42 protein-coding genes and 3 pseudogenes (2 of these 45 only partly in view) are annotated in these 57,671 nt (G+C 70.5%); 16 read left to right on the top strand and 29 right to left on the bottom strand.

Features of this window, described 5'->3' with window-relative positions:
• A protein-coding gene (locus ACFZDJ_RS42250; RefSeq protein ID WP_384906623.1) for a GNAT family N-acetyltransferase crosses the window boundary here: on the bottom strand, positions 1-798 show its 5' portion. 57 nt of this gene lie to the left of the window's left edge; 798 of the gene's 855 nt are visible here — the first part of the coding sequence; its start codon is at positions 796-798; the stop codon falls past the left edge of the window.
• A 112-nt stretch (positions 799-910) separates the two neighbouring features.
• On the opposite strand from ACFZDJ_RS42250, the gene ACFZDJ_RS42245 reads away from it, so the two are divergent.
• Positions 911-1,438 carry a GNAT family N-acetyltransferase gene (locus ACFZDJ_RS42245; protein WP_391067268.1) on the top strand — a complete coding sequence of 176 codons (528 nt, stop codon included), beginning with the start codon at positions 911-913 and terminating at the stop codon, positions 1,436-1,438.
• Positions 1,439-1,513: 75 nt separating this feature from the next.
• Here the strand turns inward: ACFZDJ_RS42245 and ACFZDJ_RS42240 are convergent, their stop codons facing one another.
• Positions 1,514-2,224 (bottom strand): chaplin family protein, encoded by a 711-nt coding sequence (locus ACFZDJ_RS42240; RefSeq protein WP_391067265.1) that lies wholly within the window; start codon positions 2,222-2,224, stop codon positions 1,514-1,516.
• Positions 2,225-2,441: 217 nt separating this feature from the next.
• On the opposite strand from ACFZDJ_RS42240, the gene ACFZDJ_RS42235 reads away from it, so the two are divergent.
• Together ACFZDJ_RS42235 and ACFZDJ_RS42230 are read left to right on the top strand one after the other, a co-directional pair.
• Positions 2,442-4,007 (top strand): alpha/beta fold hydrolase, encoded by a 1,566-nt coding sequence (locus tag ACFZDJ_RS42235; protein WP_391067262.1) that lies wholly within the window; start codon positions 2,442-2,444, stop codon positions 4,005-4,007.
• Between the two features lie 152 nt (positions 4,008-4,159).
• Positions 4,160-4,660, top strand: coding sequence for a DUF4232 domain-containing protein (locus ACFZDJ_RS42230; RefSeq protein WP_390933247.1), 501 nt, complete (start codon positions 4,160-4,162; stop codon positions 4,658-4,660).
• Here ACFZDJ_RS42230 and asnB read toward each other — a convergent pair.
• Positions 4,653-6,494, bottom strand: coding sequence for an asparagine synthase (glutamine-hydrolyzing) (gene asnB, locus ACFZDJ_RS42225; RefSeq protein ID WP_391067259.1), 1,842 nt, complete (start codon positions 6,492-6,494; stop codon positions 4,653-4,655). The genes ACFZDJ_RS42230 and asnB overlap by 8 nt on opposite strands.
• A 367-nt stretch (positions 6,495-6,861) precedes the next feature.
• Between asnB and ACFZDJ_RS42220 the strand changes: the two genes are divergently transcribed.
• A complete protein-coding gene (locus tag ACFZDJ_RS42220) occupies positions 6,862-8,376 on the top strand; it encodes a glutamate synthase-related protein (RefSeq protein ID WP_391067256.1) in 1,515 nt (504 codons plus the stop codon).
• A gap of 28 nt (positions 8,377-8,404) precedes the next feature.
• Here ACFZDJ_RS42220 and arcA read toward each other — a convergent pair whose 3' ends face one another.
• Together arcA and ACFZDJ_RS42210 are read right to left on the bottom strand one after the other, a co-directional pair.
• Positions 8,405-9,667 (bottom strand): arginine deiminase, encoded by a 1,263-nt coding sequence (gene arcA, locus ACFZDJ_RS42215; RefSeq protein WP_391067253.1) that lies wholly within the window; start codon positions 9,665-9,667, stop codon positions 8,405-8,407.
• 33 nt (positions 9,668-9,700) lie between these two features.
• Positions 9,701-11,119 (bottom strand): basic amino acid/polyamine antiporter, encoded by a 1,419-nt coding sequence (locus tag ACFZDJ_RS42210; protein WP_390933252.1) that lies wholly within the window; start codon positions 11,117-11,119, stop codon positions 9,701-9,703.
• Between the two features lie 128 nt (positions 11,120-11,247).
• On the opposite strand from ACFZDJ_RS42210, the gene ACFZDJ_RS42205 reads away from it, so the two are divergent.
• Entirely contained in the window at positions 11,248-12,345 is a 1,098-nt protein-coding gene (locus ACFZDJ_RS42205; protein ID WP_168505729.1) for a chemotaxis protein, read from the top strand.
• Positions 12,346-12,396: 51 nt separating this feature from the next.
• Positions 12,397-13,410, top strand: coding sequence for a Gfo/Idh/MocA family protein (locus ACFZDJ_RS42200; protein WP_385377238.1), 1,014 nt, complete (start codon positions 12,397-12,399; stop codon positions 13,408-13,410).
• On the opposite strand, the gene ACFZDJ_RS42195 is transcribed toward ACFZDJ_RS42200, so the two are convergent.
• Positions 13,411-15,432, bottom strand: coding sequence for a phosphocholine-specific phospholipase C (locus tag ACFZDJ_RS42195; protein ID WP_391067250.1), 2,022 nt, complete (start codon positions 15,430-15,432; stop codon positions 13,411-13,413).
• A 231-nt stretch (positions 15,433-15,663) separates the two neighbouring features.
• Here ACFZDJ_RS42195 and ACFZDJ_RS42190 point away from each other — a divergent pair, with 231 nt between their 5' ends.
• Both ACFZDJ_RS42190 and ACFZDJ_RS42185 read left to right on the top strand, forming a co-directional pair.
• Positions 15,664-16,341 carry a WHG domain-containing protein gene (locus ACFZDJ_RS42190; protein ID WP_391067247.1) on the top strand — a complete coding sequence of 226 codons (678 nt, stop codon included), beginning with the start codon at positions 15,664-15,666 and terminating at the stop codon, positions 16,339-16,341.
• A 304-nt stretch (positions 16,342-16,645) separates the two neighbouring features.
• The gene (locus ACFZDJ_RS42185; protein ID WP_390933256.1) at positions 16,646-18,076 is read left to right on the top strand and encodes a SpoIIE family protein phosphatase; all 1,431 of its coding nucleotides are present in this window, start codon (positions 16,646-16,648) and stop codon (positions 18,074-18,076) included.
• A gap of 97 nt (positions 18,077-18,173) precedes the next feature.
• Here the strand turns inward: ACFZDJ_RS42185 and ACFZDJ_RS42180 are convergent, their stop codons facing one another.
• A complete protein-coding gene (locus ACFZDJ_RS42180; RefSeq protein WP_391067244.1) occupies positions 18,174-19,676 on the bottom strand; it encodes a hypothetical protein in 1,503 nt (500 codons plus the stop codon).
• A 232-nt stretch (positions 19,677-19,908) separates the two neighbouring features.
• Between ACFZDJ_RS42180 and ACFZDJ_RS42175 the strand changes: the two genes are divergently transcribed.
• Positions 19,909-21,054, top strand: a complete 1,146-nt coding sequence (locus ACFZDJ_RS42175; RefSeq protein WP_099939603.1) for an aminoglycoside phosphotransferase family protein — start codon at positions 19,909-19,911, stop codon at positions 21,052-21,054.
• 330 nt (positions 21,055-21,384) lie between these two features.
• Complete coding sequence (locus ACFZDJ_RS42170; RefSeq protein WP_390933257.1) at positions 21,385-23,370, top strand: N-acetylmuramoyl-L-alanine amidase; 1,986 nt, start codon at positions 21,385-21,387, stop codon at positions 23,368-23,370.
• Positions 23,371-23,439: 69 nt separating this feature from the next.
• Here the strand turns inward: ACFZDJ_RS42170 and ACFZDJ_RS42165 are convergent, their stop codons facing one another.
• The 3 genes from ACFZDJ_RS42165 to ACFZDJ_RS42155 form a co-directional block, all read right to left on the bottom strand.
• Positions 23,440-23,805, bottom strand: a complete 366-nt coding sequence (locus ACFZDJ_RS42165; protein ID WP_168505739.1) for a hypothetical protein — start codon at positions 23,803-23,805, stop codon at positions 23,440-23,442.
• Positions 23,806-23,863: 58 nt separating this feature from the next.
• Positions 23,864-24,868, bottom strand: coding sequence for a helix-turn-helix domain-containing protein (locus tag ACFZDJ_RS42160; protein ID WP_390933258.1), 1,005 nt, complete (start codon positions 24,866-24,868; stop codon positions 23,864-23,866).
• A 126-nt stretch (positions 24,869-24,994) separates the two neighbouring features.
• Positions 24,995-28,837: a S8 family serine peptidase gene (locus ACFZDJ_RS42155; protein ID WP_391067241.1), complete on the bottom strand. Its 3,843-nt coding sequence runs from the start codon at positions 28,835-28,837 to the stop codon at positions 24,995-24,997.
• A gap of 335 nt (positions 28,838-29,172) precedes the next feature.
• Between ACFZDJ_RS42155 and ACFZDJ_RS42150 the strand changes: the two genes are divergently transcribed.
• Positions 29,173-30,192 (top strand): LLM class flavin-dependent oxidoreductase, encoded by a 1,020-nt coding sequence (locus tag ACFZDJ_RS42150; protein WP_384906652.1) that lies wholly within the window; start codon positions 29,173-29,175, stop codon positions 30,190-30,192.
• A 16-nt stretch (positions 30,193-30,208) separates the two neighbouring features.
• On the opposite strand, the gene ACFZDJ_RS42145 is transcribed toward ACFZDJ_RS42150, so the two are convergent.
• The 8 genes from ACFZDJ_RS42145 to ACFZDJ_RS42110 all read right to left on the bottom strand — a co-directional run bounded on the left by ACFZDJ_RS42145 (position 30,209) and on the right by ACFZDJ_RS42110 (position 39,311).
• The gene (locus ACFZDJ_RS42145; protein WP_060898022.1) at positions 30,209-30,706 is read right to left on the bottom strand and encodes a hypothetical protein; all 498 of its coding nucleotides are present in this window, start codon (positions 30,704-30,706) and stop codon (positions 30,209-30,211) included.
• Positions 30,707-30,896: 190 nt separating this feature from the next.
• Positions 30,897-33,788: an AAA family ATPase gene (locus ACFZDJ_RS42140; protein WP_391067238.1), complete on the bottom strand. Its 2,892-nt coding sequence runs from the start codon at positions 33,786-33,788 to the stop codon at positions 30,897-30,899.
• 151 nt (positions 33,789-33,939) lie between these two features.
• Positions 33,940-34,554: an ABATE domain-containing protein gene (locus tag ACFZDJ_RS42135; RefSeq protein WP_391067235.1), complete on the bottom strand. Its 615-nt coding sequence runs from the start codon at positions 34,552-34,554 to the stop codon at positions 33,940-33,942.
• Positions 34,555-34,811: 257 nt separating this feature from the next.
• Entirely contained in the window at positions 34,812-35,054 is a 243-nt protein-coding gene (locus ACFZDJ_RS42130; RefSeq protein ID WP_054232930.1) for a DUF397 domain-containing protein, read from the bottom strand.
• A gap of 83 nt (positions 35,055-35,137) precedes the next feature.
• Positions 35,138-36,304, bottom strand: a complete 1,167-nt coding sequence (locus ACFZDJ_RS42125) for a thiolase domain-containing protein (RefSeq protein ID WP_168489077.1) — start codon at positions 36,302-36,304, stop codon at positions 35,138-35,140.
• Positions 36,301-37,356 carry a thiolase domain-containing protein gene (locus ACFZDJ_RS42120; protein ID WP_384906658.1) on the bottom strand — a complete coding sequence of 352 codons (1,056 nt, stop codon included), beginning with the start codon at positions 37,354-37,356 and terminating at the stop codon, positions 36,301-36,303. The genes ACFZDJ_RS42125 and ACFZDJ_RS42120 overlap by 4 nt, the downstream gene beginning before the upstream one ends.
• Positions 37,357-38,298 (bottom strand): OB-fold domain-containing protein, encoded by a 942-nt coding sequence (locus tag ACFZDJ_RS42115; protein WP_391067233.1) that lies wholly within the window; start codon positions 38,296-38,298, stop codon positions 37,357-37,359.
• Positions 38,299-38,510: 212 nt separating this feature from the next.
• Positions 38,511-39,311 (bottom strand): crotonase/enoyl-CoA hydratase family protein, encoded by an 801-nt coding sequence (locus ACFZDJ_RS42110; RefSeq protein ID WP_391067231.1) that lies wholly within the window; start codon positions 39,309-39,311, stop codon positions 38,511-38,513.
• Between the two features lie 187 nt (positions 39,312-39,498).
• On the opposite strand from ACFZDJ_RS42110, the gene ACFZDJ_RS42105 reads away from it, so the two are divergent.
• Positions 39,499-41,118 (top strand): AMP-binding protein, encoded by a 1,620-nt coding sequence (locus ACFZDJ_RS42105; RefSeq protein WP_391067229.1) that lies wholly within the window; start codon positions 39,499-39,501, stop codon positions 41,116-41,118.
• A gap of 328 nt (positions 41,119-41,446) precedes the next feature.
• Here ACFZDJ_RS42105 and ACFZDJ_RS42100 read toward each other — a convergent pair whose 3' ends face one another.
• The 3 genes from ACFZDJ_RS42100 to ACFZDJ_RS42090 all read right to left on the bottom strand — a co-directional run bounded on the left by ACFZDJ_RS42100 (position 41,447) and on the right by ACFZDJ_RS42090 (position 43,724).
• Positions 41,447-41,761, bottom strand: coding sequence for a hypothetical protein (locus tag ACFZDJ_RS42100; protein WP_391067226.1), 315 nt, complete (start codon positions 41,759-41,761; stop codon positions 41,447-41,449).
• A gap of 340 nt (positions 41,762-42,101) precedes the next feature.
• On the bottom strand, positions 42,102-42,893 hold the full coding sequence (locus tag ACFZDJ_RS42095; RefSeq protein WP_391067223.1) for a trypsin-like serine protease: 792 nt from the start codon (positions 42,891-42,893) through the stop codon (positions 42,102-42,104).
• A gap of 78 nt (positions 42,894-42,971) precedes the next feature.
• Positions 42,972-43,724 (bottom strand): RICIN domain-containing protein, encoded by a 753-nt coding sequence (locus ACFZDJ_RS42090; RefSeq protein WP_391067220.1) that lies wholly within the window; start codon positions 43,722-43,724, stop codon positions 42,972-42,974.
• Between the two features lie 876 nt (positions 43,725-44,600).
• Between ACFZDJ_RS42090 and ACFZDJ_RS42085 the strand changes: the two genes are divergently transcribed.
• The gene (locus ACFZDJ_RS42085) at positions 44,601-46,235 is read left to right on the top strand and encodes a hypothetical protein (protein ID WP_391067218.1); all 1,635 of its coding nucleotides are present in this window, start codon (positions 44,601-44,603) and stop codon (positions 46,233-46,235) included.
• 514 nt (positions 46,236-46,749) lie between these two features.
• Here the strand turns inward: ACFZDJ_RS42085 and ACFZDJ_RS42080 are convergent.
• Positions 46,750-47,763: an aldo/keto reductase gene (locus ACFZDJ_RS42080; RefSeq protein ID WP_391067216.1), complete on the bottom strand. Its 1,014-nt coding sequence runs from the start codon at positions 47,761-47,763 to the stop codon at positions 46,750-46,752.
• Between the two features lie 22 nt (positions 47,764-47,785).
• Here ACFZDJ_RS42080 and ACFZDJ_RS42075 point away from each other — a divergent pair, with 22 nt between their 5' ends.
• A complete protein-coding gene (locus ACFZDJ_RS42075) occupies positions 47,786-48,268 on the top strand; it encodes a septum formation family protein (RefSeq protein ID WP_391067214.1) in 483 nt (160 codons plus the stop codon).
• A gap of 187 nt (positions 48,269-48,455) precedes the next feature.
• Here ACFZDJ_RS42075 and ACFZDJ_RS42070 read toward each other — a convergent pair whose 3' ends face one another.
• Together ACFZDJ_RS42070 and ACFZDJ_RS42065 are read right to left on the bottom strand one after the other, a co-directional pair.
• Entirely contained in the window at positions 48,456-50,000 is a 1,545-nt protein-coding gene (locus ACFZDJ_RS42070; RefSeq protein WP_391067210.1) for a fatty acyl-CoA synthetase, read from the bottom strand.
• Positions 50,001-50,239: 239 nt separating this feature from the next.
• Positions 50,240-50,770: pseudogene (locus ACFZDJ_RS42065) on the bottom strand (transposase family protein); the annotation flags it as partial.
• A 120-nt stretch (positions 50,771-50,890) separates the two neighbouring features.
• Here ACFZDJ_RS42065 and ACFZDJ_RS42060 point away from each other — a divergent pair.
• Entirely contained in the window at positions 50,891-51,343 is a 453-nt protein-coding gene (locus tag ACFZDJ_RS42060) for a DUF3995 domain-containing protein (protein WP_390933273.1), read from the top strand.
• Between the two features lie 38 nt (positions 51,344-51,381).
• Here ACFZDJ_RS42060 and ACFZDJ_RS42055 read toward each other — a convergent pair.
• A pseudogene (locus ACFZDJ_RS42055) lies at positions 51,382-51,906 on the bottom strand (RNA-guided endonuclease InsQ/TnpB family protein); the annotation flags it as partial.
• A 160-nt stretch (positions 51,907-52,066) separates the two neighbouring features.
• Between ACFZDJ_RS42055 and ACFZDJ_RS42050 the strand changes: the two are divergent.
• Positions 52,067-52,490 (top strand): annotated as a pseudogene (locus ACFZDJ_RS42050) (penicillin acylase family protein); the annotation flags it as partial.
• A 61-nt stretch (positions 52,491-52,551) separates the two neighbouring features.
• On the opposite strand, the gene ACFZDJ_RS42045 reads toward ACFZDJ_RS42050, so the two are convergent.
• From ACFZDJ_RS42045 to ACFZDJ_RS42030, 4 genes are all read right to left on the bottom strand, one after another.
• Entirely contained in the window at positions 52,552-54,102 is a 1,551-nt protein-coding gene (locus ACFZDJ_RS42045; RefSeq protein WP_391067207.1) for an AMP-binding protein, read from the bottom strand.
• Entirely contained in the window at positions 54,099-55,211 is a 1,113-nt protein-coding gene (locus tag ACFZDJ_RS42040) for a nitronate monooxygenase (protein WP_391067204.1), read from the bottom strand. Before ACFZDJ_RS42040 ends, ACFZDJ_RS42045 begins: the two co-directional genes overlap by 4 nt.
• Positions 55,212-55,369: 158 nt before the next feature.
• On the bottom strand, positions 55,370-56,929 hold the full coding sequence (locus ACFZDJ_RS42035) for an FAD-dependent oxidoreductase (RefSeq protein ID WP_391067201.1): 1,560 nt from the start codon (positions 56,927-56,929) through the stop codon (positions 55,370-55,372).
• 182 nt (positions 56,930-57,111) lie between these two features.
• On the bottom strand, positions 57,112-57,671 hold the 3' end of the coding sequence (locus ACFZDJ_RS42030) for a tetratricopeptide repeat protein (protein WP_391067198.1). It continues 1,717 nt past the right edge of the window; the window shows 560 of its 2,277 coding nt (coding positions 1,718-2,277); its start codon lies beyond the right edge, outside the window — the gene reads right to left on this strand; it ends in the stop codon at positions 57,112-57,114.

The raw sequence follows: 57,671 nt of genomic DNA, 5'->3' as shown, positions 1-57,671 counted from the left end.
CGGGCCGGTGTACATCCGGGCCGTTTCGAAGGAGGGGGTGAGACCGAAGTCCTCGGCGAGGGCGACGCCCGGCGCGTTCGACTCGGGGATGTCGATGGCGACCTCGCCGCCGGGAGCGTCGGCGGCCAGCGCCAGCAGGAGGGCGCGGGCGTCCTCGGCGGTGTCGGCGAACAGCGGGCCGACGCGCGGGCGGTCGAGGGCGGGCCGGATCACCGCGTAGCCGGTGAGGTGGCCGTCTGCGACGCGGACGAAGGTGCGGTGGCCGGGACCGGTGAGCCACCGCTCCAGGAAGCGGGGGCGGTCGGCCGGGCAGCAGGCACTGTCGTACGCCGCGATGGACCCGAAGTCGGCCGCTTCGGCGGGCCGCACCCCCGGTGGCGTCCGCCCCGCCGGCACGGTTCCGGTGAACCGGACGGTGCGGTGGGCGAGTTCGAAGCCGGACTTGCGGTAGTTGTCCTGCTGCGCCACCACACCGTCCAGACCGACGGTCCGGCCGCCGGCGTGGGCGAGGGCCGTCTTCCAGGTGGTGAGGCCGTGGCCGCGGCCGCGCAGATCCGGTCGTACGAGATAGAAGCCCAGGAAGGCGTAGTCGGCGTCGTACGTCACGACCGAGACGGCCGAGACCGGCTGCCCGTCGATCCTGCCGATGAAGAAACCCTCGGGATCCTGGGCGAAGAAGCTCGGTGCGTCGGACAGCCCCGGATTCCATCCCTCGTCCCCCGCCCACCCGCTGATCACCGACCAGTCGTCGAGCGAGGCCCGGGCGACGACGAGATCCGCGGGACCCGGAGAAGTCATGTGTGCGCTCCATTCGCTTGCGACGGGGGTGCGCGGCGGTCGCCCGCGCCCGCAGCATCCTTCCCGATCTCGACGGGGATTTCAGCCTGAGTCACTCATAGGCTTGCCGTCCATGAATGTCGATGACGTGACCCTGCGCCCGGTGGCCGAGGACGACCTGCCCGTCATGGAGCGGTTCCTGACGGAACCCGAGACCGCCACACCCTTCCAGTGGTTCGGCTGGCGGGACCCGGACCGCTGGCGGCGCAAGTGGGCGGAGGACCACATGCTCGGCGACGACGCGGGCCATCTGATGGTCGTGCGCGGCGAGGAGCGCCTGGGCTTCGTCGGGTGGCGGAAGATCCGGCCCACCCCGAGCACGTACTACTGGAACATGGGCATCGGCCTGCTGCCGGAGGCGCGCGGCAAGGGCTGGGGCACGGAAGCCCAGCGGCAACTGGTCCGGTACCTGTTCGCGCACACGACCGTGGTGCGGATCGAGGCGGACACCGAGGCGGAGAACATCGCCGAGCAACGCGCCCTGGAGAAGGTCGGGTTCACCCGCGAGGGCGTGCTGCGCAGTGTGGGGTTCCGGGACGGCCGGTGGCGCGACGGCGTGCGCTACAGCATCCTGCGCGACGACCTTCCCGAGATGCGCTGACCCCGCCCGGGGACCGCTGGCGAAAGCCACCCGAACGGGGCCCCACCGGTCGTGTGCCCGGTGGGGCCTTGCGCGTCAGCGGACCCCCGTGGGCCGGAACCGCCGGTACAGCACGGCCCCGCCCAGCAGCAGGGCGGCGCTCGCGGCGATCGCCGGCATCGTCTGGTCGGCGCCCGTGTGGGCGAGGGAGGCCATGGGCCGCGACGGGGCGTGGTACGGCGTCCCCTGCGGCACGTACGCCCTGGGCGGCGTGTGCGGCTTCGGAGCGGGCTTCACCGGCTGGGGGTGGTCGCCGGAGGTGTTCGTGGACGTGTTCCCCACGGACGCGTTGCCGAGGCCGACCACGTTCACGGAGTTGCCGCTGACGTTCACCGGGAGGTGTACCGGGAGCTGCAGGCCGTTGCCCGAGAGCACGCCCGGAGAATCCTTTCCGCTCCCGACCGCGACAGCACCGCCGCGCGTGGCGGCACCCCCATGGGCCACGCCACCAGCGCTTTCGCCACCCCTGCCGTGGCTCCTCCCGCCGACGCCGGGGCCCCGGCCCTCGCTCACGTTCGCGCAGCTGTTGCCCGCGGCGGGGTTCAGTAGCCCGGCCACGTTCACGGTGTTCCCGCACACGTTCACGGGGACGTGCACCGGGAGCTGGAGGGTGTTGCCGGAGATCAGCCCGGGCGAAGCCGCCGTGGCACCGTCCGCCGTGGCGTCGGCGTGGGCCGGCATCGTCATGGCCAGCGCTCCCGAAGCGGCGGCCGCGGCGATCAAACCATTTCGGGTAACCCGTTTCATAGGTTCCCTGCCTTCCAGACATGGACGCGGGCACTCGCCCGCACCGCGTAAAACGCGGGAGAACCATCCGACGTTATGGCTGATCGTGTTTTCACCCTATCGAGGGTCACGTTTATCGAACGCCCGCCCAGAGGCGCGCACCCGGACACCCGCTTATCGTGATCGAGGAGCTATCCCCTGGCGCCCGGTACGACGCCGGGCGTCCCTGGAGGCACCCATGCTGTCCGCGCACCAACGCTGGGCGTACGCCGGAGTCGGCGTCGTGACACTGGCCATGCTGGCGGCGGGTCTGCCCTCGGCGGTGGCGACGGCCGCCGAGGGCCCCGACCTGTCCCGCTTCTACCACCAGCAGATCAAGTGGGGCGCCTGCAAGGGCGACGCGATGCCCGCGGATCTGCGGTGCGGGCAGGTGACCGTCCCGCTGGACTACGCGCACCCGCAGGCCGGGACGCTCGACCTCGCGCTGGCCCGCTATCGCGCCACCGGCTCGTCGAGGGGATCCGTACTGCTGAACTTCGGCGGCCCCGGCGTCCCGGGAATCCCGCAGCTCGCCGCCGGCGGCGGCAAGGACTTCATGCCGCTCACCAACGGCTACGACGTGGTGACCTTCGACCCCCGCGGTGTCGGCCAGTCCTCTCCCGTCAGCTGCGGCGGCGGTGCCGCCCAGACTTCCGACACGGCGGGCTCCGCCACCAACGACAGCAGCCCGGAGGCACTCCTCAAAAAGGTACGGAAGGACGCCGACGAGTGCGCCAAGCACTCCACCCCCGTACTGGCTCACATCGGCACGGTCAACGCCTCCCGGGACCTGGACGTGATGCGCCAGGCCCTCGGCGACAAGAAACTCAACTACCTGGGATTCTCGTACGGAACGCGTCTGGGCGCGGTGTACGCGAGCCAGTTTCCCGACAAGACGGGCCGCATGGTGCTCGACGGCGTGGACACGCTCACCGAGCCGCTGTCCGAGTCGGGCCTGGTGAGCGCCGAGGGGCAGCAGACCGCCCTGGAGGACTTCCTCACCTGGTGCACCCAGGACACGTCGTGCCCGTTCGGACAGGATCCGCGCGATGCCCGTCAGCGGGTCGTCCGGCTCGTCGACTCGCTGGACAAGAACCCGGTGCCGACGGGCTTCGGGCAGCAGTTCTCCGGCCAGGACCTGGTGGCGACCATGGGTCTTGAACTCTTCGACCGCAAGGGGTGGCCGAAGCTCGAACGGTCCCTCGCCTCACTCGTCCAGGACGGCGACCCGAGCGGACTGTTGCAGGCGGCCGGGGGCGTCACCCTGCCCCACGCCACGTACAGCGGGCTGGTCGACCCCGCGAAGGTGCCCCCGGACAACCTGGAGACCGCGCTGCTGGCGATCAACTGCGCGGACGACCCCGATCGGCCCAGCGCCGCGCAGCTCACCAAGGAGATCGACGAACTGAGGGCCTCCTACCTGGAGGCGTCGCCGATCTTCGGCCCTCTCCGTCTCAACGAGCTGCTGATGTGCTACGGCCGCCCCAAGGGCAGCGACTACATCCGCGAGAAGGTACGTGATGTCCAGACGCCGAAGATGCTCCTCGTCGGCACCCGCGGGGACCCGGCGACCCCGTACCGCTGGACCGAGGAGACGGCCGCACGGCTCGGCCCCTCAGCCGTCGTGCTCGACAACAAGGGCGAGGGCCACACCGGGTACGCGTCTTCCAAGTGCGTGCGCCAGAAGGTCACCGATTTCCTGCTGTACGGCTCGCTGCCGGACAACGGCAGCTCCTGCGGCCCGGAGGATGCGACGGCCCCTTGAGCGGCCCTCGCGACGGCGTGTCACAGAACGGACGCGGACGGGTTGCGCCGACACGTCGGATACAACCCGAAGCGCACCTCGGCCGTCACACTGAGCAGCCGTCGCTCACCGTTCATGACACTGTTCGTGACCGAAACAGGGGGAACCCACCGATGCGCATCCGACCCGTTCTCGCCCTCTCGGCCGTCGCCGCGGCGCTGCTCCTGGCCGTGCCCCAGAGCGGCTCGGCCGCCGCGCGGCCCGCCAAGTGCACCGAGAAGGCCGTCACCGTCCACGCCCACCGCTCCGCCGACCCCACCCTGCTGCACCTCGGCGTCACCAACCGATCCACCCGGGCGTGCACCGTCGATCGCGTCCCGACCGTCGTCTTCGGTGACCTCGACGGCGCCGCCCTGCCGGTTCCCGCCGGGCAGAACGGGCCGTACCTGCTCGAGGCGGGCCGGACGGCGTACGCGGCCCTGCGGACCATCGCCGACCCGGCGGATCCGGAGGCCCGCCAGGCGGACTCGATCGGCGTCTCGCCGGACCCTTCGCGCTTCGGCCGTACGTTCACCGCGCGTGAGCTGGGCGTCGGTCGTGTCGTCCTGGTGTGGGAGCCGGTGACCTCGTGGTGGAAGTCCTCGCAGGCGGCCGCCGACCGGGCGCTCAGGTAAGGATCACGTCCGGGGCGTACAGGTCCAGCCACAGCGCCAGGTCCAGGGTGCGTTCCAGGCCTCGCCGCGACGCCTGGGTGATCTGCGGGCTGTCGCGGTGGGCGGCCCGGTGGACCCGCTCCCGGTCGACGAGGTCGAAGACCGGGTGCGCGGGCCGGGCCAGGAGGTCCTTGGCGTGTCCCTGGAGCGCGATCGCGTACTTGGGGTCCTGGGTGGACGGATAGGGGCTCTTGACCCTGTCGTACACGGACTTGGGGATCAGGTCGGCGGTCGCCTCCCGCAGCAGGCTCTTCTCCCGGCCGTCGAAGGACTTCAGGGACCAGGGGGTGTTGTAGACGTACTCGACGAGCCGGTGGTCGCAGTACGGCACCCGCACCTCCAGGCCGACGGCCATGCTCGCGCGGTCCTTGCGGTCGAGCAGGACGCGGACGAAGCGGGTCAGGTGGAGGTGGCAGATCCGCCGCATCCGGTACTCGAAGTCGCTCTCGCCGTCGAGCCGCCGGATGCCCGCGACGGCCGTACGGTAGGCGCCGGCGACGTACGACTCCAGGTCCAGCGCCTTGGTGAGGTCCGGGCGCAGTACGTCGGCGTCGTCGCCGAAGTCCCGGCTGAACCGGACGAGCCAGGGGAAGGTCTCGGCGCTGCGGGCCTCCTCGTCGAAGAACTGCAGGTAGCCGCCGAAGACCTCGTCCGCCGACTCTCCGGAGAGCGCGACCGTGGAGTGCTCCCGGATGGCCTGGAAGAGCAGGTACAGGGAGGCGTCCATGTCGCCGAAGCCCATGGGGAGGTCGCGGGCCCTGATCACCTTCGCGCGGACGTCGAGGTCGGCCAGGGCGTGCGCGTCGAGGACGATGTCCTGGTGGTCGGTGGCCGAGGCGCGGGCCACGTCGTGCACGAAGGGGGTGTCGGGTGTGCCCCGCAGTTCGTCGGCGACGAAGTGGTCGGCCTGGCCGACGAAGTCGACGGCGAAGCTGCGGACCTTCTCGCCGTGCTCGCCGAGCTGCCGGGCGGCCAGCGCGGTCATGGCGGAGGAGTCGAGGCCGCCGGAGAGCAGGGTGCAGCGCGGCACGTCGGCGACGAGCTGGCGGCGCACGATGTCCTCGAGGAGCGAGCGGACGGTGGCGATGGAGGCGTCGCGGTCGTCGGTGTGCGGCCGGGTCTCCAGTTGCCAGTAGACGCGGCGGCGCAGCCCGGCGCGCTCGACGGTGACGACGGTGCCGGGCTCCACCTCGCGCATGCCGTCCCAGATCGCGTGTCCGGGCGTCTTGACGAAGGTGAACAGCTCGCGCAGTCCGTCGAGGCGGACCCGGGCCGGGGCGAGCGGGTTGGCGAGGATCGCCTTGGGTTCGGAGCCGAAGAGGACGCCGTCGGGGGTCGGGTAGTAGTAGAAGGGCTTGATGCCCATGCGGTCGCGGATCATCACGAGCTGGTCGTGGCGGCCGTCCCAGACCGCGAAGGCGTACATCCCGTTGAGCCGCTCGGCGAGCGCCTCGCCCCATTCGAGGTAGCCGCGCAGGACCACCTCGGTGTCGGAGTCGGTCGAGAAACGGTGCCCGCGGTCGGTCAGCTCGCGGCGCAGCTCGGTGAAGTTGTAGGTCTCCCCCGAATAGACGAGCGCGACCGTGCCGTCCGGGGTCTCGGCGGTCATGGGCTGGCGTCCGCCGGGCAGGTCGATGATCGCGAGCCGACGGTGCCCGAGGGCCGCGGGCCCCTCGGTCCAGGTGCCGCGGTCGTCGGGGCCCCGGCAGGACATCGTCTCCGTCATTGCATCCAATGTCTCCGCCTCGGCGCGCAGGTCGCGGTCGAAGGAGACCCAGCCGGTGATGCCGCACATGCGTTACCTCCCGCGTCCGGTTTCACCGGGAACACCGCGCCTGCCTGCGGTTTCATGGACGGGCCGACGCTTCCGCAAAACCAGTTGTATTGAGCAGCTATATGACGAGGTTGTGCCATGTGTGCGAGTGCCGTCAACACGTACGTAACCTGACCGGCCCCGTCACCCCGACGGTTTCGGCCGCGCTTTGCACCCGGCGGACGGGCGGATCGGCCCGCTGCCGGGCGTCTGCGAACGGGAATCGGCCACGGGCAAAGTCTTCCTCAACATCCGCCGGGGCGCCCGGGGGGCGTCTTCGGGGGACCCGAGCGGCATGCCCGCTTTCGCCCCTTTCCGTCTCATGGGTTTGACTCGTGGTGTGCGCCGGATGCTCTTGCCGCTGTTCGTCGCCCTGGGTGCGGCCGGGGCACTGGTCCTGGCATGGGCCCTCTCGCCCTGGTGGTGGTGGGCGGCCGCCGTACTGCTCGCCCTGACCGCGCTCGCCGTCCGGGACCTGACCCAGCGCCGCCACGCGGTCCTGCGGAACTACCCCCTGCTCGGTCACCTCCGCCTCCTCCCGCGGCCCGACGACCGTGATGTGCGCGGCATCGTGTACGAGCGCGCCGAGGGCGTCGAGGCCGAGGACCCCTTCGGCACCGGGCTGGACCTGTACGGGGACGGGTACGAGTACCTGGAACCGTCGATACGCCCGGTCGAGGTGCCGGACGAGCCGCCCGTGGTCCGCGTCGGCGGCCCGGACTGCACCCAGCCGTACGACATGGCCCTGCTGAACGTCTCCGCGATGAGCTTCGGGGCGCTGTCCTCGCACGCGATCCTGGCACTCAGCAGGGGCGCGGCGCTCGGCGGTTTCGCGCACGACACCGGCGAGGGCGGTCTTTCGGACCATCACCTGCGGGGCGGCGGCGACCTGATCTGGGAGATCGGCAGCGGGTACTTCGGCTGCCGCACCCCGGAAGGGGGCTTCGAGGCACGGGAGTTCGCGGACAAGGCCGCGCTGCCGGAGGTCAAGTGCGTGTCGCTGAAGCTCTCCCAGGGGGCGCAGCCGGGCATCGGCGGGGTGCTGCCCGGCGCCAAGGTGAGCGCCGAGATCGCCCGGGTCCGCGGCGTCCCGGAGGGCAAGGCGGTGATCTCACCGCCGTACCACCAGGTGTTCTCGACCCCGCGCGAGCTGGTGTGCTTCCTCGCCCGGATGCGGGAGCTGGCGGGCGGCAAGCCGACCGGCTTCAAGCTCTGCGTCGGCTCGCGCCGCCAGTTCCTCGCCGTCTGCAAGGCGATGCTCGCCGAGGGGGTCTCGCCCGACTTCATCGTGGTCGACGGCGCCGAGGGCGGTACGGGGGCCGCGCCGCCGGAGTTCGCCGCCTGCCTCGGTACGCCCCTGACCGAAGGGCTGATCACGGTGCACAACGCGCTGGTCGGCACCGGGCTGCGCGACCGTGTGCGGATCGGCGCGAGCGGCAAGGTCGCCACCGGCTCGGACATCGTCAAACGGCTGGCGCAGGGCGCCGACTACACGAACGCGGCCCGCGCGATGATGCTCGCGCTCGGCTGCCTCCAGGCCCGGCGCTGTCACACCAACACCTGCCCGGTCGGGATCGCGACCCAGGACCCGCGCCGGGTACGCGCCCTGGACGTGGCCGACAAGTCGGCGCGCGTGCACCACTACCAGCGGGCCACGGTCCGCGGCGCGAGCCGGATCATGGCCGCCATGGGGGTACGCGATCCGGCCGAGCTCGGACCGCATCAGCTGCTCCGGCGTACGGACCCGGCGACCGTTCGGTCGTACGCAGAGCTCTACGAGTGGCTGGAGCCCGGGGTGCTGCTCGCGGAGCCGCCCGCGTCCTGGGAGGCTGACTGGAAGGCGGCGGATCCGGACACGTTCTGAACGGCCGGAGCTCCACCGGGCCGCTGGTTCAGAAGTCCACCGGGTCCCTGATGATGGGGCAGGTCATGCAGTGGCCGCCGCCCCGTCCACGCCCGAGCTCGGCGCCGACGATGGTGATGACCTCGATCCCGGCCTTGCGCAGCAGGGTGTTGGTCTGGGTGTTGCGGTCGTAGGTGACCACCACGCCCGGTTCCAGCGCGACCGCGTTGTTGCCGCTGTCCCACTGCTGCCGCTCGGAGGCGTACACGTCCCCGCCCGTCTCCACGATCCGCAGTTCGGACAGCCCGAGGGCCTTGGCGACGACCTCGGTGAAGGATCGTGTGCCCTCGTCGGTGAGTTCGATGCCGGGGGCCTTGTCGCGCGGGCGCAGGGAGAAGGTGCGGACGGCGTCCATGATGGTCGGGTAGAGAGTGACCAGGTCGCGGTCGGCGAAGGTGAAGACTGTGTCGAGGTGCATCGCGGAGCGCAGCTTCGGCAGTCCTGCGACGATCACGTGCTCGGCGGCGCCGTTCTCGAACAGGGCCGCCGCGACCTGGGTGATGGCCTGGCGCGAGGTGCGCTCGCTCATACCCATGAGCACGACGCCGTTGCCGACCGGCATGATGTCCCCGCCCTCGAACGTGGCCTCCCGCCAGTCCCGTTCGGGGTCGCCCCACCACACGGTCGAACCGGCGAAGTCGGGGTGGAAGGTGTAGATCGCCTTCATCAGGAGCGTCTCGTCGTGCCGGGCCGGCCAGTACAGCGGGTTGAGCGTGACGCCCTCGTACAGCCAGCAGGTCGTGTCGCGGGTGTAGAGGGTGTTGGGCAGCGGTGGCATCAGGTACTCGCGTACGCCCGTGGACTCGCGGGCCAGTGCGAGGTAGGCGGAGCGGTGGTCCTCGGGCAGGTCGGCGGTGGCGAGACCGCCGATCAGGAACGTGGCGAGCCGGGCCGGTTCCAGTGTCTCCAGGAAGGCGCGGGTGTCGTCGACGAGCCCGATACCGACCTCGTTCGGGGTGATCTTCCGTTCCAGGAGCCAGTCCCTGGCGACCGGGAGCGCCATGGTCCGGGCGAGCAGATCGTGCAGTTCGACGACGTCGACGCCCCGTTCGCGCATCTTGTTGACGAAGTCGGCGTGGTCGCGCTGGGCGTTCTCGACCCACATGACGTCGTCGAAGAGCAGGTCGTCGGCATTGGTGGGGGTGAGCCGGCGATGCGCGAGACCGGGCGCGCAGACGAGCACCTTGCGCAGTCTGCCGACCTCGGAGTGGACGCCGTACGCCGGGCGGCCGGTGGTGTCTTGACTGGTCACGGTGTGCCTTTCTCCGGGGCGGGGACGGGCGGGTCAGAGACTGATCCAGCCCAGCGCCAGGGCGACGATCCCCAGGACCGCGCCGGCGATCGAGACGAGAAGGATGACGAGTTCCCGGGGTGAGAACAGCCGTCTGCCCTGCTCGCGCCGGGCCATCACGAACAGCACCGTGGCGGGCGCGTAGACGATGAAGGAGACGAGAAGGTACTTCGGCCCGGCCGCGTAGAGCAGGAACGCGGTGTAGAGGGTGGCGAGCGCGGGGACGGCCAGGTCACCGCCGGACCTTGCCCGTGCGGTCTTCAGGGCGAAGGCCGCCGCCAGCAGGAACGGGATCAGGGTCAGCGCGCTGGTCAGGTCGAGCGCGAAGCTGAAGGCGTCGTCCGAGAACAGCGTGACGACCAGCACGACCTGGGTGAGCAGTGTCGTCATCAGCAGCGCGGGCACGGGCACGTCGGCGGCGGTGGAGCGGCCGAGGAAGCGGGGCATGTCCTCGTCCTCGGCCGCGACGAAGAGCACCTCGGCCGCCATCAACGTCCAGGCGAGATAGGCGCCGAGCACCGAGACGATCAGGCCGACGCTCACGAAGACCTTGCCCCAGGTGCCGACCGCGCTCTCCAGGACCCCGGCCATGGAGGGCTGTCGCAGCTCGGCGATCTGACTCATCGGCAGCAGTCCGTACGACACGATGGTGACGGAGGCGAAGATGGCGAAGACGCTCAGGAAGCCGAGGAGGGTCGCCCGGCCGACGTCCTCGCGGCGCCGGGCGTGCCGCGAGTACACGCTCGCGCCCTCCACGCCGAGGAACACGAAGACGGTGGCCAGCATGGTGCCCTTGACCTGGTTGAACAGCGAACCGGCATAGTCGGCGCCGGCGAAGTTCTCGGCGAAGACATGGGGCTTGAGGTAGAAGAGCGCCAGGACGACGAAGACGAGGATCGGCACGACCTTGGCGACGGTGACGATCCGGTTGATGGCCGCGGCCTCCTTCACCCCTCTGCGGATGAGGAAGAAGAAGCACCACAGGCCCACCGAGGACAGGGCGACGGCGAGCACGGTGTCACCGTCGCCGAGCGCCGGGGCGATGGCCCCGATCGTCGACATGATGAGCACCCAGTACGTCACGTTGCCGACGCAGGCGCTGGCCCAGTAGCCGAACGCCGAGAAGAAGCCCAGGTACTCGCCGAAACCGGCCTTGGCGTACGCGTACACGCCCGCGTCGAGGTCGGGCCGGCGGACCGCGAGCCGCTGGAAGACGAAGGCGAGCATCAGCATTCCGGTGCCCGCGACGGCCCAGGCGATCAGGGCGCCCGCCACGCCCGTCTCCTGGGCGAAGAGGCGGGGCAGGGAGAAGACCCCGGCGCCGACCATGGAGCCGACGACCATCGAGGTGAGAGTCGGCAGCGTCAGTTTGGCGGCCGGGGGCGCATGGGTTTCGGTGTCGGCCTGCGTCATGGGCGTCCTGCGAAGGCGAGCGTCGTCGTGCGACGACGACGCGGGGGAACGGCATCTGGCGACCCGAGCGACACTAGCAATCAATTGCCCCAAATGCCTGATAACTGAATCGGCTCTATCGTGCTGTTATGGAGCACGCACTCAGCCCAGCGACCCTCACCAAACTGCGCAGGCCGCGGCCCTATCCCGCGGTGTCGGTGCTGACGCCCACGCACCGCCGCGAACCCGACAACGCCCAGGATCCGGTCCGGCTGCGCAATGTCGTGGCCGAGGCCAAGAAACAGATCGAGTCCGATCCGGCGGTCACCCGCGAACGGCGCACCGACCTCGTCCAGCAACTCGACCAGGCCCTCGCCGAGGTCGACCTGGCGCACGCGGAGGAGGGCCTCGCGATCTTCGCGGCGCCCGGCGAGCACCAGGTGTGGTCGCTGGCCCGCACGGTGCCCGAGCGCGTGGTGCTCTCGGACACCTTCCTGACCCGCAACCTCGTCGCCGCGCAGGTCTCGGAGCGGCCGTTCTGGGTGCTCGCGGTGTCCGCCGACCGGGTGACGCTGTGGAACGGCGGCGCCGAGCGGGTCACCGAGGAGCGCATCGGCGGTTTCCCGCGGACCCGCAGCCTCGAGGACCCGAACGCCGAGCGCAAGGAGCGCATCGGAGACCTGCCCAGCACCTTCCGCGACGAGCGGACCAAGCACTTCGTGCGGGACGCCGACACCGCGATGAGCGCCGTCCTGCGCGAGGATCCGCGTCCGCTGTACGTCACCGGCGAGACCGCCGCGCTCTCCCTCCTCGACGAGGTCGGCACGGTCACCAAGGACGCCACGCACATCCCGCACGGCGGACTCGCGCACGGGACCCCCGAAGCCGTGTGGCAGGCGGTCCGTCCACTGATCAGCGCCGAGGAGCGCAGGGACACCGACGTGGTGGCCCGGGAGCTCGAGTCGGCCCGTGGCCGCAAGGAGTTCGCGGCCGGAGTCGACGAGGTGTGGCAGAACGCCTCCCAGGCCCGGATCCGGCTGCTGGCCGTCGAGGAGAACTACCGCGTGACGGTACGCGACGACGGCGGCGACCATCTGGTCCCGGCCGAGAGCGGTGATCTGGACGCCCGCGAGGACATCGTCGACGAGATCGTCGAACAGTGTCTGGATACCGGAGCAGAGGTCCGTTTCGTCCCCGACGGCAGTCTGGGTGACGCGAAAGGCATCGCCGGAGTGCTGCGCTACTGATCATTCCGGCAGACAATCGCCTCCAGAGCTGTCTGCCGGAGAGGTGAGCGCGTGAGTGAGCTGTTGGGTGTCGCGGTCCTGGGTGCGGGCCACATGGGGGCCGACCATGTACGGCGGATCGATCGGGTGGTGAACGGCGCCCGGGTCGCGGCGGTGGCCGATCCCGACACCGGGCGCGCCAAGGACGCCGTCGCCGGCATCGACGGTGTCTCGGTGCACACCGAGGTCGCCTCGGCCCTCGACGCGCCCGGTGTACAGGCGGTGTTGATCGCCTCCCCCGGGCCCGCGCACGAGGAGGCGCTGCTCGCGGCCTTCGAGCGCGGTCTGCCGGTGCTGTGCGAGAAGCCGATGGTGCCGGAGTCGGCCGGGGCGCTGCGGGTGGTGGAGGCTGAGGCGCGGCTCGGCCGGAGACTGGTGCAGGTCGGGTTCATGCGCCGGTACGACGCCGAGTACCAGCGCTTGAAGTCGCTGCTGGACAGTCGGCGGCTGGGCCGTCCGCTGATGCTGCACTGCACGCACCGCAATGTGTCCTCCCCGCCCGGCTTCACCTCGGCGATGCTGGTCAACAGCTCCGTCTCGCACGAGATCGACGCGGCGCGCTGGCTGCTCGACCAGGAGCTCACCGCCGTGACCGTGCTGCGCCCACGGCCGTCCGCGGGTGCCCCCGAGGGCCTTCTCGACCCCCAGTTCGTGGTGTTCGAGACGGCCGACGGCGCTCTCGTCGACGTCGAGGTCTTCGTCAACTCCGGCTTCGGCTACCAGGTGCGCTGCGAGGCGGTCTGCGAGTCCGGGAGCGCACGGATCGGGGACGAGCACACCATGGTGGTGACGACGGCGGGCGGTGCCCGCGAGGAGGTGGCGCAGGACTACCTCGTACGGTTCGCCGACGCCTACGACCGCGAGGTGCAGGCCTGGGTGGACGCCACCCGGGAGGGGAAGGTGACCGGGCCGGGCGCCTGGGACGGGTACGCGGCTTCGGCCGTCGCCGAGGCCGGTGTCCGGGCGCTGGAGAGCGGCGGCCGGGTGACCGTCGAACTCGCCCCGCGCCCGGACCTCTACGCGTGATCAGCCGCTGACGCTCGCCGTGCCCGTCTCGATGTGCCCGGTGAACCGGCGCGACCAGCTCGCGTCGGAGTCGACGGTGATCGTGAAGTCGTACCAGCCGTTCTGGTACGCGACGGCGTTGAAGTAGTCCTCGGCCGAACCGCCCGCGGCGACGGTGTACGTCCACGGCCCGTCGCCGCGGTACTGGTTCGCGGTGATCGTGAACTTCACCGCGGCGGCCGAGGAGTTGGTCATCTTGAAGTAGAGGGCGGTCTTTCCGGTGCCGGGTTCGGTGGCGTAACGGGTGCTCACCTCGGCCGACTTGCCCGCCTGTGTCGCGTCGCCCTTGAAGCGGCGCAGGAAGCGGTTGGGGCCGGCCATGGTGAGGTCGTACTTGCCGTTGCCGTACCCCGAGCCGATGCTGAAGGAGTCGGAGGCGGTGGCGCCGGCGTCGACGGTGTACTGCCAGGGCGTGGTGTCGCGGTAGGCGTTCGGGTGGATCGAGAAGTGCGCGGCGCGGCTCGCCGGGGTGCCCTGGTTGGCCATGGTGCACCAGGCGAGGATCTTGCCGCCCGCCCCGAACTCCAGGTGGTCCAGGTAACCGTTCGGCTGGTAGGGCAGGGCGCGGGCGGGCCGGGTGCCGGGCTCCTGGACGGGCAGGGCGTTGGTGGTGGGCACCGGGTTGGGCAGGGGGCCGCAGGTGGCGATCCCGATGACGCTCGTGGCGGGCAGCGCGACCGTCCCGTAGACCGGGTCGGTGAAGTCGAAGACTCCGGTGAGGTCACCGGTGACCTTGCGGCGCCAGGCGCTGATGTTGGGGCAGGCGGCGGGCTTGCCGAGCGCCGTCGTCCACGTCTCCAGGAAACGCAGGACCGAGGTGTGGTCGAAGACCTCCGAGGAGACCCAGCCGCCGCGTGTCCAGGGTGAGATGACGAGCATCGGGACACGGAAGCCGAGACCGTACGGGGCGCCGTTGAGGAACTCCCCCGCCGTGTTCGCGGGCGGGGCCGGGGGCGGCACGTGGTCGAAGAAGCCGTCGTTCTCGTCGTAGTTGAGGAACAGGACGGTGGAGTCGAAGACGTCCGGATCGGCGGCGAGGGCCTTGTACACCAGGTCGACGAAGTGGGCGCCGTCGCCGGGCGGGGCGTAGGGGTGCTCGGAGAAGGCCTGGTTGGCGACCACCCAGGAGACCTGGGGCAGGGTGCCCGCGAGGACGTCGGCCCTGATGGCGGCGGCGATGTCGTCGGGGGTGGAGCCGGTGGCCTTCGGCACGGAGGCCATGCCGCGGTCGTAGAGCGGGTCGCCCGCCTTGGCGGAGGCGAACTTCTTGAAGTAGGCGCAGCCGTTGTCGCCGTAGTTGTCCTGCGCGTTCTGGTAGACCTTCCAGGTCACTCCGGCCGTCTGGAGCGCCTCGGCGTAGTTCTGCCAGGTCAGTCCGGACTCGTCGCCACCGTCGTAGCTGGAACCGTCGACCTTGCCGCTCCACAGGTAGGTGCGGTTGGGGCCGGTCGCGCTGAGTGCGGAGCAGAAGTAGGCGTCGCAGATCGTGTAGTTGTCGGCGAGCGCGTACTGGAAGGGGATGTCGGAGCGGTCGAGGTAGCCGAGCGAGCGGACGTTGCCGACGCCGGAGACCCAGTTGTCGAGGCGGCCCTTGTTCCAGGCGGAGTGCTGCGAGGACCAGGAGTGCGGGAGGTCGCCGTTGCACTGAGCGAGGGTCTCACCGTCCTTGCCGCCCGCGGCGGGCGTGGAGCTGAGCTTCCACGGGTACTGCCGTCCGCCGCCGTTCGGCTGGTTGAAGACGGAGTACCCGCCGGACAGGGTGATGCCGCTGCGGTCGTCGAAGCCGCGGACACCCTTGAGGCGGCCGAAGTAGTGGTCGAAGCTGCGGTTCTCCTGCATGAGGACGACGACGTGCCGTACGTCCTGGATGGTGCCGGTCGCCGCGTCGGCGGCCGCCGCCGGACGCGAGCCGACGCCCAGCGCGGCGCCCGCCGCCACGGATGCGCCGAGTCCCACGAAGCCCCTTCGGCTGATCGGTGTCATTCGCCCGCCCCCTCGTCACCGGAGTGCCCCTGCGGCACACCCCGCGCCAGCGTGCACGCGGGGATCGCCGAGGGCCCTACCGATGCGGTGAGGGACGGGTGAACAGCGGCCGAACGCCGCCGCCGAACGCTATCGGCTCATGCGTTCGCCATAGGATCAAACGAAAGCATGCTCCTCTGTGCCGCATACGCCAGGGAGCGCCCCCCGCGGACAGACGAAGAGGGCGATGACATGGCGGAGAGCCGGACGGGACCCGGACCGCGCGATCGGTTCCGCGCGCAGGTACGGGAGGAGGTCAAGGCCGCGGCACTGCGGCAACTGGCCGACGGCGGTCCGGAGGCACTGTCCCTCAACGCCATCGCCAAGCAGTTGGGCATGACCGGGCCCGCCCTCTACCGCTACTTCGCCAACCGGGACAGCCTGCTGACCGAACTGGTCATCGACGCGTACGGCGACCTGGCGTCCGCACTCGCCCGCGCGGCCGACGCCTCCGCGAGCGACGCGGCCGCACGCCTGGCCGCGGTCGCCCGGGCCTACCGCGAGTGGGCGTGCGGCGAGCCGCACCGCTACCGACTGCTGTTCCGGGCGCCCCTGCCGGGGTACGACGCCCAGTCCACGCGGCTGGTCGAGGCCTCCCAGCCGGCCATGAACGTCGTACTGAACGTGGTGAGTGCCCTGGCGGCGCCTGACGCGACGGCTCCGGAGGGCTCGGAGGGCCAGTTCGGGAAGTGGATGAAGCTCCGCGGAGTCGAGGACGTCCCGGCGGCGGTCGCCGCGCGGACCACGATGCTCTGGGCCCATCTGCACGGTCTGGTGAGTCTGGAGATCGAGCAGAACTTCGCCTCGATGGGCGTCGATCCCACGCCCCTCTACGAGGAGGAGGTACGGGATTTCGTCCGTTCACTGTGAACAGGGGGCACTTCACTCCCGAGCATGGACACGCCGCGTACATATGACCGTCGAACAAAGAAATGAAGGAGGGGCCCGGCTACCCCTGGGACCCCTCAAGTCACGTACGCTTTCTACGACTTGGGCGCGCGACCCGCGTACCGAATCCATGCCGGTCGGACCGTCCGCCTGGACTGCGGCATATGTCAGAAGCACCACCGGATCGTGTGTTGCCAAATCCCTTACAGGGCGTCGCAGGCTGTGCAACAGTCGTAACGGTCCTTCCGCCCAGCCTTGGTCGTACCGTCCCCCATCGGAGTGCGTCATGCCGTCCCATCTCTCTGCGGACCGCCCCGCCGCCCAGCCGCCCCAGCGCGGCTCGGTCGACGCGCTCATTTCGCAGACGCGACGGCTGCGCGGCGAGGTGGACGCCGTACGGCGGGACGCGCCCTTCGACGGCACGGACCCCCAAGGACGCTGGCAGCGCGCACTGTGCGATCTGGCGATGCACCAACTCAACGACGTCGACGAGCACTTGGCACAGTTGCGGGACGGACCCCCGCCCGTGCCCACGGAGCCGGCCGACTCGCCCCCCGCACCGGCCGTGCCGACCGCGCCCCGGCGCGGCTCGCTGCTCAGCCGGGTGGGAAGTGCCGAGTGGAACCTACTCACGGACGAGGCCAGTTGGTCTGGAGAGCTCTACGACATCCTGGGCCGCGACCCCGCCGCTCCCCCGCTCACCCTCGACGAACTGCCGTCGCTGATGCTCGACGAGGACCGGCCGATGCTGACGGCGATGGTCACCGACTGCCTCATCGACGCGAAGCCCATCGATGGCGAGTTCCGCATCGTGCGCCCCGACGGCGGGGTGCGGACCGTGCACATGATGGGCGAGCCCGTGCTCGACACCGACGGCAGCACCGCCGCGATGTGGGCCGTGCTGCGCGACGTCAGCGAACTGCGCCGCAGCCAGCGGACGGTGAGCGAGACCCGTGAGTCGCTTCAGCTGCACCGGCACCACGCGCAGAGCGAGCGCCGGCTCGCGGTCCAGCTGCAGGAGGCCGTGCTGCCGCCTTGGCGCGGCTCCCTGCGGTTCCCGCAGCGGGGCCCCGAGGCCCTGGACCTCGCCGCCCGCCATCTGCCCTCCGCGAACAGCGCGCTGATCGGCGGCGACTGGTACGACGCGATGGAACTGCCCGACGGAGCGACGCTGTTGAGCGTCGGTGACCTCACCGGGCAGGGCGTCACCGTCGCTTCGGGCATGGCGATGCTGCTCGGCGCCCTGCGTGGCATGGCCGTCGCGGGCACCCAGCCCGGGCAACTCATGTCCTGGCTGAACCAGTTGCTCGACGCCTCGATGCAGCCGTCCCTCGGCAGCGCGGTCTGCTGCCGCTACCGGCCCGAGACCCGCACCCTCACCTGGGCGCAGGCAGGACACCCCGCCCCGCTGCTGTTCCGCAACGGGACGGGGCGCATGCTGGCAGCACCGGACGGCGTGCTGCTCGGCGCGACCTCGGGGGCCGTCTACGGGCAGGCCGAAGAGACCCTCGAAGACGGCGACCTGCTGCTCCTGCACACCGACGGACTGGTCCCCGGGCACTATGGAGCGCAAGCCGTCCAGAGGCTGCTCGACCTGGCCCCGCGCTTCCACGGAGCCCGCACGGCCCAGGACTGCGTACGGACGGTTGTAGAGGAATTCGGCGAGAGTGAGCGCGAGGACGACGCCTGCGTGCTCATCGCCAGGATCGGCTCATAGACCTCACCGGGATGAGACCTCGCCGGGATCGGCTCGAAGACTCCGACCTGGAATCCTTTGACCTGGAACTCTTTCAGTGCACACAGGACAGGAGTGCTCACGCCTGTGTGGTGGTGCCCCCGCGCTTCGGCCTGAGCGAGCTCTTGGGGAGGGCGAGTTGGATCTCCTCACGCAGTTCGTGGATCTTCGGGTAGCCGGAGTACTCGGCGGTGAGCCGGTACATCTCGCGCAGTCGGTCCCAGGTGCGGTGGGAGGAGTTCGCCCCCATCGACACCAGGGCCAGCCGGGCATAGCGGTCCGCCTGCTCGGGGTCGTCCGCGATGAAGCACGCCGAGGCCAGCGACAGCCAGTCGAAGATCTGTGACCGCTGCCGCCCGTTCTCCCGCAGATGCAACGCCTCCTTGGCATGGCGCTGCGCCGTGGTCGCCGCGGCCGGGTCGTGCTCCGCGAGCGTCCGGTAGGCCAGGGCCTGCATGCCGTGCATGTCCGCCTCGTCGAACATCTGCATCCAGCTCGGCGGTGGCACATCACCCTTGTCGGAGACGAAGAGGTCCTCCGCCTCCCCCAGGGTGCGCCGCATGGCCTGGCCCTTGCCCATCGACGCCTGAGCCCAGGCCTCGATCGTGTAGAGCATGGCCCGGGTGCGCGGCAACATCTCGGAACCCGAGCCCGACTTGGCGAGCTTCATCAGGTCCAGGGCGTCGTCGGGCCGGCCCAGGTGCACCATCTGACGGGCGGCGCGGGAGAGCGCCTCCCCGGCGCGCGGCCGGTCGCCGCCTTCTCTGGCCGCATGCGCGGCGATGACGAAGTACTTCTGGGCCGTGGGCTCCAGGCCGACGTCGTGCGACATCCAGCCCGCGAGGACGGCGAGATTGGCGGCGACGCCCCACAGGCGCCGCTGCAGATGGTCAGGGTGTCGGTAGGAGAGCATGCCTCCCACTTCGTTGAGCTGGCCCACCACGGCCTTGCGTTGCAACCCGCCGCCGCGGGCCGCGTCCCAGGCCCGGAACACCTCGACCGAGCGCTCCAGTTCCTCGATCTCCTGCGACCCGATGGGGGCGGCCTCGTAACGGTCGAACCCAGCGGGGTCGGCGTGCAGGGGATTGTCGACTACAGGGGCGTCGGCCGCGAGGGCCGGATCGGTGTGGAGCCAATCGTGCATGGCACTGCTGAGTGCGGATCCCGCGGCGAGCGCGGCGCCCGCGCCCACCAAGCCGCGTCGGTTGAGCATGAGGTCCATTCCCGTGAATTCGGTGAGGACCGCAGCGGTTCGCTCGGGCGCCCACGGCACACCGTCGGGATGTTCCACATTCCCGCCGCCCGGCCGTTTCCCCACACGCCCGTGCCGCACCAGACCGAGGTCCTCGATGGTCACGACACGGCCGAGACGCTCGGTGAAAAGAGCCGCCAACACGCGCGGAACCGGATCGCGCGGGATCTCTCCCACGTCGATCCAACGCCGCACCCGTGAGGTGTCGGTCGCCAGCTGGGGGTGGCCCATGGCCGCCGCCTGCTTGTTGACCAGCCTCGCGAGTTCGCCCTTGGACCAGCCGGCGAGGCCGAACAGATCCGACAGACGAGTGTTGGGTTGTCCGTTCACGTCAAGCCCCCAGGTTCTCGGCTGAGTTGACAGTAACCGTCTGTCAGTTGCTGAGCGACTATTCGCCAGGGTTCGCCAGGGTGCGCCAGATGGTCTGCCACTGGGCATCCGGTGTCAGGTAGGAAAGCGCCACCCCGACCCGGTTGCCGAGGGACATTCCCCAGGGTGCACCAGGGCGGCCGGGGCGGGTAGCGCAGCAACTTGCAGGCACACGAAGGGATCTGTTTCGCCCATGTACACAGCATCGTCCTCCGTGTCCGCTCCGCCCCGGTCGCTTCACCCCCGCCCGGCGGCGGCGGGCAGCGGCCCCTACCTCGACCCCGCTCGACCGGCGGCCCCCGTGCTCGGCGCCGGCAGGACGCGGCGCGTTCCGGGGCTCGGCACCCAACCGCTCAGCGGGAGAATCGACTTGTCCGGCCCCCAGGGCGCGCAGCTGCGCACGGCGATCGCGTCGGTGCACCGGATCTGTCCGGAGTTCGCTCCGGTCCAGGTACTGCGCCGCAGCGGACGCTCCGTGCTCCTCGTCGGCACGACGGGGCGCAGCACGGCGGTCGCCAAGTGTTTACTGGACCACTCCCCGATCTGGGCGGAGCGGATCAGGCACGAAATAGCGGCATACCGATCGTTCGTGCGGCATCGGCCGCCGGTCCGGGTGCCCCGGCTGATCGCGGCGGACCCGGACAACTGCACCCTCGTGATCGAGCGGATGCCGGGACGGGTGGCCGCGCTGCAGCGGCACCCGGCGGAGGCGCCGCCCCGCGCGGACATCCGGGCGGCACTGGGTGCGATCTGCCGGCTGAACGCGTGGCGGCCGCCGGCGGGGACGTTCGACGCCCCGCTGGACTACGCGGAGCGGATCTCCCGTTTCCATGAGCTGGGTCTGCTCACGGACCGGGACATGGGCGACCTGCAGAAGCTGGTGCACGGCATCGCGCACTCGGCGGGCCGTCAGGGCATGGGCCAGTTCTGTCACGGGGACGCGTTGCTGTCGAACATCCTGCTCTCACCGGCCGGTCCAGTACTGGTGGACTGGGAGCACGCGGGCTGGTACCTGCCGGGCTACGACCTGGCGACGCTGTGGGCGGTCCTCGGTGACGCTCCCGTGGCGCGCCGCCAGATCAGTCAGCTCGCGCAGTCCGCCGGTCCCGCCGCACGTGACGCCTTCCTGGTGAACCTGATGCTCGTACTGACCCGGGAGATCCGTACGTACGAGACGGCCGTGCAGCGTTCGATGCACGACGCGACCCCGGCGGCACCGGGACCGGCCCATCCGGGTGCTGCGCCGTCCGGCGAGGAGCAGCGGCTGCTGCTGCGGCGGCTGCACGACGACTGCCAGATGGCCCGTCGGGCCGTTCGAGCGGCGGTCGGCACTCGTTGACGGGGACGAAGGTCCGCGGCGCGCCTGAACGGCGGCGCGCCGTGGACCTTCGTCGTGCGGGGCCGGCCGTGCGGCACCGATGTACGGCGAGCGGCTCTTCCCCCCGTCGGCATCTCTCCCGCGGGCATCTTCACCCGTTCGCGCCAGGGGTCCACTCCACTGACGCCTTGCAGGCCGTCCCGCTGCCGCCACGAAAACCCGTTCGCCCCGTGTTGACAAGGGAAATCGCCTGCTCCTGGGCAAGATTGACGGATCGTCGGATAGCCGATACCACTGACCCACGATCGGCCCCGCACGCCCCACCGCGCTCGACCGTCCCAGGAGGCTGCATTGCGAGGATCCTTCACCGACCCCGAGGCCACCGCCGGGCACAGACGCGCGCGCCGTACCGCGGGCGCCGTCGCCTCGGCGGCGCTGTTGTTGCCGCTGCTCGGCGCGGCCCCGTCGAGCAGCCCCGCGCAGGCGTCCGCCGCGGAGCTCCAGCGGGCCTTCGTCGACGCTGCCGCCGAGTACCACGTGCCGCTGAGCGTCCTGCTCGGCGTCTCCTACCTCCAGTCCCGCTGGGACGCGCACGCCGGCGCGCCGAGCGTCAGCGGCGGCTATGGCCCCATGCACCTCACCGACGCGCGGACGGCGATCGCGAAGGCCCCGCACCACAGCGAGGGCACGGAGGACGCCCGTGGCGACAGCTCGCGCCCGCCCCTGCTGCCCACCACCCAGGTGCCACAGAACTCCCAACTCCCGGACCGGCTGAAGACGTTGCCGAAGGCGGCCCGGCTCACCGGCCTGCCCGAGGAGCGGCTGCGTACCGACGCCGCCGCGAACGTGGCGGGCGGGGCCGCGCTCCTCGCCGCCGCGCAGAAGGACTTCGGCGAGCCGCTGAGTGACGACGCGGCCGACTGGTACGGCGCGGTGGCACGCTTCTCCGGCGCGGACGACACCGCGACCGCGGCGACCTACGCCAATGACGTCTACGAGGTGATCCGCCAGGGCGAGGAGCGCACCACGGACGCCGGTCAGCAGGTCGCGCTCGCCGCCCGGCCCGGACTGAGCCCCGACACCGCGCAGCTGCGGCGGGCCGGGCTGCGTACCGTCTCCGCCACGAACACGGAGTGCCCCAAGTCCGTGTCCTGCGAGTGGATCCCGGCCCCGTACTCGGAGTTCGGCAACGGTGACTACGGGAACCACGACCTCGGTGAGCGGCCCACCTCGCAGAGCATCAAGTACATCGTCATCCATGACACGGAGGGCAGCTGGGACGGCGTTCTGAAGCTGGTCCAGGACCCGACCTACGTGTCGTGGAACTACACCCTGCGCTCGACCGACGGTCACATCGCCCAGCATGTGAAGGCGAAGGACGTGGCCTGGCACGCCGGCAACTGGTACATCAACGCCAAGTCGATCGGCCTGGAACACGAGGGATTCCTCGCCTCGCCGGACGCCTGGTACACGGAGGAGATGTACCGCGCCTCGGCGCGGCTGGTGAACTACCTCGCCGACAAGTACCGCGTTCCGCTGGACCGCCAGCACATCCTGGGCCACGACAACGTGCCCGGTCCGACCACGTCGACCATCCCCGGCATGCACACGGACCCGGGCCCGTACTGGGACTGGCAGCACTACTTCACCCTGCTCGGCCACCCCTTCCAGCCTGCGACGAAGAAAAGGACGAGTGGCGGTCTGGTCACCGTGCTGCCGGACTTCGCGAAGAACCAGCCCCAGTACACGGGCTGTGTCACCAGCGGTGAGGCCTGCGCGGCGCACGGCTCCAGCGAGGTGCGGCTCTACTCCCAGCCGGACGAGACCTCGCCCCTGATCAAGGACATCGGTCTGCGTCCCAAGGGCGACGACTCGACGATCGACGTGAACGACGTGGGTTCCCGGGTCTCCACCGGACAGCGGTACGCGGTCGCGGACCGTGACGGCGACTGGACGGCGATCTGGTACCTGGGCCAGAAAGCCTGGTTCAAGAACCCGCAGAGCCGGCCGACGGCGGTGAACGCCTCGGGTGAGGTCGTGACCCCCAAGGCCGGCGTCACGGAGATCCCCGTGTACGGGCGTGCCTACCCGGAGGCGGGGGCGTACCCAGCGGGCGTGCCCGTCCAGGCCGTCTCGCCGCTGCCGTACAAGATCCTGGCGGGCCAGAAGTACGCGGTCGGTGACAAGGTGCCGGGCGAGTACTTCTACGCGCCGACGTTCGACACGACCCCGCACAGGGTCGTGATCGGCAAGGACATGTACTACGAGATCCAGTTCGGCCACCGGGTGGCGTTCGTGCGGGCGGCGGACGTGAACCTGAAGCGCTCGCGCGCCTAGGTGTAGGGGGGCGGGGGCCGGGGGCCGCGGACAGCTCCCCGGCCCCCGGCCCCGACTCCCGTACCGTCGTCACTCCGACCAGTCGAGCTGGTGTTCCGGCACCCCGAAGGTCCAGCCCACCGCCCGGGCCTCGGCCCGGGCCGCGCGGTCGCCCCGCGCATACCGCAGAACGCGCCCCGGGAACACCACGAACGTCTCGTCGGCGGACCGCAGATCCGCGTACCAGCCGGGCTGGTCCAAGGCCTCCGATATCGCCTCGGCGACCTCCGCCGCGCGCGCCGCCGCCACGCTGAACTCGATGACCGTCCAGACGTCCGGCTGCCCGGGCCCGACGTTCTGCGGACGGAACCGATAGATCTCCCGGGCTTCTATCCGCAGGTCCTTCAGGTGGGTACCGACCTTCAGGCTTTCCACGATGAGTGAACCGTCGGTCATGGGGACTCCTATCGGTGGCGGGCGTACTGCCCGGAGACGGGCGCCGGGCCCATCTCCGCTACACCCAGTCCCGGCGAGCGGCCTGCCAGGCCAGTTGCATACGGGTGGCCGCCCCGGCGAACGTCATCAGTTGCTGGATATGACGTTGGACCGTACGCCTGCTCAGGCCCAGTTGCGAAGCGATCGCCTTGTCCGTGACGCCCGCGACGAGCAGGGAGAGCAGCCGTCGGTCCGTGGTGGAGAGGGAGTCGGCGCCGGATGTCCCGTCGGTGCCGCTGACCGTTCCGGTGTCGTCGACGTGCAGGGGGACGGCGTCGTCCCAGTAGCGTTCGAAGAGTGCGATGAGCGCGGCGAGGAGGCTGCTGTCGCGCACCAGGGCCGCGGTGGGTTCCTCGGGGCTGCCGAAGGGACCACCTGGTACGAGGGGGCAGATGGCGATGGCGCGGTCGGACACGGCGAGCCGCAGGGGCAGATGGGGTACCGCGCGGGCGACCTCACCCGCCCGTACGCCCTCGATAACGTTGTCCACGGCTCCCTCGTCGTCGAAGAACGCCTTCTCGTAGAGGACCCGATAACGCACCCCGCGGGCCAGCGCGTCGAACTCCGCCTCGTTGCTGCCCGAGGGCATGGCGACGTACTGGGCCTTGCAGAACCACAGCATCTCGTCGTGGGTGTCCGCCTGGATGCGGCGAAGGTGCTGGCGCAGCGCGTCCGCTCCGGTGATCACCTCGATGAGCTCACCGGCGTCGCGCCGGCGCATGGTGTCCCGGTAAGTCGCCAGCAGGGCGGTGGCCGTGGCGCGGGCCTGGTCGAGGGCGTCGGCATTGCGTTTGAGCCGGGGCATGAGGGCCACATCGGGTGGCGTGGCCCGGTAGAGCCGTGGAGATCCGTCGGTGTGACTGGCCAGTCCCCTGGCCGTGAGCGCCTCGAGGGTCCGTGCGGCGTCCGTGGTGGTGGCACCCGAGCGGATCGCGAAGTCGCCCGCCGAGGCGTTGCTCATCGTCACCAGGATCCGATAGGCGGACTCCTCGGCATCGGTGACCCCGGCGGCTTCCAGTGTCACGGCGCTCTCCTTGGTCCCACCCCGTCCAATGGTTGAACACCGTACTGCATCCGTGTGGACGGGCGGCGGGTGCGCGGCCGCTTCGCTCCGCCGTGCACCCGCCGTGCGCGCTGTGCGCAGCCGCGTCTACCCCCGTTGCAGGTAGGCGCGTTGCACCGTCTGCCGGACGCTGTTGCCGAGCCGGTCCCGCGCCGTGACCCGCAGGGTCACATACGCGTCGCCGTGGCCGGAGGGCCTGGTGACGGTGGCCCGGAACGCGTTGTGCCCGCGGTCCTGGACCGCCGCACCGCCCCAGTGCCTGCCGTCGTCGTAGGACACCTCCACGCGCAGGGACACCCCGCGCGGGGCGGGCTGCCCGTCCTGGGCGCGGACGGCCAGGCCGATGGTGTGCGTCCGCCCGGCCCCCACCGCGTTGTGCGCGTCGACCGGTACGGCGTAGTCGAGTTGCAGCAGGGACAGCGGTGTCGCCGTGGCCGTGGTCGCGGACCGGAAGGACCAGGAGGTGTCGGTACGGGTGGCGAACGACCACTCGTCGTCCACGCGCGAGGTCGTCAGGTCCAGCCGGTAGTCGGCCGCGCCCGGGGTGACCTCGAAATCGGTCCAGGCGCTGTCGGCGTCGGCGACCTTCACCCCGTCGCGGTAGAGCGCCGCGGCGGCCGTGTCACCGCCCGGCGCGTCGGTGGCCGTGGCGAGTCCGCCCACCCCGCCGCCGTCCCCGGCGAGCAGCCGTGACCAGTGACCCGCCATGGAGTCGGTGAACTCCGGGACGCGCAGGGCCAGTACGTCTCCGGTCCGTACCGAGGGCGTCGTGGTGCCCCGGGGGATCGAGGGGCGCACCACGGCCCCCTGCCAGCGCTCGTCGAGGTGCTCGCCGGGCCGGTAGGTGCGGGGCGCGTCGTTCATGCCCACGGCCAGCGGCATGTCGACGTCGAACGTGGTCGTGTGATGCACCCGGTGCAGCCAGGCCGTGCCGTTCGCGCTGACGTACTCGGTGCGTACGAAGCCTGTCGGCACATAGCGGGTGTACTGCAACCAGGCGGTGTCCTGGTAGGGGCGCCGGGCGAACCGCTGTTCACTGGCCCAGGGCGCTCCTCCGTTGTCGGCGTACGTGGTCCGCAGCACCGCGCTGTTGCGCTCGGAAACGGTGTACACGACCTGCCGGGGTATCTGTTGGGACGACGTCTGCATGACGTCGTAGAGGTACGGGCTCTTCGCCGTTCCGGTGAATCTGACGGTGGTGCTCGGGTGCTTCTTCAGCCGGTCGAGCAGGGCGGCGCCCGCCGCCTTGCCGATGCGGACGGCCGGCACGGCGTCGCGTTCGCCGTCGGGGCTCCAGCGCGTCCAGGCGATGTCGGCGAAGTGGGTCATCAGCAGTCCGCGTACGCCCGCCGCGGCCGCCTGTCGGGTCAGCTCCCGCTCGTTGGTGCCCTCTTCGTTGCGGACGATCGCGAGTTTGCCGCGGGCCCGGCTGAAGTCGGGCTTGGCGAAGGTGCCCGCGTCCACGGCGGTCAGGGTGCTACCGCCGGCGGCGAACAGCGGCGAATTCGGCATGTAGTACGGATTCAGGGCGAGGTCGCTGCCCGACACCTTCGCCTGTAGCAGCGGGGCGACCAGCTGCCAGCGCGAGGCGAACTCGAAGGTGCCGTCGGTGACGGCCGTGGTGGGGCTGACGTAGAGCCGCTTGGCCAGGTCGAAGTACATCGTGCCCTCGAGGAGGCTGTGTCCGTCGATCTGCCGGTAGGTCTGGTAGTCGAGGATGCCGCGCTGTTCGGCGGGCCGGGGCGTGCGGATGTCGACCTTGGTGGTCTTGCGCGCGTCCAGGGTGACGGCCGTGTCCTTGGTGACCTTCACCTCCGGCAGGACGACCTGGCGCAGTTCCTGTCCGTCGTCGGCCGTGTCCAGGCTGGAGTAGTCGAGTTGATAGGTGCCTTCCTCGACTTCGGCGACGGCCGGCTCGGTGCTGACGTAGGTGACGAATCCGTCCGTGCCCCAGATGGTGGGCAGTGCCTGGACGCGGTTTCCGTCGTGGTCGTAGGTGGTGACGGTGAGCTTGTGGATGGGGCCGTGCACCACGATGCTCACCGTGGTGTGGACCTTGACCGCGCCGTCGGTCGTGGTGGCGGTGACATAGCCGTAGTAGTCGCCCCGGCCGGCCCGGGAGGGGTCCACCGTCAGTGGCACGTCCACGGTGGCACCGGCGGCGATCCGCACCGCGTCGGAGCCGAGTCGCAGCGCACCGGTCGTGACTTCCCGGCCGCCGGTGGTGGCCAGGTGGGCGGCGAGCGCGAGGGTGAGGTCCTTGTCCGAGGTGTTGGTGTAGCGGACGGTGGCCGTGCGCGGGGCGCCGTTGTCGTCGCCGCCGGTTCCGTACGGTCCCAGGGCCACGCTCCCGGTGGCGGTGACCGGTCCGAGCGCCGCCGCGGCCACGTCGACGCGGCCGCCGCCCTCCTCGGTCACCTGCTGTCCCCCGACGGTGTGCGCCGTGCTGATGAGCGCGTCCTTGAGCCGCTGTCCGCTCCAGGTCGGATGCGCCTGGGCGAGCAGGGCGGCGGCGCCCGCCACGTGCGGGGTGGCCATCGACGTACCGGAAGCGGCCACGTAGTACTGGTCCACCGGTTCGCCCATGGTGGTGCCCGCCGCGCGGGCCGCGACGATGCCCACGCCCGGGGCGGTGACATCGGGCTTGACCGCGCGGTCGCCGTGGCGCGGACCGCGGCTGGAGAACGGGGCGAGTGAGTCGTCGCGGTCCACCGCGCCCACGGTCAGTGCGGCGTCCGCGGCGCCGGGTGAGCCGATGGTTTCCTGGCCCTGCTCTCCGCTGTTGCCGGCGGCCACCACGAACAGGGCGCCGCTGGTGTCGCTGAGTTCGTCGACGGCGAGGCTCATCGGGTCGGTGCCGTCGCTCACCTCGTCCGAGCCCAGGCTCATGTTGACGACCTTGGCGCCCTCGGCGGCGGCCCATTCCATGCCGTCGATGACCTGCGACTCGGTTCCGTAGCCGTCGTCTCCGAGGACCTTGCCGATCAGCAGGTCGGCGCCCGGTGCCACCCCCTTGCGGGTGCCGCCGGACGCGGCGCCGGTCCCGCCGACCGTGGAGGCGACGTGGGTGCCGTGACCGAAGACGTCACCGGTCCCGGAGCTGCCCGAGAAGTCCTTCGCCTGGCTGATGCGTCCGGCCAGGTCCGGATGGGTCTGATCGACACCGGTGTCGAGTACCGCGACCTTGACGGAGGTGCCGTCGTACCCGGCCTTCCAGACCGCCGGGGCGTTGATCTGTCCGGTGCTGCGGTCGAGGGCGGCGTCCACCCGGCCGTCCAGCCAGATCCTGGGCGTGGCGGCCACGCCCGCGGCGCTCACGCGGTTCGGGGCGGGGGCGAGTTGTTTCCAGAACCGGCCCAGGTCGTCGTCGGAGATCCGGACCGCTTGTGCGTCGATGCTGTCCAGCGTGCGGGCGGGCGCGTCGTCCTCGGTCAACGTGGTGAGCCTGCCCACCGCGGCGGCCGGGACACCGTCCGGCCGGCCGATGATCAGGGGAAGGGTGTCGGTGTGCGCCGCGTCGTACTTCTGTTTGATGAGTGCGCTGACGTTGAACAACTGCCGGTCCAGGCGCCCGGCGGAGACCAGGTCCTGGGCGTCGGAGGGCAGCACCGTCAGGTCGCCGTCCTGTTCGACGGTACGGAACAGGATGCCGCGCCTGCCGCTGCCGGGCTCGACGGCGGCGATCCGCTTGCCGTCGCCGTCCGTCGTGACGGTCACACGGTCGCCCGTGATCAGCCGCACGGTGGCGCTGCCGCCGGGCGAGCCCCCCGCCGGGGCAGCAGTAGCAGCCGTTGCCGTCGTGGCTGCCGTTGCCGTCGTGCTCGTCCCGGCCGTACTGGACACACCAGCCGCGCCGGCCGCGGATGGCATGCCGCCGGCGGTCAGCGCCAGGCCGGCCGATATCACCGCCGCAAGGCGGATGCGTCTCATCTGTTCAGCACCTTTCCGTGCATGGTTGTGCGCGCGAGGAGATCTTCATTCGGGTGCTGCACAGAATCCGCCGCCGCCGGACGCGATGTCACCGTTTCCCCGTGGCGCGGATGGGACATGTCGCAACCGCGCCATCGCGCGGACTCCGCGGACGTCGGGGCGGAAGCACGGAAGGGAGAAGCGCGGAAGGGGGAAGGGGGGAAGGGGGAAGGGGGAAGGGGGGAAGCGCGGAAACCGCCTGCCACCCTGGGCATAGCCGCCGTGGCGCTGACGTTCGACTGTTCAACAGAGATCATCTGTTCTACGGAGATCGTCGCGAACGTTGGAGGAGCCTCGTGCCACTGCCCTCACACCCCTTGCGGAAGCTGGGCTTCCTGACCATCGGACTGTTCGACGAGGCCGACCCGCGGCGGGGTCACGAGTCGACGCTGGAGATCATCGAGCTCGGTGAGCGGCTGGGATTCGACAGCGCGTGGGTGCGACACCGTCATCTCCAGTACGGGATCTCCTCCCCCGTGGCCGTGCTGTCGGCGGCCTCGCAGCGCACCAGCCGGATCGAGCTGGGCACGGCGGTCATCCCGGTCGGGTGGGAGAACCCGCTGCGGCTGGCCGAGGACCTTGCCACGGTCGACATCCTGTCCGGGGGCCGCCTCAACCCGGGCGTCAGCGTCGGCCCGCCGATGCACTACGACCAGGTCAAGCAGGCCCTCTACCCCGACACCGGTGACGCCGAGGACTTCGGTTACGCCCGCGTGGAACGGCTGCTGGATTTCGTGCGCGGCAAGCCGGCGACCGACTTCAGCGGCATCGAGGGCTTCGAGGTGTTCTCCGACCGCGTCCAGCCGCACGCCGCGGGCCTCGGCCGGCGCATGTGGTACGGCGGTGGCAGCCTGCGCTCCGCGCAGTGGGCGGGCGAGCACGGGATGAACCTGCTGACCAGCAGTGTCGTCAAGGCGGAGGAGTCCGAGGACTTCGCCGAGATCCAGCGGTCGCACATCCGGACGTTCCGCGCCCACCACCCCGACGGCGACCGTGCCCGGGTCTCCCAGGGCCTCGTCGTCATCCCCACCGACAGCGCCTCATCCGAGCAGCGCGAGAAGTACGAGGAGTACGCCCTCAAGCGCACTCCTCGTACCGCGACTCCGCAGGGCCCGGCCCGGATGATGTTCGCGCCCGATCTCGTCGGCACCTCCGAGGAGATCGCCGAACGGCTGTACGCCCACGCCGCGTTCCGGGAGGTCGACGAGGTCGCGTTCGCGCTGCCGTTCACCTTCGGGCACGAGGACTACGTGCAGATCCTCACCGACATCGCCACCCGGCTCGGTCCGGCACTCGGGTGGCAGCCGGCCGCCTGAGCGCGGCGCCGGGGCCTCAGCCCTGCTGGAACAGCTCCGGGGGCAGGGGCTTGAGCAGGGCGTACAGGTCGTCGGTGATGGGACGGTCCCAGGCGGCGATGGTCACCAGGACGTTGTCGTCACGGTCGAACTGCACGCAGGAGATGCGGGTCTCGGAGAGCTTGAGACGGCGCACGATGAGGAGACCGTCACCCTGCATCACCGGGATGTCCTCGGTCCCGGTGACGGTGACCTCCTCGTCGTTCTCCAGCGCCAGCAGCAGCTGGGCCACCTCGAAGGGGATCTCGTCCTCGGCGACCTCGCGGGCCGGGGAGCCCTCGGGCAGATTACCGATGATCATCGCGGGGCCGCGGCCGCCGAACAGGTCGTAGCGCAGGAAGACTCCCTGGCAACTGCCGTCGGGGGCGGGCAGCAGACCCGCACCGAGATTGCCCGGCCAGTCACCCGGGTCCATGGCCAGAACGTCGAAGTCGGGCCCGGCGGGCGTGGCGCTGCGGCGGCGGAGGAAGGACATGCCGCAATGGTACGTGCCCGGGCGTGAACCGGGCCTTGGGGGCGTCCCGCGTGCGTGGCTTCCGGAGCGGTTGTACGTGGCTTGCGGACCGGTGGTACGTGGTTGCCGGAGCGGTTGTACGTGGCTTGCGGACCGGTGGTACGTGGTTGCCGGACCGGGCCCGCATGGTTTGCGGACCGGTCGCGCGTGGCTACCGGACCGTTTGCCGGCCCAGCGCCGCCGCCAGTCCCGTACGGTCCGTGCCCACCTTCCGGTAGACCGCCGAGAGCAGGCGGACGACGGCCGGTTCGTCGGCCCCCAGCTCCTCGGCGACCTCGGTCGTGGTGCGGCCCCGGGCGGTGAGCGCGGCGGCCGTGCGTTCACGTGCGGTGAGGGTGTCCGTCTCGGTGCTGTGCAGGCGGCGCGGGCGCAGTCCAGCGGCGGCGAGCTCGGCGCGGGCCTCGTCGCCGAGGCCGTCGGCGCCGCACTGCATGGCCGCGTCCAGTCCTCGGTAGAGGTGTTCTGCGGCCTCCTTGGGAGAGCCCGAGCGGCGCAGTTCGGTACCCAGGGCGACCAGCGCGCAGGCCAGTTCGTAGGCGGCCGGGGAGCGCTCCAGATGGCTGACGGACTCTTCGAGGAGCTTGACGCGGGTCGAGCCGGAGGAGACGTCGGCGGCGGCCCGCAGCGCCTGTCCGACGGCCGAGGGGGCGCCGAACTGGCGGGCGCGGTGCACCGCTTCGAGTGCCGTGGCGACGGCGCGCTCCGGCGCGTCGTGGCTTTCGGCGCGGGCGAGGTGGAGCTGCCAGGGGCACCAGGAGGGGTTGCGCATGCCGCGCGGGTCCAGGCGGCGCCCGGCCGCTTCGAGCTCGGCGGCGGCGTCCTTGGTGAGGCCGCGGGCGAGCAGCAGTTCGCCGTGCACGGTCTGGACGTCGGGGAAGGTGACGGCGGCCGGGAAGGGCGCGCCGAACGCGTGGTCCTCGCCGATCTGGGCGGCCTCGGTGACGCGGCCGCGGGCGAGCAGGATCTCGATGATGACGCCGACGGCGTACCAGTGGACGGGGGTGCCGGCGCCGACGCGTTCGGCGAGCCTGAGGCCCGCGCGGGCGAAGTCCTCGGCCTCGGCGAGTCGGCCACGGCGGAAGCGGACGTATCCGAGGAGGGTGTAGCCGAAGGAGAGGTGGGCGCCGTGCCAGCCCTGGGACTCGAAGTCGGCAATCCCGGCGGCGAACAGTTCCTCGGTGCGGCCCGGGCGGTCGGCGTACATGAAGGTGAGGGCGACCAGGACGGGCACCTCGAAGCCGCGGTCGGCCTCGGCCCAGCGGATCCCTCCGGCGAGGGCGCGTTCGGCGTGGTGGAGCGCGACGTGGGCGGGCTCGCCGCGCAGGGTGGCGTCCCAGGCTCGCAGGCCGATGACATAGCGCTCGGTGAGGTCGCGGCCGGTGAGCCGGTCGGCGAGGCGGGTCAGGCGGCGGGAGCGGGCCGGGGAGTCGGGTTCGTCGGCGCGGAAGGCGTCCCACATGAACTGTTCGGACTGCATGCGCAGCCGCACCCGGGCGTCCCCCGTCACGCGGATCTCACGGGCGAGCGTCTCGGAGGCCTCGGCGAGCCGGTCGCTGTGGGCGAGAACCTGGGAGAGCCGGTAGACGATGTTGTGGCGCAGCTCCGGGTCGGTGATGGGTTCTTCCAGGGCGGCCCTCAGGTGGTTGACGGTGGTCGCCGGTTCGGTGAGCAGGGAGGCGCAGCCCAGTTCGTGGAGGACCGCGGCCCGCTCCTTGAGGGGCGGCGGTTCGCGCAGGGCCCGGGCCAGGTAGCGGCGGGCGGCGTCGGGGGCTCCGGCGCGCTGGGTCTCGCGGGCGGCGGCGCGCAGTTGCTGGACGACCCAGTTGTCACCCTCGGGGTGGGTCTCCATGAGGTGGCGGGCGGCGGCGGAGGGGCCGAGCCCTTCGTCGATGACGCACCAGGCGGCCTGGCCGTGCAGGGCCACGCGGACGCCGCTGGGGATGGCGCGGTAGACGGCGGTGGCGATGAGGGGGTGGACGAACTCCAGGGTGTCGGCGCCGGCGAGGATTCGGGCGCCGCGCAGGGCGTCCGCGGCGTCGGCGGCCTCCTCGGAGCCGAGCCCGGCGACGGCGGCGGCCAGGGTCGGTGGGATCTCGGTGCCGAGGACGGCGCAGGCCCAGGCGAAGCGGACGGTGGAGGTGCCCAGGCGTTCGAGGCGGGCGATCAGGCCGCTGCCCTTGACGGCGGCGGCGAGGTCGCGCAGCAGGTGCGCCCCTTCCTCGGTCGGGACCAGTCCGCGGTCGCGGACCTTCGCGGTCAGCTCCACCGCCTCGAAGGGGTTGCCCGCGGTGACCGCCCAGCATTCGCGGCAGAACACGTCGTCCGCCCCGGTGCCGAGGTCCTCGCGGACGAGTCCGGCGACGGCGGCGGCGCTGAGCGGTTCGAGGTCGAGGGGGCGCTGGCCCGCGCGTCCGGGCAGGCCCCTGAACGCCTCGGCGTGGTCGGGGAGTTCGTCGGGCCGGTAGGCGACGGTCAGCAGCAGCGGCAGTTCCTCCGCGCGCGGTGCGAAGGCGGCGAGCCAGCTCAGTGACTCGGGGTCGGCCCAGTGCGCGTCGTCGAGGACGAGCACCATCGGGGCGCGCTGCACCGCGAGGTGGGTGAGCACCCAGTCGAGGCCGTCGCGCAGGCCCTGCTGGTCGGGCGCGGCGCCCTCGGACGGGGCGCACAGGCCGAGCGCGGGACCGACGATCGCGTACCAACTCCCGAGCTGGGCGCGGACTTCCGCCTCCGGGGACCCGGCGAACTGCGGCTGCAGGAGCTGGCGGGCGACGTGGAAGGCGACGCCCTGTTCCTGGTCGCCGCCGCGCGCGGACAGGACGGTGCAACCCCGGGCGGCGGCGCGGCGGCGCACCTCGGCAAGGAGGGTGGTCTTGCCGATTCCGGCACGTCCGGCGAAGGCGAGGAGCGCGCCGCGGGGCCGCTCGGGTGCTTCGGTTCCGTCCTCGCGCAGACCGGTGAGTTCGTTCAACGCCTCCTCGGCGGCGGCGAGTTCACCCTCCCGTTCGAAAAGTGTCCTTCTGTTGCGTACACCGCGCTGTCCCATGATCCACCCCCTGGCCACGGCGGTGTGGTCCGCGCGGGGAGCGGATGCGTACCGTGACCTCCAGGGACCTCAGCGTACGCTCGTAGCGCCTCGTGGGGAGCCCTTCCGCCGCTACCGGCGCGGGCTTCGGCCGACCGACCGGTCTCTTCGGTCAATCCCCCACGGCCTGCGCGGATTTCCTGTGCCGTTCGTGATGGCGGGCGACGCGGGCGCGGTTCCCGCACGAGGGTTTGCACCACTCCTGTCGCGGATGTTCCTTGATGAAGTAGCGCACGCAGCGCGGCGCGTGGCAGGCGTGCAGCCGTGACCGGTCCGGGCTCGCGAGGAAGGCGAGGGCGGCGCGGGCGAGCAGTGCCGGGAGGGAAACGGCGCCGCCCAAGGGCTGCTGGAGCACGACGGGTTCGGCGCCGTCGTCCCAGGTGAGGACGGGGACGGTCGGTGCGAGGGCGGCGGCGGCGTTGAGGCGCAGTACCGCCTGCGGTACGGGCAGCAGCCGGGCGGCGTCGGCCGGGCTGGGGTCGCCGGGGCTCACGGCGCGGGCGAACAGGGCGCGGACCGCGGCGCGCAGGTCGCGTACGGCGGCGAGCGCGGCGGCGTCGGCGATGAAGGCGTCGGCTCCGGGCAGCAGGTCGGCGTGCCCCCGCACCCAGGCGGTGAGTCCGCCGGGTTCCGTGAGGTCGTCGGCCACTCCGCCCTGTCCGTCGTGCCGGATGGTGAGGACGAGGTCCAGGGCGAGCCGGGTGTCCGCGTCGTTCGATTCCGCCATGGCGTTAATGATAGGTACACGTGCACCCATTAGCCGCACGGGGCCACCGCCCCGTTCAGCCGCACGGGTCCGCCGTGTCGTTCAGTCGCCCGGGGGCCATGGCGCCGTTCACGGATCGCCCGCCCCCAAAGAGAAGCCTCGTCCTGGGACCGGGCCCCCGATGGGGCACCGGCCCCGGGACGGGACTCACGTCGCGTATCCCCTCCTTGCACGGGGCGCCGGCTCGAAGTCTCGACGTCCGATCGGGTCGGGTCGGCTCAGGTCAGGTCGAACTCTCCCTCGCGGGCGCCCGACACGAACGCGCCCCACTCGGCCGGTGTGAAGATCAAGGAAGGGCTCGCGGGACGGCCACTGTTGCGCATCGCGATGAAGCCCTCGACAAAAGCGATCTGGACGTCTCCCCGCCCTCGGCTGCTGGACTGCCATTCGGCATTGCTGAGGTCCAGCTCAGGCTTGTCCCACCCCGCCAGCGGGTGCTGCTCGATGGTGCTCTCGGCCACGTCCGTGCTCCTCCCGGTTCGTCGTCCGCCGCCAGCCTAGCGATCGGTTCCGGCGGCGGACAGGCCACGTGAGGGGGACGCTGTCAGGAGGTGGGCGGCTCGGCCCCGACCAGCCACATCGAGAAGAACTGGGATCCTCCTCCATAGGCGTGCCCCAGCACCCTGCGAGCCCCTTCCACCTGGTGTTCTCCCGCCTGACCGCGCACCTGAAGTGCCGCTTCGGCGAAGCGGATCATGCCGGAGGCGCCGATCGGATTGGTGGAGAGGACACCGCCCGACATGTTGACGGGCAGGTCCCCGTCAAGCTCGGTCACACCGGATTCGGTGAGCTTCCAGCCCTCGCCCTCCTCGGCGAAACCGAGGTTCTCCAGCCACATGGGCTCGTACCAGGAGAAGGGCACGTACATCTCCACGGCGTCGATGTCACGGCGCGGGTCCGCGATGCCCGCCTGCCGGTACACGTCGGCCGCGCAGTCCTTGCCCGCCTGCGGCGACACACAGTCCTTGCCCGCGAACAGGGTCGGCTCACTGCGCATCGCGCCGCCGTGCAGCCACGCGGGCGGCCTCGGCGAGCGGGCCGCCCCCGCCCGGTCGGTGAGGATCATCGCGCAGGCGCCGTCGGAGGACGGGCAGGTCTCCGAGTAGCGGATCGGGTCCCACAGCATGGGCGAGGCCTGCACCTTCTCCAGCGTGATGTCGTGCTCGTGGAGATGGGCGTACGGGTTCTTCAGCGCGTTGCGCCGGTCCTTGTAGGCGACCAGCGAGCCGACGGTGTCGGGCGCGCCGGTGCGCCTCATGTACGCCCGTACGTGCGGCGCGAAGAAGCCGCCCGCGCCGGCCAGCAGCGGCTGTTGGAAGGGGATCGGCAGGGACAGGCCCCACATGGCGTTCGACTCGGACTGCTTCTCGTAGGCCAGGGTCAGGACGGTGCCGTGGACGCGGCCCGCGATCAGGTTCGTCGCGACCAGGGCCGTGGATCCGCCGACGGAACCCGCCGTGTGCACCCGCAGCATGGGCTTGCCGACCGCGCCGAGCGCGTCGGCGAGGTACAGCTCCGGCATCATGACGCCCTCGAAGAAGTCGGGCGCCTTGCCGATGACCACGGCGTCGATGTCGGCCCACGTCAACTCGGCGTCGGCGAGCGCCCGCCCGGCGGCCTCGCGGACGAGTCCCGCGATGGACACGTCCCGTCGGGCCGCCACGTGCTTGGTCTGGCCGATGCCTACGACGGCCACGGGCTCCTTGCTCATCGGGGATCCCCTTCGAGTACGGCGACCAGGTTCTGTTGGAGGCAGGGCCCGGAGGTGGCGTGGGCGAGCGCCCGGTCGGACTCGCCCCGGTGGACGCGGGCGGCGGCCTCGCCGATGCGGATGAGCCCGGCGGCCATGATCGGGTTGGCGGCGAGGGCGCCGCCGGACGGGTTGACGCGCACCTCCTCACCGAGCCGAAGCGCCTTGCGCAGGACCACCTCCTGGGAGGTGAACGGCGCGTGCAACTCGGCCGTATCGACGGGCCGTTCGAAGGCTCCGGCCCGCTCGGCGGCGAGGCGGGTCGACGGCGAGTGAGTCAGGTCGCGCACCCCGAGGCCGTGCGCCTCGATGCGGTGGTCGATGCCCCGGATCCAGGCGGGCCGCTCGCACAGCTCGCGGGCCCGCTCCCCCGCCGCGAGGATCACGGCGGCGGCACCGTCGCCGACGGGCGGACAGTCGCCGACGCGCAGGGGCCGTACGAGGTACTCACCCTGGGCCACCGAACCCCGAAGCTGCGCATGGGAGTTGGTGACGGCCGAAGCGCGGCTGCGGGACGCCACCCCCGCGAGCGCGGGCTCGTCGGTCTCACCCGCGTCGATGAGCGCCTGCGCCTGAAGGGCCGCGAGGGCTACGGAGTCGGGCCACAAGGGCGCGACGTAGTACGGGTCGAGCTGACGGGTCAGCACGTCCCGTACGGATCCGGGTGACGACTTCCCGTATCCGTACACCAGCGCGGTGTCGGCGTCCCCGGTGAGCAGTTTCGTCCACGCCTCGTACAGGGCCCAGGCCCCGTCCATCTCCACGTGCGACTCGGAGATCGGCGGCCAGGCGCCCACCCCGTCGAGGGCCATGGTGAAGGAGAAGGCGCGGCCCGCGAGGTAGTCGGTCGAACCGGAGCAGGTGAAACCGATGTCGCTGGTCTTCAGCCCGGTCTGGTCGAGGACGGCGTGCAGGACCGGGATGAGCATCTCCACCTCGGAGAGCTCGTCGGTGGTGCGCAGATGGTCGCTCTGCGCGAAGGCGACGACGGCGATGTCCCTGATGGGCGGCATCTACAACAGCTCCTTGTACGTGTCGTACTCGGCGTCCGGTTCGCCGGTGGGCCGGTAGTGGTCGGGATGCCGGCCGCCGTCCGTCCACACCGGCTCCACCCGCAGCCCCATGCGCACCTGGTCGTAGGGGATGCCGCCGATCCGGCCGTGCAGCGCGAGGTCGGCGCCGTCGAGGGCGATGTGCGCGTAGACGTACGGCACTTCGATGTCGAGGTTCCTGGCCTTGATGTTGACGATGCAGTACGTGGTCACGGTGCCGCGCGGGCCCACCTCCACCTGCTCCGACGTCACGACACCGCAGGTGGGGCAGGCGCCCCTCGGCGGGACGTACACCTTGTGGCAGGACGGGCAGCGCTCGCCCACGGTGCGCCGCGAGGAGAGGCTGGCGATATACGCGGACTGGGCGCGGCCGGGCGAGTAGACGTAGTCGAGGCGCGCGGGGGCGACGATACCGGTGACCATGTCGTCGAAACGCCCGTCGTGACCCGCGATCTCCGGGCGGTCTCCGTCGTACGGCTCGAAACAGGCGATGTCGGTGATGGCGCCGGCGCGCTGCGCCGCCCAGCGGACACGCACGCGCATACCGGTACGTACGGCGTCGGGGCCCGGTGCGTCCAGGGCGTGCAGGAGGGCGGTGTCGGCGCCGTCGAGCCGGACCAGGACCCAGGCGAAGGGGGTGTCGAGGGGCTGGCCCCGACGGGGTTCGTGGTTCCAGGCCCAGGTGGTGACGGTGCCGGTGGGGGCGACCTCGACGAGCTCGCCCAGGTCCTCCGCGGTGACGGGGTCGTACTCGACGGGCGGGACGAGCGTCCGGCCGTCGGCGGTCTTCACACCAAGGACGACACACTCACGCAGCCCGGTGAGAAACGCGCTCTGGACGGGGCCGAGCGAACGGGTGAAGGGGAACTCGACGACGAGGGGGGCTTTGAGGACTTCGGGCATCCCGGTTGTCTCCTTAGGGGAGGGGGATCGTGCGCGTCACGACTCCGTCGGGGGGAGGGGAAGGATTCAGCACGTGGTGACTCCGTCGGGGGGAAGGAGAGGATCGAGCACGCCCCCGAAGGCAGAACCCGGGCCCTCGGGTCTCCCCTCCCGGCCACAGAAGGCCGCCGTCACGCCCGTTCCGGCCCCGCGCACCGCCACGACCCCGGACGTCACGCGCGCCGATAGACGGGTGGGCGCTTCTCGGTGAAGGCTCGGGAGCCTTCCTTCGCGTCGGCGGTGTCGAAGATCGGCCAGCCGCGGGTCAGCTCGGCCGCGAGGCCCTCCGTCTCCGTCATCTCGGCGGTCTCGTACACGGACGCCTTGACCGCCTCGACGGCCAGCGGACCGCAGGCGTTGATCTGTTCGGCGATCTCGAGGGCCTTCTGCCGCGCCGTCCCGTCGGGCACGACGTGTCCGACCAGGCCGATCCCGGCGGCCTCCCGGGCCGAGTACGGACGCCCCGTGAGGAGCATCTCCAGGGCGTGCGTGCGTGGGATCTGGCGTTGCAGACGGACCGTGGAGCCGCCGATCGGGAACAGGCCGCGCTTGACCTCGAAGAGCCCGAAGGTCGCCGACTCGCCCGCGACCCGGATGTCGGTGCCCTGGAGGATCTCGGTACCGCCCGCGACACAGTGGCCTTCGACGGCGGCGATCACCGGTTTGCGGGGGCGGTGGTGGCGCAGCATCGCCTTCCAGTGCAGATCGGGGTCGGCCTTCAGCCGGTCCCGGTACTGCTGGCCCTCCATGCCCCGCCCCGCCAGCGCCTTGAGGTCCATACCGGCGCAGAACGCGTCCCCCGCACCGGTGAGCACGATCGAGCGGATCGCGTCGTCCTCGTCGGCCTCGATCCAGCCGTCGTACAGACCGACGAGCATCGGCAGCGAGAGCGCGTTCTTGGCCTCCGGCCTGTTGAGCGTGAGCACCAGTGTGGCGCCTTCGCGCTGCACGGTGAGGTGTTCCGTACCACCCATTGCCGTCCTCCCGTCAGACAGGCTCTCTGGAACGAGAACAGGTTGCAGTAGGCGCGGGACCAGTACAAGAGTTTTCTGACAGACAGTCAGATTTCTTCTGCGCGAGCCCTTCCCACTTGTGGCGGGCTTTGCTCTGATGGCCGTCGAGCCGAGGGGCGGACCCGGACGCACGACGTCAGGAGGAGCGGTGGAGTACAACCTTGCCGACCTGTTCGAGTCGGTCGTCGACGTGGTTCCGGGCCGCGAGGCGCTCGTGTACATCGACCATCCGGGCACCGGCGCCGAGCGCCGTCTGACGTACGCGCAACTCGACTCGGCGGCGAATCGCATCGCCCATCACCTGATCGACAGCGGCATCCGCCCCGGCGAGCATCTCGGACTGCACCTCTACAACGGCGTCGAGTACGTACAGACCGTGCTGGGATGCCTGAAGGCACGGATCGTGCCCGTCAACGTCAACTACCGCTACGTGGAAGAGGAGTTGGTCTACCTCTACCGGGACGCGGATCTGGTGGCGCTGGTCTTCGACACGGAGTTCACCGGCCGGGTGGCGGCGGCACTGCCGCGGGCCTCGGCGCTGCGGCACCTCCTGCGGGTGGGGGGCGCGCCGACCGGCAGTGCCTCCTTGCCCGCCGTGGACTTCGCCGAGGCCGAGGCCGCCGGATCCCCCGAACGGGGTTTCCCACCGCGCTCGGCGGACGACCAGTTCATCATCTACACCGGCGGCACCACCGGCATGCCCAAGGGTGTGATGTGGCGTCAGGAGGATCTGTTCTTCTCCGGACTGGGCGGCGGGGCCCCGACGGGCGAGCCGGTCAAGAAGCCGGAGGAGCTCGCCGCGCGGGTGGCGGCCGGCGGTGAGGGCATCACCTTCTTCCCCACTCCCCCGCTGATGCACGGCACCTCGACCCTGACGGCGTTCATCGGGTTCAACTTCGGCCAACGGGTGGTGATCCACCGCAAGTTCGTGCCCGAGGAGGTCCTGCGGACGGTGGAGAAGGAGAAGATCACCAGCATGTCGCTGGTCGGCGACGCGATGCTGCGCCCGCTGATCGACGCGCTGCGGGGGCCGATGAAGGGCACGGACTGCTCCTCGATGTTCAGCGTGTCCTCGTCCGGCGCGATCATGTCGGAGACGGTGCGTGAGCAGTTCCAGTCACTGGTCCCGAACGTGATGCTGCTCAACAACTACGGCTCCTCGGAGTCCGGCTTCAACGGCACCGCGACCGCGGACTCGGGGGCCGGCAAGGGTTTCCGGCTGCGGGTCAACTCCCGTACACAGGTCGTGGATCCGGCCACGTACGAGCCGGTCGCCGTCGGCGAGCCCGGCCGGGTCGCACAGCGCGGCCATGTGCCCCTCGGCTACTACAACGACCCGAAGAAGACCGCCGAGACCTTCTTCCAGAAGGACGGCGAGCGGTGGGTGCTGCTCGGTGACATGGCGACGGTCGACGAGGAGGGCATCGTCACCGTCCTCGGCCGCGGCTCCCAGTGCATCAACACCGGTGGCGAGAAGGTCTATCCGGAGGAGGTCGAGCAGGCCCTGAAGTCCCATCCGGACGTGTACGACGCGCTGGTCGCCGGGGTGCCGGACGAGAAGTGGGGCAACCACGTGGCGGCGGTCGTCCAGCTCCGCGAGGGCGCGGGCAGGCCCTCGCTGGAGGACATCCAGACCCACTGCCGGGGCCACCTGGCGGGCTACAAGATCCCCCGCCAGCTCGTCATCACCGACACCATCCAGCGCTCGCCCAGCGGCAAGGCGGACTACCGGTGGGCGCGCTCGGTGGCGACGGAGACAGCCCGCTGACGCCTACGGCGCAACCGCCGCCCCACGCCGGTCACCGCGTGACCGGCGCCGGTCACCGCGTGACCGGCGGACGGACGAAACCCGCGGCGGCCACCGCGACCGACGGCCGCGGCCCCGACACCAAGTGGCCCGCGATCAACGTGCGGACGCGCTCGAAGTGGCCTGCACTCCGAGCGCCACCTGGCGCCCCGACACACTCATCTAGCCCTCCTCCTCGACGTCCGCCACCCTGCCCGCGGCGACGAGCCCCTGTTTACCCGCGACCGCGTACTGGTGCAGCCCCAGTTCGGACCACACCGGCATGTCGCCGGGTCCTCCGCGAGGCTGCTCACGCGAACCCCTCGTCGGCGACCCGGCCCAGGGCCTGAACGAATAGGGGCCCAACGGTCTGCACGGCCGGGCCGACGTGCGCGTAGGACGGCTGGTCGTAGACGCGGCCCAGACTGTCCGCGCCGACGAACCCGTACTCCAGGCGGCGCGCCTGCGGCTTGTTGGTGCCGACGATCCCGGACACCACGTCACTGGCCACGTACACCTCGTGCGTCCACGAGCGGCGGTAGTCACCCGTGATCACGTTCGGGCCCGGCCGCCCGCTGGTGTTGGCCTTGATCTGGGTCTCCAACAGCGTCGCGTAATGCCGCACCACCGACACCGTCAGCGGCAGCACCAGGGCCGCGCGCCCTCCAAGGCGGCGGCGATCTCGGCTGCGTTGGTGCAAGCGCCCGCACGGGGGTGGGCGAGGCGTTGGGATGCGGGTTACTGGGGGACGGCATCGGCCACCTCCGGCTCCCACTTGCCCGACGCCCACTCCACGAGAATCCTCAGCAGGGCCCGGCCCGGACCAGCTCGTCAGGCCCGCCGTCCATCAGGTCGTGCCGGGCCGGCGCATGCCGCTCCAGTCCAGGGACAGGACCAGGCCAGGCCCGCCTTGGGAAAGGATCGCCCCGGAGCCCTGGTAGACGATCGTGTCCCGGCGGCGTTGATCAGATCGGGTGGGCCGGGAGCCCGATATGCGGCCTGTCCAGATCCGGAATCTGAGTGCGGATCCAGTCCCGGTTGCCGCCTTCCCCGACTTCGCTGTAGTTGGCACTGGAGCCGCACGTCCCCGCCTTGAGCACGCCAACCTCGAGGTACCCGCCGCCGTTAGCAGGCACAAGAAGCGGTCCTCCGCTGTCGCCCTCGCAGGGTCCGGCGCTGACCGGGATCATCGGGATGCCGAGGCCGTCAACCGTGGGCTGCTTGATGTCGACGCGCCGGTACTGCCGCTGCGTGGGTGTCGCCCCAGCGGCGTCAAGACCCCAACCCGTGGCGTAACCGATGTCGTCTACTCCGTCCCACGCATAACTGTCTGCGGGACTGGCCAACCGGACTCGCGGCACGTAGGCAGGCAGGTCCAGGTGGAGGAGCGCCACATCGTTGTGCCCACCCACCACATAGCCGGGTTGTGTGAGGACCCTGTCGACCCCTCTGTTTTGCCCACCGGCCCCTTGGAGGGTGTTGCCGATGAGGACAGTCAGGGTGTTCGGTGAGGCTCCCGGTACGCAGTGCGCCGCGGTAAGCACCCACAGTGGGTGGATGACGGCGCTTGTGCAGAGCCTCCCGGTCGGCGTGTACACGATTCTGGCGACGTAGGGGAACAGGCCGCCACTGTCGGTGTAGCCTCCGGAGATGGCTTGGCCCGCGGCCGGAGTCAGGCCCACCGCACCTGCGGCGAGCACCATGGCAAGGAGCATCCTGCAGAGATTCCGACGCAGGAAAGATTTGCATTTCTCCATGCTTGCTCCTCCTCGTCACTCGATTGAGGGGAATCAGGCATGACCATGCCCACCGCACCTGCCGCGCGTCAGGCTGATTCAATGCACAGTGGGCCCGGTTCCCCAGTCCTGCGTTCTCACGAGCTCCCATTCTTGGTTAACCACGTTCCAATCGCTGAATTTTCGGATGCAGGGCCATGTCTGCAGCGCGGCGCCTTTCGCGGGTGCAGCGGGCGCCTTCCCATTAGCCGCGTCCAGGCACTTGTACCGGTTCCACTTGTTGTCGAGGACGGTGCGGAAACCACCGAAGCACTGGTTGGGGTCGGAACACTCGTTTGATGTCTTGGACACTTGCCGCGGTCTCCACTGCTGGGTGAGTCGGCTGCTGTCGCATGTGGACTGGACTACCAATCCTGTGTTCCCGCCATTGGCCGAGCGCGACAGACACTTGCCGGAATGTTTGGCGATCAGCAAAAACCAGCCGCTGGTCGTAAATTCCTGCCTGAACTGCTCACTGTCGCCGCCGTAGTTCGGCCATAGAACCACACGAGCTTCGTCGTCAACGCTGTGGGCGAATACCTCCGCCACCATGTCGGTGCTCCGGTTGGAAATATAGAAATATTGCTCTTCGGCTGTGGCCGTGGAAGGCGCGATAACGCCCGCCGCAAGCAGCGAGACCGTGGCTACTTGCAGCGTTCGGACCTTGTCCGATCTGCGGTCCGGGGTCCGGGGTCCGAGTGAAGGCGGAGGGTGCGCGGGGTGTCGGCGGCCTTGGCCGCCTGGAGGTCGTCCACGTGCCGCGCTCGTGACCGCAGCGTCACGTGCGTTCTTGAAAGAACCATGGCGATGCATTCGAGGGCTGTCAGAATCAGGGCGTTACGAACCGTAGCTAGAAGCTCTATAGCGACGACGTCAACCCTTAGGACCCACGCTGGCGCACACCTCCGGACACTTTCAGCACAAAATAGATCCGGTGGTCTTGCCATCTTTTAGCCTCGAAGTTCTTGCGCTCAGCCGCGCAGCGCGGGCATGGCCTGGGGGCTGCTGCGGCTGCGCCGGTACGCAGGGGCCATCAACACGTTCCGGGGCCTTCGCGGCAACGCGGTCGTCCCGTGGCACGCTTCGCGGGCTGGTCGGCGCTCCGATCGCGTCGGCGGACTTCGTCGCGGAGCTCGCACCTCTTCTCGCCTGTGGGTGCTTCGGCGGTCAGGCGGACGACGACTTCCATGGTGGAATCCGGTCGCGGGCGGGCGAGCCCCTGGGCCGTTTCCTGTTGGGACCGTTTCCTGCCAGCAGTGGAGTGAACGCGTTGATGCTCTCGTAGTGCTTGCGCCGGGGACTGCAGTGACCATCGACGAGCTGCGTGGTCCGGAAAGTCGATCACGCGGGGAGACTGCCCAGGCCGGGGTTCGGCCAGTTCTCGATCCACTCGCTGGAGGGGCGGTCCGACAAGACCGCCCTGACGTACCATCAACCAACTACACTTCGGACGACGCCTCTGACCAGGCCAGACAGCGAACCGTTGCTGGAGTACCAATCAGCACGACGATCGCAGTTTGGGATCAGCCCCCGTGCCCGAGGCCCGCGTGTCGACACCCGCGACCACAGGTTAAGCTGCGTCGCTTTCCCTCCGCACCCTTGTGCTTCCGCCTACTCCCCTCGCTTCTCCCCTGCGCCGCCGCTCCACCTGCATCCCTCTCCGGCTATCCGCCCACTCTCGGAGTCATCGTGCGTCGACCTCTCATCGCACCAATCGCTCTCGTCGCCGGCCTGGCGAGCCTCGTCGCCGCGAGCCCGGCGCTGGCCGAAACATCCGGCGCCGCCGACCCCGTACGGCCCGTCATATCCGCACTCGGCGGCGACCCGGACGACGTCGGCTACCTAGAGTTCCACGCCGTCTCCGACTCCGCGATCGACCCCACCTCCATCGCCGCACAGCTCACCCTGCGCGTCTCCGGCGACCGGCCGACGACCACCGTCACCGGCTTCAGCCTCGTCTCCGGTTCGGCACAGGACGGCACCTGGCGCAGCTCCGAGCGCCTGCAGCTCGGCGCTCACGGCGTCTACGACGCGACCGTCGACCTCGCCGACACCGATGACGACCACCCGGTCTACCTCGGCCAGGGCCAGCTCCGCTATGAGGACCTGCCGGTCTTCGCCGACACCTCGCTGGACCGCACCACCGTGGACTTCGACCACCAGAAGGTCACCGCCACCGGGACGGTCTCCACGTTCGACCCGGCCACCGGCCTCACCACCCCCGGCTGGACCGAGAGCAAGGTCTACCTCGCGGGAAGGCGCGGCTCGGGCCCGTACGAGGTCGCGGCCGATGTCCAGGCCGACGGCAGCTTCACGGCCACCGGTCCCGTCTTCAGCGGGGTGTATGTGTACGCGGTGCAGCAGGATTCGCAGACCGTCAACACAGTCCCGGTGACCGTCACCAAGGCGCCCAGCCCGACCAGGATCGTCTTCGACAAGGCCAAGGCCACCGCCGTGTACGGCAGTTCTTACACGGTCGGCGGAACCGCCCAGTACCTGAGCAGCACGACGGGCGCCTGGACGCCGCTCCCCGCCGGCAACCCGGACACCGAGGTCCTCCTGGATGGCCCCAACGGCGTCCACGCCTACGAGCTCGGCGCCGGCGGCAGGTTCAGCGAGACCCTCGCCAAGGTCACCGGCGACACCAACTGGACAGCCGGCGTCGGGGGCTTCGGCTACCTCCAGCAGGGCAGCGCGCAGGCCGACCTCCACCGCCTCTACTCGTCCGCGCTCGTCTGGACTGACCACACCTTCGCCGGGAGCGGCGCCGTCAAGGTCGCCGGCCGCCTCGGCGCCGCCCCGGGACCCGTCCCCAGCGGGCGTGTCCAGCTCCAGCAGTCGACTGACGGCCGTACCGGATGGACGACCGTGGCGACGGTCGCCCCCGACGCCACCGGCGCCTTCAACACCTGGCACACCATGAGCCGCCCCAGCGGCTACCTGCGCCTGTTCTACCCGGGCAGCGCGGACGCCACCGCGGTCACCACCCCAGTGGTGCACCTGACCCGTGCGGCCACCCGCATCACCGGCTTCGACGCCTCGCCGGAGCCCGTGCGCAAGGGGCGGACCATCACCGTCACCGGAGTGCTGCAGCGCCTGAACGGCTCGACGTGGACCGGCCTGTCCGGGCAGCGCGTGAGCGTCTACTTCCGCGCCTACGGCGCAAGGACCCCCGTCTACAGGGCGACGGTGACGACCATTTCCGGCGGCAGGTTCACCGTCCATTTCACCGCCACACAGGACGGCACCTGGAGCTCCCACTACACGGCCACCAGCCCGTACCTCAACAGCGCGTCGATCGGCGACTACGTCGACGTCCGCTGACGCCCGTCCGTCGTCCTTGCACCCGGCCCCGGCCCCACCGCCGGGGCTCCCACACACTCCGGACGACGCCTCTGACCAGGCCGGATAGCGAAACGGTGCTGGAGTACTAGGGTGCGACGGATGCGGTAACTAGCGTGCGCCTGAGCACTCCTTCGCTGGTGTCAAGTGCGGCCGTCAAGTCAGCGCGCAGTTCTGTGGGAATGCCACCCCGGCCGAGCGCACAGTCTTCCACCACTTGACCAGGCTGTTGGGCTTGGCGACTTGTCAGCAGTGCGGAGCAGCCGCCGTGTGCCAGCACGTCGCGCGCCGCGTATCCGTCTCCACTCGTCGCCGTCTGGTGAGCTGGTACCGACGCTGTCGAGGGGGCCGCACCGCACTCGTGGTACGAGGTCAACTTATGGACAGGGTTTCGGGCTGCCCGGTGTCCGGGCTAGGAGCTTTCGTTTGGATCTTCAGGTGGACGCCCGGTGTCAGGTGCGGCCGGGACCCTCCGGACAAGGGGCCCGGCGGAGTCCTAAGGGGCGGTTTTAGCCCCCGGGCGAGGCCAGATCCAGGTGGGCACGTGACCCTCGGCATAACGCGCGCCGAAGCCGCCGTGGGGCAGGATCTCGTCGATCGCGGCGAGTTCGGCCTCGGTCAGGGTGACGTTGGCGGCGCCGGTGTTCTCCTCGATGCGCCTGGGGCTGCGGGTGCCGGGGATGGGCACGACGTGCTCGCCGCGGGTGAGCAGCCAGGCCAGGGCCAGTTGGGAGACGGTGATGCCCTTGGCCGTGGAGAGGTCGGCGTGCCGGTTGACGGCCTCGACGTTCTTCTCGAAGTTGCCGGGAGCCCAGCGCGGGTCGGAGTTGCGCATGTCTGTGGCGTCGTATTCTCCGGCGGGCTTGGCGGTGCCGGTGATGAAGCCGCAGCCCAGTGGGGAGTAGGCGACGAAGCCGATGCCGAGTTCGTCGAGGACCGGGAAGAGCTGCTCGACGTCCCGCTCGAACAGGGAGTACTCGGTCTGCAGGACGGAGACCGGCTGCACCGCGTGCGCGCGACGGATGGTCTCCGGTCCGGCCTCGCTCAGGCCGAAGTACTTCACCTTGCCCGCGTCGATGAGTTCCTTGACGGTGCCGGCGACGTCCTCGAGGGGCACGTCAGGGTCGACGCGGTGCTGGTAGAGGACGTCGATGTGGTCGGTGCCGAGGGAGCGCAGGCTGTTGTCGGTGACCTTGCGGATGTTGTCGGGGCGGCTGTCGAGGCCGAATCCCTCGGACAGGTTGGACAGGTCGAAGCCGAACTTGGTGGCCAGGACCACCTCGTCGCGGAAGTCCTTGACCGCCTTGCCGACCATGATCTCGTTGGAGCCGGTGCCCCAGCCGTAGAGCTCGGCGGTGTCGAAGAAGGTGACGCCCAGGTCGTGGGCGCGCTGGATGGCTGCGACGCCTTCCTGCTCGTCGCCGGGGCCGTAGGCCATCGTCAGGCCCATCGAGCCGTAGCCGATCGCCGAGACCTCCAGGCCCTGGCCGCCGAGTGTCCGGTGCTGCATGACGTACTCCTCAGGTCAAACCTTGACCGACGTCCAGTCCTTCGCGCTGGCGCCCAGCGGTCCCGGGTGGGACAACGGCGTGCGGAACACCCCTTGCCTGCTCTTCGGCAAGACCGTCAGCCTCTACGGCCCGGTGGCTGGCTACCGGAAACACGGCGACCAGATCTTCGTCGAAAACAGCTCGATCGGCGACTGCTTCAACACCAGGAAACTGGGAGAAAACAACTACGCCCGCCTCCTTGCGGACTGCAACCAACCACACGCGGAGCAGGTTCTGGGCTACGTCAAGGCGCCCCAGAGCATGAAGTTCGGCTCCTGGGATGCGATGTACGACCTGTGCGTCAAGCAGTACGGGTCCTACAAGGACCCCACCCGTGACCTGTCGGGCTGGGTCCACGAGGAGGAGACCTGGAACGACGACTTCCGGTTCGTGGCCTGCATGGTCACAGCGAGCAAAGAGGGTCAGAAGTTGCCGCCAGGCTCAGCCTTGGCCGCTGTGGAATGAGGGCGCTGGTGGCTGCGCCGCTACGGGCGCCCGTACCGCGCGGTGTAGCTCGCCCCGCAGCCGAAGGCACCCCCGCGAGGGACAGCAGTCCGTGGAAGCCCAGGTTGAGCAGAGCGCCCACGCCGGCCCGTCCCGGGGTGACCGGTGACGGTCGGCGAAGGTCGTCGGCCGTCTCCGCCAGGGCGCTCTACCCCTGGACGGTTTCGGCCCGTGCGTCCGTGAAGCGGTCCCTCAGCTCGCGTTTGAGAATCTTTCCACTGGCGTTGCGTGGCAGTTCGTCCACGAAGAGGACCTGCTTGGGCGCCTTGAAGGCGGCGAGCTTCTCGCGTGCGTGGGCGAGGAGTTCGGCCTCGGTGACCTCGGTGCGGGCGACGACGACCGCTGTGACCGCCTCGATCCACCGCTCGTCGGGGAGCCCGATCACAGCCACCTCGGCGACCGCGTCATGGGTGTAGAGCGCGTCCTCGACCTGGCGTGAGGCGACCAGTACGCCACCGGAGTTGATGACGTCCTTCACCCGGTCGACGACGGTGAAGTAGCCCTCCTCGTCGCACACGGCGAGGTCCCCGGAGTGGAACCAGCCGTCGCGGAAGGCCTCCGCGGTCTCCTCCGGCTTGTCCCAGTAGCCCTCGCACAACTGCGGTGAGCGGTAGACGATTTCGCCCCGCTCCCCGTCGGGCACGTCCTTGCCGGACCCGTCGACGACCCGCGCCTCGACGAACAGCACCGGCCGCCCGCAGGAGTCCATCCGTCCCTTGTGCTCGTGGGGTCCGAGGACCATGGCCAGCGGTCCGATCTCGCTCTGGCCGAAGCAGTTGTAGAACGCCAGCTTCGGCAGCCGCTCCCGCAGCCGTTCCAGAACCGGCACCGGCATGATCGACGCCCCGTAGTACGCCTTGCGCAGTCCGCTCAGGTCTCGGGTGGCGAAGTCGGGGCGGTTGGACAGTCCGATCCAGACGGTGGGCGGCGCGAACAGGCTGTCCGCGTGACCGGCCTCGACCAGGTCGAGGATCTGCTCGGCGTCGGGCGCGTCGAGGATGACGTTCACGGCGCCGACCGCGAGATAGGGCAGCAGGAACACATGCATCTGCGCCGAGTGGTAGAGAGGCAACGAGTGCACGGGCAGATCGCCGGCCTGCAGGTCGAGGGCGGTGATCGCACTGAGGTACTCGTGCACCAGCGCACGGTGGGTCAGCATGGCGCCCTTGGGCAGCGCGGTGGTGCCCGAGGTGTAGAGGAGCTGCGTCAGGTCCTCGCCGCGGGGCTCCGGACCGTCGTACGGCGTGGTCGTGTCGAGCCGCGCGAGCAGCGAGTCGTCGCTGTCGCGCAGGGCGAGAACGCGGGTTCCCCCGGGGAGGTTCCCGGCCAGGTCCGGGTCGGCCAGGACCAGCCCGCAGCCCGCCTGTCCGACGATGTACGCGAGGTCGTCACCGGTCAGGTTCTGGTTGACCGGCACGTGCACCAGCCCGCCGCGCGCACACGCGAGGAAGCCGATCAGGTACGCGTCCGAGTTGTGGCCGTAGGCACCGACACGGTCGCCCGGTGCCAGTCCTGAGGCGCGCAGCACCTGGGCGGCGCGGGAGACGGCCTCGTCGAGTTCGGCGTAGGTCCAGGACCGGTCGCGGTAGTGGACCGCGACGCGTTCGGGGGTCCGCCGGGCGCTGCGCCGCAGCACCCCGTCGACCGTGACGCTCCGTCCCGCCGCCACCGTGGAGTTCTGACCCGCCGTCATGACCTGCTCCTTCGTCCGGCTGCTCTGCCGCGATCCTCGTTCCGGCCCGCGAGCGCGGTCAAGCGTCCCGCGCTCTTGGCGCGAAGAGGATCAACCCCGCCGTGGAACGTACTGACACCAGGTCACACGTCTGTGGCCGTTGTTACGCTCAATCGCCCCTTCCCTCGATGATGTCGGGAGGCGCGATGCGCATCCGCCCCGGACGGTTCGCCGTCCTGGCCGTCGCACTGCTCACCGCCTCGGCCGGGCCGGTCGGCTCCGGACCACAGGGTGCGGCCCTGCCCGTCGCTGATCGAGGTGGTCTTGATGGTGTTCTGCTTCTTCTTCCCGGAGATGAAGGCCCTCCGTCCCCGACGGTGGACTTGTGGTCGCCGGACCTGGGTCTCGGTGCCGTCGATCCGTAAGGTCGCGGCCTCAGCCTCAGCCTCAGCCTCAGCCTCAGCCCCAGCCTCAGCCTCAGCCTCAGCCTCAGCCTCAGCGTAGGCGAACACGTCCGCCAGGGTGCGCAGCCGGATGCCAGGGTGGTCAGGGACAGCGGAGCCTCGCTGGGCCAGCAGGGAGCGGATCTCCCCGATCGCTCGCGTGATGGTGGAGCGCTCCATGCCGTACAGCTCGGCGAGGGCGGCGTGCGGAAGCTGAAGCCGCAGATAGACCAGGGTGACCACGACCCGGTCGGTGAAGAGATCCCGGTGAAGACAGGATGGGACAAGGCCGCACGGGCCCACTTCAAGGTCACACTCGCAAAACTCGTGCGGCCGTCCCCACGTCATGGCTTGGGTCCTGAAGTCTCGTGAATCGCAGTAGCAGGGAGAATGAGCCGAAGTCGATGAGGGGTGGGGCGTGTGTCGCTGAGGACGGAATCAGCCTTGCGGTGGGGGTACGTCGCGTGTGTGTGGGCGGTGATCTTTGCCGGATCACACTTCTACTGGGCCGTCGGCGGCGATGTGGGGTTGAGCGTGTCCGCCGGACGGCAGCTCGCCGACGCACGCCCGTTCTGGTTCGTGCTGGTGGGTTTGTGGGGCGTGGGGGCTCTCTGCCTGGTCGGCGCCTTGCTGGCATGGCTGCTCGCTCAACCACGTCCCCTTTCCAAGCCGGCGAGGCGCATCCTGAGGTATTTGGGTTGGGGGGTCAGCTGCATCCTGCTGACGAGAGGCATGGTCGTTGAGTTCTTGCTGCTGACAGACGTGACGCACCTGGATACCAGCGTGAGTGCGGGGCAACGGTTTTGGACCCTGGCGCTCTGGAACCCCTGGTTCATCGCAGGTGGGCTGGCCTTTGGAATGTCCGCACTTGAAGCCCGCAGGCGCGATCGCTCTTCGTTGCTTCGGAGCGATCCGCGCTGACGCACGGCGTGCTCGCGCTGAACCCGTGGGTCGTGCCGCAGTCGCACGTCCAGGTGTGGACGTTCAGCGGCGTTCGCCGAGCCCTTCTCCTTCTTCGCCAGACGGCGCTGTGCCTTGGCCAGAGCGGCACGGTCACGGCGCTCGTGCCGGGGGTTGGTGATCTTCTCTCCGGTCGAGAGGGTCAGCAGGTGGTCCAGGCCGACATCGACACCGACGGCCTGACCGGTGGCCGGGAGCGGCTGCACGGACGGGTCCTCGCACAGCAGGGAGACTTCCGCGACTTGAAACGGGGGTACTTCGCCCGCCTGCCGAAGAAATGGGTGAACCTGTCTGCAGGTGCCGCAGCGTCTGCTGGAGGGGGACCGAGGACACCTCGTTGAGATAGGCCAGTTCCTCGGTCTTCTTCCACGCCGTCAGCATCGCCGACGTCTGGTGGTAGTTGACCCGCTCCTGACGGGTCACCCACGCCTGGGTACGGGCGGCGAGCCCCATGTTGTAGACCTTCCGCACGCATCCGTCGGACGGAAGCGGTACTTGAGCGCCCGCTTCACGTGAGTGCTCACAACTCACGAACTATCACATCAACTAGCAGCAATCTGCGGGTAGTTGGCCGTGAACGACGATCCGCCCTGGCGGCGAATCGTCGTTCCCTGCCCTGCTCCGCAGGAGTCCGATTCCTCTCCGCCCGGAAGGACGGAGTATCCACGGAGGGATCAGATGAAGACCGGCAGCAGGGGCCCGCTGCTCTTCGACCGGATCTGGCGGCGACCGACCGCCGCGACCGCGGCCGCGCAGCTCTGGAAGGTCCCGTTCTCGGCGGCAACCCCGTCCACACGCCGAACACGCTCAACACCGCAGCGCCCGGCCTGGCCACGACGCTCGCCGACGCGGTGAGCGAGCTGCGGGCGGCTCCACCGAGGTCACCACGGGGTCCTCGTACATCCAGGCCGTCGGGTGGGACGGCGGCCGCTGCCCGGTCGCCCGTACGCTGCTGACCTACTCCCAGTCGTCGAACCCGAACTCGCCGCACTTCAGCGACCAGACACGGCTGTTCTCCGAGGGGAAGTGGGTCACCTCCCGGTTCTGCGAGAAGGACATCGCGTCCTCGCCCGGGCTGCGGGTGATCCGCGTGGGCGAGCAAGGCTGACGGCAGCGGGGGTCCCTGCCCGCGCGGGCGGGGCCCACCCCGGTCACACCCCGCTCCGATGTCACACCGCTCGCGTACGGCCCTCCCAGTAGGGATCCCGCAGCCGGCGCTTGTACAGCTTCCCGTTCGGGTCGCGCGGCATCGACTCGATGAAGTCGACGCTCTTGGGGCGCTTGTACCCGGCGAGCAGGCGCTCGCAGTGGCGGAGGATGTCGGCGGCGAGGGCCGAGCCGGGCTCGTGGCCCGGGGCGGGCTCGACGACGGCCTTGACCTCCTCGCCCCAGTCGTCGTGCGGGATACCGAAGGCGGCCGCGTCGGCGATGGCGGGGTGGGAGAGCAGCGCGGCCTCGATCTCGGCCGGGTAGATGTTGACCCCACCCGAGATGATCATGTCGATCTTGCGGTCGCGGAGGAAGAGATAGCCGTCCTCGTCGAGACAGCCCAGGTCACCGACGGTGAAGAAGTCGCCGATGCGGTTCTTCTTCGTCTTGCTCTCGTCCTTGTGGTACGAGAATCCGCCGGTGCTCATCTTCATGTAGACGGTGCCGAGTTCACCGGGCGGCAGCCGGTTGCCGTCGTCGTCGAAGACCGCGAGTTCGCTGATCGGCCAGGCCTTGCCGACCGTGCCGGGTTTCTTCAGCCAGTCCTCGGTGGTCGCGAAGGCGCCGCCGCCCTCGCTGGCCGCGTAGTACTCCTCGACGCTGTGGCCCCACCACTCGATCATGGCCCGTTTCACATGGTCCGGGCACGGGGCGGCGCCGTGGATGGCGTGCCGCATGGAGGAGACGTCGTAGCGCGCCTTCACCTCGTCGGGGAGTGCCAGCAGCCGGTGGAACTGGGTCGGGACCATGTGGGTGTGGGTGCAGGCGTGGGCGTCAATGACGCGGAGCATCTCCTCGGGCGTCCACTTGTCCATCAGCACCAGACGGTGACCGATGTGCAGGGAAGCACCCGCGAACTGGAGTACCGCGGTGTGGTACAGCGGCGAGCAGACCAGGTGCACGTTGTCGTCGTACGGCCTGATGTCGAAGATGCCGAGGAAGCCGCCGAGGTACGACTCCTCGGGGAGCTTGCCGGGCAGCGGGCGCCGGATGCCGCGGGGGCGGCCCGTGGTGCCCGAGGTGTAGTTCATGACCCAGCCGAGGGTGCGGTCGTCGGGCGCCGAGTCGGGCTGTCCGTCGAGAAGTTCGGCGTACGGCCGGAAGCCCTTCACCGTGCCCACCGCGTACCGCTGCGCCGCCGGAAGTCTCGCCTCGTCGGCGGCGTGGCGGGCGGCGTCGGCGAACCGTTCGTGGGCGATCAGCACCTTGGCGCCCGAGTCGGAGACGATCCAGGCGATCTCGGGGCCGACGAGGTGATGGTTGACCGGCACCAGGTAGAGGCCCGCCTGGGAGGCGGCGAGGTAGGCGACGAAGAACTCGACGCCGTTGGGCAGGACGACCGCGAAGGCGTCGCCGCGATCGAGTCCCGCGGCGCGCAGACCGTGGACGAGTTGGTTGGCCGCGGCGTGCAGCCGGCCGGCGGTCCACTCGTCCCCGTCCGGGGTGACGAGGACCGTCCGCCGGGGGTCGGCGGTGGCCTGGGCCCAGAAGCCGTTGGGTGAGGTGCTCATGACTGTTCGCCCCTTCCCGCGATCCGGTTGACGCGGTCGACGGCTCGCTCGAAGCCGCTCGTCAGGTCGTCGAAGACGGCCTGGACAGTGCGCTCGCTGTTCATCCGGCCGACGATCTGCCCGACCGGTGTCCCGAGCAGCGGTTCCACCTCGTACTTCTGGATCCGGGAGACCGCCTCGGCCACCAGCAGCCCCTGGAGCGGCATGGGGAGCGTGCCGGGGCCGTTCGGGTCGTCCCAGGCGTCGGTCCACTCGGTGCGCAGCTGGCGGGCGGGCTTGCCGGTCAGCGCGCGCGAGCGGACGGTGTCGCCGGACCCGGCGGCGAGCAGCTTGCGGGTCACGGCGGGCGAGTGCATGTCGGCTTCCGTGACGGTCAGCCACAGGGAGCCGAGCCACACGCCCTGGGCCCCGAGGCTGAGGGCGGCGGCCACCTGCTGTCCGCTGCCGATGCCGCCGGCCGCCAGTACGGGCAGCGGGTCGACGGCGTCGACGACTTCGGGGGTGAGCACCATCGAGGCGATCTCGCCGGTGTGGCCGCCCGCCTCGTAGCCCTGCGCGACGACGACGTCGATGCCCGCCTCGGCGTGTTTGCGCGCGTGCCGGGCGCTGCCCGCGAGGGCCGCGACGAGCACCCCGCGCTCATGGGCGCGGGCGACGACGTCGGCGGGCGGTGAGCCCAGCGCGTTGGCGAGCAGTTTGATCGGGTACGCGAAGGCGACGTCGAGCTGGGTGCGGGCGACCTGTTCCATCCAGCCGGTGATGCGCCAGCCGGACGCCTCGCCCTCGGCGAGTTCGGGCACGCCGTACTTGGCGAGGGTGTCCGTGACGTACCGTCGGTGCCCCTCGGGGATCATCGCCTCGACGTCGGCCTCCGTCACCCCCTCGACCTTCTTCGCGGGCATGACGACGTCCAGGCCGTACGGTCTGCCGTCAACGTTCGCCTCGATCCAGTCGAGGTCGCGTTTGAGGTCGTCGGGGGCGGTGTAGCGGACCGCGCCGAGCACACCGAACCCGCCCACGCGACTGATGGCCGCGGCGACGGCGGGAAACGGCGTGAAGCCGAAAATGGCGTGCTCGACTCCCAGTCTCTTGCTCAGCTCCGTCTGCATGGCCGCAGAATGCCGCAGTACTCCGGACGAGGGAAGGCCTTTTCTGATGCTCCGTCAGATTTCTGGCCAGTCCTTCGGCGGAGTTCCGGGCCAAGCCCCGCTCACCGGCGTCGATGAGGCACCGCCCGTTTCCTGCGACCTGATCCGCCGGACAGGCCCTAGTCGTCCCCGCCCTCCAGTACGGCCATGGCCGCGTTGTGCCCGGGCACTCCGCTCACGCCCCCGCCGCGCACCGCGCCCGCCCCGCACAGCAGGACGTTCGCGTGCCGGGTCTCGACGCCCCAGCGGCCCGTGCCCTCCTGGGCGTACGGGAAGGCGAGGTCGCGGTGGAAAATGTTGCCGCCGGGCAGCCGCAGGTCACGCTCCAGGTCGAGCGGGGTCTTCGCCTCGATGCAGGGGCGGCCGTCCGCGTCGGTGGCCAGGCAGTCGGCGAGCGGTTCGGCGAGGTGCGCCTCCAGCTGCGCCAGCGTCGACTTCAGCAGCTCCGCCCGTACGGCGTCGTTGTCCCGCTCGAACAGCCGGGCGGGCGTGTGGAGGCCGAAGAGGGTGAGGGTCTGATAGCCCTGCTCGACCAGGTCCTGGCCGAGGATGCTCGGGTCGGTGAGGGAGTGGCAGTAGATCTCGGAGGGCGGCGCGGTGGGCAGCTCGCCGGACGCGGCCTGCGCGTGGGCGGTCGCCAACTGCTCGTAGCCCTCGGCGATGTGGAAGGTGCCGGCGAACGCCTCGCGCGGGTCGACGGAGGTGTCGCGCAGCCTCGGCAGCCGCTTGAGCAGCATGTTGACTTTCAGCTGGGCGCCCTCTGCGGGGGTGGGCGGTTCGTCGCCGGTGAGGTGCGCGAGTTCCTGCGGCGAGGCGTTCACGAGGACGTGCCGGGCCGGAACGACGCCCTCGCCGTCCGCGGTGCGGTAGGTGACCTCGGCGGCCCGCCCGTCGGTCTCGATGCGCACCGCCTCGTGGCCGGTGACGATCACCGCGCCCGCGGCGCGCGCCGCCGCGGCGATCGCGTCGGTGAGGGCGCCCATGCCGCCGACCGGCACGTCCCAGGCTCCGGTGCCGCCGCCGATCACGTGGTACAGGAAGCAGCGGTTCTGGCGCAGGGACGGGTCGTGGGCGTCCGCGAAGGTCCCGATGAGCGCGTCGGTGAGGACGACACCGCGTACGAGGTCGTCGGCGAAGTTCTCCTCCACGGCGACACCGACCGGCTCCTCGAAGAGGACCCGCCAGGCCTCCTCGTCGTCGATGCGGGCGCGGAGTTCCTCGCGGGTGGGGAGCGGTTCGGTGAGCGTCGGGAAGACCTGCTGGGCGACATGGCCGGTCATGCCGTAGAAGCGCTGCCAGGCCTCGTACTCACGGTCCGAGCCGGTCAGACGCGCGAAGGCCTCGCGGGTGCGGCGCTCGCCACCGCCGACGAGCAGGCCGGTGGGCCGGCCGTCGCGTTCGACCGGCGTGTACGAGGACACGGTGCGGCCACGCACACGGAAGTCGAGGCTCAGATCCCGCACGATCTTCCGGGGCAGCAGGCTGACCAGGTAGGAGTAGCGCGACAGCCGCGCGTCGACTCCGGCGAACGGCCGGGTGGACACGGCGGCGCCGCCGGTGCTCCCCAGGCGCTCGAGCACCAGCACGGACCGGCCGGCCCGGGCCAGGTAGGCGGCGGCGACGAGACCGTTGTGGCCCCCGCCGACGATCACGACGTCGTATCCCTCGTGTGCAGGCATGGTTCTTCGTAGCACGCGATGATCTAGAACGGCCAGAGGTACGCGGCACCCGGTGGGCATCCGGCCGGGGCGCGGGCGCCCACCCCTGCGCCACGGCGCGGGCGGGGCCGCCCGGGAGCCGTCCGCCGTATGGCCGGTGCCGCCCCTCGAACAGGGCGAGCACAACCCTGCACGAGAGCCCCTCAGCCTCCCCGTGCGGCCCGCTGCTGGCGTAACGCCGCCACCCTCCGGTACAACTCCACCGCTTCTTGGCCCCGGCCCAGTTGCTCCAGGCAGTGTGCCTCGTCGTTGCGGCTGGCCAGGGCGTCGGGGTGGTCGGGGCCGAGGACGCGTTCGCGGGCGGTGGCGACGCCCCGGTACTCGGTGAGGGCGTCGGACCAGCGGCCCAGCCAGCCGAGGCCGACCGCGACCTCGCGGCGGCTGACGAGGGTGTCCGGGTGGTCGGGGCCAAGGACGCGCTCGCGGATCGCCCACACGTCGCGGGACTCGGCGAGCGCCTCCTCCCAGCGCCCCATCCGGCCCAGGTTGACGCCGAGACCGTGCCGGGCGCGCAGGGTCTCGGGGTGGGCGGGGCCGTGCACCCGGGTGCGGTCGTCGATCAGGTCCCGGTACAGCTCCAGGGCCTGCGCGCTGCGGCCGAGCCGGCCGAGGCTGATGCCGACCTCGTAGCGGGCGGAGAGGGTGTCCGGGTGGTCGGGGCCGAGGGCCTGGGCCCGCGCCTCGGCCACTTCCCGGTAGGTCC

Origin of the sequence: Streptomyces sp. NPDC007896, from assembly GCF_042959425.1 — a bacterium.
Classification (GTDB): domain Bacteria; phylum Actinomycetota; class Actinomycetes; order Streptomycetales; family Streptomycetaceae; genus Streptomyces.
The sequence above is the reverse complement of the archived record's forward strand: the minus strand, read 5'-3'. Positions and strand labels throughout refer to the sequence as shown.

Coding starts and splice junctions, on each gene's coding strand:
- ACFZDJ_RS42245 (WP_391067268.1), top strand. CDS start 911: ATGAATGTCGATGACGTGACCCTGCGCCCGGTGGCCGAGGACGACCTG.
- ACFZDJ_RS42240 (WP_391067265.1), bottom strand. CDS start 2,224: ATGAAACGGGTTACCCGAAATGGTTTGATCGCCGCGGCCGCCGCTTCG.
- ACFZDJ_RS42235 (WP_391067262.1), top strand. CDS start 2,442: ATGCTGTCCGCGCACCAACGCTGGGCGTACGCCGGAGTCGGCGTCGTG.
- ACFZDJ_RS42230 (WP_390933247.1), top strand. CDS start 4,160: ATGCGCATCCGACCCGTTCTCGCCCTCTCGGCCGTCGCCGCGGCGCTG.
- asnB (WP_391067259.1), bottom strand. CDS start 6,494: ATGTGCGGCATCACCGGCTGGGTCTCCTTCGACCGCGACCTGCGCGCC.
- ACFZDJ_RS42220 (WP_391067256.1), top strand. CDS start 6,862: ATGCTCTTGCCGCTGTTCGTCGCCCTGGGTGCGGCCGGGGCACTGGTC.
- ACFZDJ_RS42210 (WP_390933252.1), bottom strand. CDS start 11,119: ATGACGCAGGCCGACACCGAAACCCATGCGCCCCCGGCCGCCAAACTG.
- ACFZDJ_RS42205 (WP_168505729.1), top strand. CDS start 11,248: ATGGAGCACGCACTCAGCCCAGCGACCCTCACCAAACTGCGCAGGCCG.
- ACFZDJ_RS42195 (WP_391067250.1), bottom strand. CDS start 15,432: ATGACACCGATCAGCCGAAGGGGCTTCGTGGGACTCGGCGCATCCGTG.
- ACFZDJ_RS42190 (WP_391067247.1), top strand. CDS start 15,664: ATGGCGGAGAGCCGGACGGGACCCGGACCGCGCGATCGGTTCCGCGCG.
- ACFZDJ_RS42185 (WP_390933256.1), top strand. CDS start 16,646: ATGCCGTCCCATCTCTCTGCGGACCGCCCCGCCGCCCAGCCGCCCCAG.
- ACFZDJ_RS42175 (WP_099939603.1), top strand. CDS start 19,909: ATGTACACAGCATCGTCCTCCGTGTCCGCTCCGCCCCGGTCGCTTCAC.
- ACFZDJ_RS42165 (WP_168505739.1), bottom strand. CDS start 23,805: ATGACCGACGGTTCACTCATCGTGGAAAGCCTGAAGGTCGGTACCCAC.
- ACFZDJ_RS42155 (WP_391067241.1), bottom strand. CDS start 28,837: ATGAGACGCATCCGCCTTGCGGCGGTGATATCGGCCGGCCTGGCGCTG.
- ACFZDJ_RS42145 (WP_060898022.1), bottom strand. CDS start 30,706: ATGTCCTTCCTCCGCCGCCGCAGCGCCACGCCCGCCGGGCCCGACTTC.
- ACFZDJ_RS42140 (WP_391067238.1), bottom strand. CDS start 33,788: ATGGGACAGCGCGGTGTACGCAACAGAAGGACACTTTTCGAACGGGAG.
- ACFZDJ_RS42135 (WP_391067235.1), bottom strand. CDS start 34,554: ATGGCGGAATCGAACGACGCGGACACCCGGCTCGCCCTGGACCTCGTC.
- ACFZDJ_RS42125 (WP_168489077.1), bottom strand. CDS start 36,304: ATGAGCAAGGAGCCCGTGGCCGTCGTAGGCATCGGCCAGACCAAGCAC.
- ACFZDJ_RS42120 (WP_384906658.1), bottom strand. CDS start 37,356: ATGCCGCCCATCAGGGACATCGCCGTCGTCGCCTTCGCGCAGAGCGAC.
- ACFZDJ_RS42115 (WP_391067233.1), bottom strand. CDS start 38,298: ATGCCCGAAGTCCTCAAAGCCCCCCTCGTCGTCGAGTTCCCCTTCACC.
- ACFZDJ_RS42110 (WP_391067231.1), bottom strand. CDS start 39,311: ATGGGTGGTACGGAACACCTCACCGTGCAGCGCGAAGGCGCCACACTG.
- ACFZDJ_RS42095 (WP_391067223.1), bottom strand. CDS start 42,893: ATGGAGAAATGCAAATCTTTCCTGCGTCGGAATCTCTGCAGGATGCTC.
- ACFZDJ_RS42090 (WP_391067220.1), bottom strand. CDS start 43,724: ATGCATCGCCATGGTTCTTTCAAGAACGCACGTGACGCTGCGGTCACG.
- ACFZDJ_RS42080 (WP_391067216.1), bottom strand. CDS start 47,763: ATGCAGCACCGGACACTCGGCGGCCAGGGCCTGGAGGTCTCGGCGATC.
- ACFZDJ_RS42070 (WP_391067210.1), bottom strand. CDS start 50,000: ATGACGGCGGGTCAGAACTCCACGGTGGCGGCGGGACGGAGCGTCACG.
- ACFZDJ_RS42045 (WP_391067207.1), bottom strand. CDS start 54,102: ATGAGCACCTCACCCAACGGCTTCTGGGCCCAGGCCACCGCCGACCCC.
- ACFZDJ_RS42040 (WP_391067204.1), bottom strand. CDS start 55,211: ATGCAGACGGAGCTGAGCAAGAGACTGGGAGTCGAGCACGCCATTTTC.
- ACFZDJ_RS42035 (WP_391067201.1), bottom strand. CDS start 56,929: ATGCCTGCACACGAGGGATACGACGTCGTGATCGTCGGCGGGGGCCAC.